Below are 57,671 nucleotides of genomic sequence, written 5' to 3' on the forward strand. Positions count from 1 at the left end.
CGGTGGACATGCGCCATGAATTCTCGCGTCACTACTGGCTGCAAACCCTCAAGCGCTTGCTCGACGAGGGTCGCGTGCCGATGACCAAAGCCAACTGGCTGACACAGCAACGTGACCCTATCGGTCGCGCCGCATGAGCCGCGGGATTCTGCTGGTCGTCGCCCTGCTCGCTGCGGTGCTCATTCCGTCGTTGCTGGGTGGCGGAGAAACATGGTCGCGGCTGCAAAGCTTTCCGCTGAAATGGTTGCTGATCATGTTCGGCATGATCCTGCTCTGCTGGATGCTCAACACCCTGCGCTTGCGCCTGTTGCTGGGAGATCAGAGCGGCAAGGTCAGTCGTTTCAAAAGCCTTGGGGTGGTGATGTCCGCCGAATTCGCCTACTGCGCCACCCCCGGCGGTAGCGGCGGACCGCTGACCATCATGGCGTTGCTGGCACGCCACGGCGTCCGGCCGGCCAGGGGCAGCGCCGTGTTCGCCATGGACCAGTTGAGCGATCTGCTGTTTTTTCTCTGTGCACTGAGCGGGATTCTGATTTATGCACTGTTCCAGCACCTCAGTCAGCGCATGGAATGGCTGCTGACCGTCAGCGCCATCTCGATGTTCGGCGGGTTATTCAGTTGCATGTTGGCAGCTCGCTGCCACCGCTCGCTGATTCGTCTGAGTGGTCGGTTGCTCGCTCGCCTCAATGTCAAAGGCACCACCCGGATGCGCTGGGCGCGAAAGCTCCTGCACTTCCTGGCGGCGTTCACCGACACACTGAAGTTGCCCTTTCAGACGTTGATCACGGTGTTTGCACTGACCTGCCTGCATTGGCTCTTGCGCTATAGCGTGCTGTATCTGGCATTGCGTGGGCTGGGCGTGGACTTGCAGTGGGCCTGGTGCTTTCTGATCCAGATGCTGTCACTGAGTGCGGGGCAGTTCAGCCTGTTGCCGGGCGGTGCCGGGGCGGCGGAACTGACATCGGCGGCGCTGCTGGCGCCCATGGTCGGAAAATCCACCGCGGCGGCGGCGATTCTGATCTGGCGGACAGTGACCTATTACTTCTATCTGGTGGTCGGTGGCCCGGTGTTTTTGCTGATGCTTGGGCGGCCATTGCTCAAGAAGTTGATGAAGTTCAAGCAGGCTTAAAAGATCGCCTGTGGCGAGGGGGCTTGCCCCCGTTGGGCTGCGAAGCGGCCCCCGCATTCTTTCAGGTATACCTTGCGTGCTGATCTTGCGACGGCTGCGCCGCCGAACGGGGGCTAGCCCCCTCGCCACAGTCCTGCAACTGCTCCCACAACTCGGCGGCACCGGGAAACTCCGTGCCGTCTTCGGGGCTCAGGTCATCAGGGTCATAGCGACTCAAACAGCCCTCACCCAATGTGGCGGGTGCCTTGGAAGTAGCTTTGTCCAATGGATCGGCCATGGTTATGTTCTCAGTGCAAAAACGGCGAAGGGCCTGAAGCGATTGAACGCCCAGGCCCTTCGAATTTCAACCGTACGGCTATCAGAACACGACGGTTTTGTTGCCATGCACCAACACCCGGTCTTCCAGGTGATAACGCAGACCACGGGCCAGCACCATTTTCTCGACGTCACGGCCGAAGCGCACCATGTCTTCAATACTGTCGCTGTGACTCACGCGCACTACGTCTTGCTCGATGATCGGACCAGCGTCCAGCTCTTCGGTTACGTAGTGGCATGTGGCGCCGATCAACTTCACACCGCGCATCGAAGCCTGGTGATACGGCTTGGCGCCGACAAACGACGGCAAGAAGCTGTGATGAATATTGATGACCTTATGGGCGTATTCGCTGCACAACTCAGGCGGCAGAATCTGCATGTAACGGGCAAGGACCACCACTTCGGCCTCGTGCTGTTTGACCAGGCGCGAGACTTCGGCGAAGGCCGGCTCCTTGTTCTGTGGGTTGACCGGGACATGGTAGTAAGGAATACCGTGCCACTCGACCATGCTGCGCAAATCATCATGGTTGGAAATCACGCAGGCGATTTCACAGTCCAGTTCATCGCTGTGCCAGCGGTGCAGCAAGTCGGCCAGGCAGTGGGATTCACGGCTGGCCATCAACACCACGCGTTTCTTCTGCTCGGTGTCGGTGATGCGCCAGTCCATCGAGAACTCTTCGGCAATCGGTGCAAACGCTTCGCGAAAAGCCTCGATCCCGAAAGGCAACGAGTCGGCACGAATTTCGTGACGCATGAAGAACCAGCCACTGAGATTATCCGAGTGATGGCTCGCTTCAGTGATCCAGCCGTTATGGGACGCCAGAAAGTTACTGACTTTAGCAACGATGCCGACGCGGTCCGGGCAAGCAATCACCAGCCGAAAAGTGCGCATGAGGGGAAACTCCAGAACTTCGCAAAGGCCGCTATTCTAGCGATTGCGCAGCAAAACTGCAGTATTGATGACGCATGGCTTTGCCCGCAGGTCCGATACAGGTTCTGCAAGCACCAGGCTGCCCCACGCGATGGTGTTCTTGCGGGCAATCTTCAAGAGGTCAACTGTGAATATTTGTGACGCTATTTAACTGCCCCTCCAATGTGTGTCCTATTCCGCAACTAATTTAAATAAAACTCCGGTTTAATGTTTACTTGATGAAACACCCTGACTATTATTGTCGCACTGTCACCCTGCCATCCAGCGCCTAACATAAGGTAGTCCCCATGTCCTTGATCAACGAATATCGCGCCACCGAAGAAGCTATCAAAGAGCTGCAAGCCCGTTTGAAGAATCTGTCCCAAGACGACAAACTGCAAACCGAGCTGGAATTCGAAGGCAAACTGCGCACCCTGATGGGCGAATACTCCAAATCCCTGCGTGACATCATCGCGCTTTTGGATCCAGAGTCCAAAACCAAGGCTCCACGTGGCGGCGCAGTAAAAACTACCGGCACCAAACGTGCTCGCAAAGTTAAACAATACAAAAACCCGCACAACGGCGAAGTCATCGAAACCAAAGGTGGCAACCACAAGACTCTGAAAGAGTGGAAAGCCAAGTGGGGCGGTGACGTGGTTGAAGGCTGGGCTACCCTGTTGGGCTAAGCCGCAAGCGTGTCGCAGCCTGATCGCGACTCAAAAGAACGCCAGCGAATGCTGGCGTTTTTTTATGTCTGGAATTCAAGCGGCAATCATTTTCGTTTTCAAAGACTCAAACGTTTGCGTAATGCCTGGACATGATTCTGCCATTCATCCAGAACCATTCGCTGAAACGATGTAGCACTAGTCATCAATTGAGCGGCTGCCTCCAGAAAACTATCCAGCGTATTTGGCGCGCCCCACTCAGGTGCACACAAACGTTTCTGACAGAATATTCGCCAGCGTTCTTGCTCTTCCGCGCTCAACGTATCTGGAAAGTTGCGTGCGCGATAACGAAACAATAATTCTGGCAAACGCTCATCATCGAAAGGCCACAGTTCTTGTGCTAATTGCGCTGGGTCGGCGGTTCTGACTTGCTCGCATAGACGCCGGTCCCGATCACCGATAAAACCGTCGTATAACTGTTGCTCGGGGTCTTGGCTCGAAGAGAAATCGTCGCGGGAGTAAATGCTTGACACTTTATCTAGCCAAACTTGTTGCGCGTCACTTAGCCGCAGCGCCCGCTCCTGATAAAGCGCCATGTCCAGCCCCAAACGTTGCTGATCTACAGGACGAAGTACCGATAAGGGCGCCACTACCGGGCACTTGTTGATGTGTATGAGCTTGAGCGGCACCGGCAGTTCACCTTCGGCCAAATCATCGCGGCGGGTATAAAGCCGCTGGCGCAAGGTTTCGGCATCCAAATCGAGAAGCCCCTGAGGGTCCAGGTGCAGGTCACAGACAATCAGCGCGTTGCGATTGCGGGGATGCCAGGCCAACGGCAGCACCACACCCACATAGTTGCGGGCCGCCGAAAAGCGCCCGGAAATATGCACCATCGGCTGCAACAGCCGAATTTGATCCATGACCTTTTGTTTGCCGCGCAATTGAAACAGCCAGTCATACAACTTCGGCTGTTTTTCCCGAATCAGACGCGCCAGGGCGATGGTGGCTCGAACATCCGACAGCGCCTCGTGTGCATGCCCGTGATCGATGCCATTGGCCGCGGTCAGACGTTCGAGTTTGAGCGTGACTCGCCCTTCGTCGTCCCTGGGCCAGACGAGCCCATCGGGACGCAAGGCATAAGCCGCCCGCACCACATCGATCAAGTCCCAGCGACTGTTGCCGCCCTGCCACTCTCGTGCGTAGGGGTCGAAAAAGTTTCGATACAGGCTGTAACGGGTCATCTCGTCGTCAAAACGCAGCGTGTTGTACCCGGCTCCACAGGTGCCGGGCGCAGCGAGCTGGGCATGAACCCGTGTCATGAAATCGGCTTCACTCAAACCTTGCTCGGCCAGAAGCGCGGGCGTAATACCGGTGATCGCGCAAGCCGCCGGATGAGGCAGGATGTCGTCGCTGGGCTGGCAATAAAGGTTGACCGGTTCGTCTATTTCATTGAGATCGAAGTCGGTGCGAATCCCCGCCACTTGCAGCGGGCGGTCGCAACGGGGGTTGATGCCAGTGGTTTCATAGTCGTACCAGAAGATCGAGGTCACGGGTTGTTCCTGAACTGAAGACCGGCGAAGTCTAGGCGCACTCACGGCGCCCCGACCAGCAATCTTGTTATTCAATCATCTCTGACGACTTACCGTGCAATACATAGTTATGTCGTTTGCCCCCAAGAGGCTGCTAGCATCCGACAGACCAAGCCACATCAGGTTGCCCATGCTCGAAACCACAGCACTGCCAGGGAAAGCGACGCTGGCCCGGCCACTGGACACGCGATATCACGTCGAAACGCCCGAAGGCATCGACTTGCCGCTGCGCCCGGCCGGGTTGATGGTACGTGCGCTGGCGTTCGCCATCGACTCGGGCCTGCGCGGGGTGATACTGAGCCTGCTGTTTATTATGTTGGCGTTTCTCGGAAAGCTTGGCGCCGGGCTTGGTTCGATTCTGCTGTTCGTAGTGAGCTGGTGGTACATGGTGCTGTTCGAGGTGCTCAATCAGGGCCGCTCGCCAGGCAAGCAATGGATGGGGCTGCGTGTGGTGCACGACGATGGCACGCCGATCGGCTGGTCCGCGTCCTTGCTGCGCAACCTGCTGCGATTTGTCGACATGCTGCCGTTCAGCTACTTTCTCGGGGCGATCAGCTGCCTGCAACACCCCTCCTTCAAACGCCTCGGCGACCTGGCTGCCGGTACACTGGTGATCTACCGCGAACAACCGCTCACCCGACCGCAACTGCCTGATGTCCCGCCGCGACGCGCAGCCTTCGCGCTGACGCTGACCGAGCAACGCGCCATCCTCGGGTTTGCCGAACGCCAGGGTGAACTCTCCGAGGCGCGGGCTAACGAGCTCGCCTCGATACTCGCGCAACCGTTGCAGGTATCGAAGTCACAGGCGAGGGCCGAACTCAACGGCATCGCCCGTGGCTTGTTGGGCCCCACATGAAGCAAAGCCTTTTCGAAAGTCGCCACCAAGCCGAATGGGAGCAGTTTGCACTCATGCTTGAACGGCTGGAACGCCGCAAGGACGCCTCTGGAGTCGCCAGTTTCCCCAGCGATTATCGACGGCTCTGCCAACACCTGGCCCTGGCTCAGGAGCGCGGCTACAGCAGTTTCCTGATCGATTCATTGCAGCAACAGGTGCTGCGCGGGCATCAACAGCTTTATCGGCATCGAAGTCGACTGGGTGCCAACGTGTTGAATTTCATCCTCGCCGACTTCCCGCAACTGGTGCGTGAACAGTGGCGTTTCGTGCTTGCCGCCGGCCTGATGTTTTTTGGTAGCCTGATCGGCTTTGCATTGCTGGTGTATCTGTTCCCGGAGCTGGTCTACAACCTGATCCCGGCCGAGCAGGTCTTTGAGATGCAAAGCATGTACGACCCCGTCGCCGGCCACCTGGGACGTTCGGCCGAACGAGCGGCCAGTGAAAACTGGGTGATGTTCGGTTACTACATCATGCACAACATCGGCATCGCCTTTCAGACCTTCGCCAGCGGTTTGCTGTTTGGCCTGGGCAGCGCGTTCTTCCTGTTTTTCAACGGTTTGATGATCGGCGCGGTGGCCGGGCATCTGACGCACATCGGCTATGGGCAAACCTTCTGGTCGTTCGTGATCGGCCATGGTGCCTTCGAATTGAGTGCCATCGTCCTGGCCGGTGCCGCGGGCCTGCAACTGGGCTGGGCCTTGATCGCGCCGGGGCGTTTGCCCTGCGCCGAAGCCCTGCAACTGGCAGCGCGCAAGAGCGTGTTGCTGATTTGCGGGGTCATGCTGTTTCTGCTGATTGCGGCATTTATCGAAGCCTACTGGTCGTCAAAGACCGGGCTCGCGCCGCTGACCAAATACCTGGTCGGTGCGGCGCTCTGGTTGTTGGTGGCGACTTATCTGCTGTTCGCCGGACGAACTCGTCATGCGCCTGAGTGATGCCAGTGTGGTGATCCGCCCGCGCACAACCTGGGAAGCCATGGACCTGGGGGTGCTGCTGAGCCAGCGCCATCGACGCCTGTTGATGACCAGTTGGGCGATCGTGACCTTGCCGATTTTTGCCCTGCTCACCCTGATACTGTGGGATTCGCCTTCCCTCGCCGTGCTCCTGTTCTGGTGGCTCAAACCGGCGTTCGATCGACTGCCGCTGTACATCCTGTCCAAAGCCATGTTCGGTGAAACGCCCACGCTGAAGCAGGCCCTGCGCCAATGGCCGCGCCTGCTCAAGCCGCAACTGCTGGCCAGCCTGACCTGGCGCCGCCTGAGCCTGAACCGCAGTTTTCTGATGCCCGTGGTGCAACTCGAAGGCTTGGGGGGCGAAGCACGCCAACAACGTTTGCGCGTGTTGCTGCAACGCAACGCGGGTGCCGCCCAGTGGCTGACGATCATCGGCGTGCATCTGGAAACCGCGCTATGGATCGGCTTGATGGCGCTGTTCTACATGCTCTTGCCGCAACAGGTCGAACTCGACTGGGGCTGGCAGACCTTGATTACCGCCGCCACACAAGACTGGCGCTGGCTGGAACACCTGACCAATACCTTTTACGTTCTGGTGCTGATTGTCTGGGAACCGATCTATGTGGCCTGCGGTTTCAGCCTTTATCTGAACCGGCGCACGTGGCTGGAAGCCTGGGATATCGAACTGGTCTTTCGCCGATTGCGCCAACGCTTGTCCAGCGCGATCGTCACGCTGCTGCTGGCCGCGATCCTGCTGGTGCCGACGGCGCAAAGCGTCTGGGCCGCCGAACCGGTCATCTCGCCGGACTCTGCGCGTCTGCTGGAGCAACCACTGACCAGTCAGGCGTCCCGAGACAGCATCAAGGCCATCCTCGATCAACCACCGTTCAAGAACAAGGAAACGGTAACACGCTATCGTTTTGGCGAAGACAAACCCGCCGCCAACAACGCGGACGAGGATCAAACACCCGCATGGCTGAAGGCGCTGTTCAGCTTGCTGAACAGCCAACGCTTTGGCGCACTGGCCAACCTGATCGAAGTGTTGCTGTGGGGCACGGTGATTGGCGCCATTGGGCTATTGATCTGGCGTTACCGCGACTGGCTGCAGGCCTTCGTCAGCCGTCGGCCAACGTTAAACCGCAAAGTCGCGCGGCCATTACCGCAGCAGGCGTTCGGCCTGGACCTCAACCGCGAAACCCTGCCCGCCGACATCGCAGCCAGTGCCGAAAGCCTCTGGCAGAGCAATCCCCGTGAAGCCCTGGGGTTGCTCTATCGCGCCCTGCTCAGCCACTTGCTGCATGACTTCAACATGGCGCTCAAACCCGCCGACACCGAGGGCGAAGTGCTCCAGCGCGTTGAACAACTGCAACAACCGGCCTTGCTGGCCTTCAGTAAAAACCTCACCGGGCACTGGCAGAACATGGCCTACGGGCATCGCCTGCCATCGGTGCATTTGCAACAAGAACTCTGTGATGGCTGGCGCGCGCTGTTCGGTCCGGGAGCGGTCCGTTGAACCGGCGCTTGTGGCTTTCAGTCGGTGCGCTCATCGCCCTGTTAGTGTGTGCGCTGAGTGTTTACCTGAATTTCAAGGCTACGCCCTATCAGGCAGATATCGATCACGGCCCATCCCCGCAAGCCCTGGCCAATCCCTACCTGGCGGCCGAGCACTTTCTGCGTAAACAGGGCGTGAGCGTCAGCCATGCCAATGGCCTCGACATCCTGCCGACGCTCGAGCCTCATCAGCGCAGTTTGTTGTTGCTCGGCGATCGGTCGAACATGTCGCCGCGACAGGTGAATCAGGTGTTGAACTGGACCCGGGCCGGTGGACGTCTTTTATTCGTCGCCGAAGCCCTGTGGGATGAGAAGACCGGCCAGAGCAATGACCTGCTGCTCGACCGGGTGCAACTGCACCAATCCCTGAGCAACGACCTCAAGGAGCCGCCACCCGATCTCAATGACGACCCCTACCCCAAACTGACCAAGCTCTACCTGGAAAACGAAGAGGCGCCGGCCTACTTCAGCTTCGATACCGCATTCCACCTCGATGACCCGAAAAACCTCGCCCATGCCTGGGCCAACAGTGGCAAAGCCACGCACATGATGCAGCTGAGCCACGGGCTCGGCTCGATCACCGTGGTCACCGACGCCGACCTCTGGAAAACCCCGGCCATCGACCAGTACGACAACGCCTGGCTGCTGTGGTACCTGACGGCCGATACAGACGTGACCCTGCTGTTCAATACCGATCACGACAGCTTGCTGACATTGCTGTGGCGCTACTTTCCACAAGCCTTGGTGGCCCTGATCGCCTTGATCGTTTTCGGGTTCTGGCACGTCGGCGTGCGCAACGGCCCGTTACTGGAATCGACTCCGAGAGCGCGCCGCCAGCTTCAGGAACACCTGCGTGCCAGCGCCGATTTCATGCTCCGTTACAACGGTCAGCACAGCCTGTTGCAAGCCTTGCAACAAGACATCCTGCGGCGTGTCCGTCACCGTCATCCCGGTTTTGAACAACTCGGCGTTGCCGAACAATGGCTGGTGCTCGCACGCCTGACTGGCCAACCCACACGCGCCATCAGCCAGGCCATGAGCCCGCGACCGAAGCAGCGGCTGTCCAGCGCTGAATTCAGCCGTCAGGTCGCCCACCTGCAAACCTTGAGGAACGCCTTATGAGTGAACAGTTCGAGCCCGGCACACAGACCCATGCCGCCCAGCAGCGCCAGCGCGCAAGCCAGTTGGCCCAAGCGGTAAGGACGGAGTTGCAGAAAGCCGTGATCGGCCAGAACAACGTGATCGACGATGTGCTCACCGCCCTGATCGCCGGTGGCCATGTGCTGCTCGAAGGCGTGCCGGGGTTGGGCAAGACGTTATTGGTGCGTGCCCTCGCTCGCTGCTTCGGCGGCGAATTCGCACGCATCCAGTTCACCCCGGACCTGATGCCCAGCGACGTCACCGGGCACGCGGTGTACGACTTGCAAACCGAGCAGTTCAAACTGCGCAAAGGCCCATTGTTCACCAACCTGCTGCTGGCCGACGAGATCAACCGCGCCCCGGCGAAAACCCAGGCGGCATTGCTCGAAGCCATGCAGGAACGCCAGGTCACCCTCGAAGGGCGCGCCCTGCCCATCGCGCAACCATTCATGGTGCTCGCCACGCAAAATCCCATCGAGCAGGAAGGCACTTATCCTTTGCCGGAAGCCGAACTCGACCGCTTCATGCTCAAGGTGCGCATGGACTACCCCGATGCCGAGCAGGAATTGAACATGGTGCGCCAGGTCAGCCGCTCCACCCGGGCCGACATGCTGGATGTGCAACCGTTGCGCACCGTGTTGCAAGCCAAGGACGTGCTGGCCTTGCAGCGCATTGCCAGTGATCTGCCGCTGGACGATCAGGTGCTCGATTACGCCATACGTCTGGCTCGCACCACCCGAACCTGGCCGGGGTTGACCCTGGGTGCCGGGCCACGTGCGTCAATCGCCCTGGTACGTTGCGCCCGCGCCCGGGCTTTGTTGCGCGGGGGTGAGTTTGTGATTCCCGATGACATCAAAGGCTGCGCGCTGGCCGTTCTGCGTCACCGTGTGCGAATTGCCCCGGAGCTGGACATCGAAGGGCTGGAAGTCGATCAGGTGCTCAAGCAACTGCTCGATCAAGTGCCGGCGCCACGTCTGTGAACACCGTCATGCAGACTAACCCTGTGGCGAGGGAGCTTGCTCCCGCTCGGCTGCGCAGCAGTCGCAATACAGGTAAACGCGTTTTACCTGACACTCTGTGTCGGCTGGTTTCAGGGCTGCTTCGCACCCCAGCGGGAGCAAGCTCCCTCGCCACAAAAGGTATGCGCCAATGAAACCCTCGCGCCTGCTGCTGATCTGGCTCGCGACCCTGCTGGCCATCAGCATCGTGCTGGGCACTTTGCGGGCACTGGACATCCCGATTCCATCGAGCCTTTTATCGATCAACTGGGGATTATTGTTAGCGCTGCTGGCCTTGGCGATACTCGACGCCATCCGCCTCAAACGCCTGCCCTCACCTCGCGTGCAACGACAAATGCCCGGCAGCCTCGCGCTCGGTCGATGGAGCGAAGTGCGACTGGAGGTCGAGCACGATTTTGCCCAACCGCTGAACGTACAGATTTTCGACCATGTGCCGCATGGCCTGGACTTCGAACACCTTCCGTTGTCCGTCGAACTGCAACCCGGCCTGCAAAGCCAGATCGGCTATCGCTTGCGCCCGCTCCAGCGCGGACACTTCACCTTCGAACATTGCGAATTCAACCTGCCGAGCCCAATGGGCCTGTGGTCGGACAAACGTCTGTTGAATGTGCTCGACAACACCCGCGTCTACCCCGACTTCGCCCGTCTCTACGGCGGACAACTGCTGGCGGTGGACAACTGGCTGAGCCAGCTCGGTGTACGCCAGCTCCAACGACGTGGCCAGGGGCAAGAATTCCATCAACTGCGCGAATTTCGCGAAGGCGACAGCCTGCGTCAGATCGACTGGAAAGCCACCGCCCGCCACCGCACCCCCATCGCCCGGGAGTACGAAGACGAGCGCGACCAGCAGATCATCTTCCTGCTCGATTGCGGCCGACACATGCGCAGCCAGGACGGCGAACTGTCCCATTTCGACCACGCCTTGAACGCCTGCCTGTTGCTCGCCTACACCGCCTTACGCCAAGGCGATGCCGTCGGCCTGAGCACCTTCGCCAGCAACCAGCCCCGCTACCTCGCCCCGGCCAAAGGCAGCGGCCAGCTCAACGTACTGCTCAACACCGTCTACGACCTGGACAGCAGCCAACGCCCCGCCGACTACCAGGCTGCTGCCAACCAGTTGCTGGCCCGGCAAAAACGCCGGGCGCTGGTGGTGCTGGTGACCAATCTGCGGGATGAGGACGATGAGGAATTGCTTGCCGCTGTCAAGCGTTTGGGCCAACTGCATCGAGTGCTGATCGCCAGTTTGCGCGAAGAGGTACTCGACACTGTGGGACAAACGCCGCTGCATACCCAGGACAACGCCCTCGCCTATTGCGGTACGGTTGACTATTTGAATGCCCAAGCCGAACTCCATGAGCGGCTGAGTGCTCAAGGAGTGCCGGTGCTGTATGTGCGCTCCAGTGAACTGGGCGCGGAGTTGGTGACACAGTATTTAAGCTGGAAGAAAGCCGGGATGCTTTAACTGCGCATCAACCAACATGGCTCAACGAAACGAACCGATCCTTGATGTCTGTTCAAACACCAGTGCCTGCTACTCCAGAATTGTCAAGGTCACTGTTCTGGACGAAGGGCCTGTACCCTCGGCATGCCGTACTTCAGCCTTAATTTGCGTACTCCCGGGTTCAGTAGCCGTGAAGCTGATGCAGGCCTCGCCATCTGCTTTGGTGTAAGTCGTGGCAAACGGCTCACTGCCAGCATCTTGTATCCATTCCACTTTTCTGCCCTCTATGGGGGTACCAACGAGGGTCACTACCTTTGCTTCGATAGACGCTGACTCTCCTACGCGAAGCGTGGAGGGGTTCGCCGATAGTGCTGATACCCTTGCTAGTTGCAAAGGTTTCACCGTAATCCGCTGTGTCTTCGAACCCGGCACGCCGGAGGCCTGCGTGGCGACCAGATCATGTTCCCCGGTATCTGATGTCATAAATGTTACCGATGCGACGCCATCGGCGTCGGTAAGTGAGTCAGGTAATGAGTTCCCCACGAAACGCCAATTGATCTTGATACCTTTAAAGGGCAGACCGCCGGGAGAGCGAATGACCCTGGCCCAGGCATTGACCTCATAACCAGTATAAGTGTCTGGCCTGTCACACGTGAGCGACTCAATGACCGGTAGATGTATCTCCCCCGGCAGTAGCGGTGACTTCGGCAACTCATCAAACTTCGGCAGGGCAAATTGCAATACAAAAGGGCCGTCGGAAGCCTGGTTGGTAGAGATAGACCAGCTCAAAGAGGTGGTCTCCTTCGCCATCTCACACAGCTGCCCCAAGGGCGGATCAAAAACCAGACCTTGCCCCTCTGCGCCCGGCTTGTATTCCAGAGCAAGAAAGGCATCTGGATTACCAATCAACCAACTGTATTTATAGTTCAGTTCCAGTGTGCAAGTCTCTCCCGCCACTAGATTCAGCTTCACGTCGAACCAATCTACCTCCACGTCATCAACGTAAACTCTGAACTCCTGCAACCAAGTAGAAGACGTAAACAAATCAGGAATAGGCATATTTTTCTCCCCATCAAATTCAATAGATTGTATTCATCATTCATTCGATACGGCAGAACCGTGCGCCAGTCAACTTTCGGTCTGAATTGATGCCCCGGCATAGGGTATGAAAAAATGAGCAAACTACAAAAGCCACCCTCTTTTTCAAGCGTTGATTGCTAACAACAGACTCACACTTCCGTATTATTATAATGATTGACAATGTACAAACTAATAGTATTTCTGCCCGTCCGAACAACCTTCCCATCTGAATCTGTAAACAACTCAAGCGTGGGCAGAGCTCGGTTGATGACTCGAACCCCAGATGCGGGTGCCTGCAAGAATACTGAAGTCGCAGTAACTGTAACTGTATGGATGATAATGTCTGGTGGGATGCTCTGGTGTTCGCGTGTGTACACCGCCGTTACAAGGTTATGCGCCAAGTTCATTGGCAGTAGTGGCAAATCAATGTTTAGATCCAGTAGCCTCAACGTCAACGCAAAATCCCCGCTCTTGACGCTATTCCGACAATCCAGCGTCCATGTCATGCCCTCTGGACTCAGCCTCCAAACGCCTCCCGGCGCGGGGGTGACCACTACACCGAGACTTTCGGCGGGCTCCCCGCCCCATATCAGTTTCATATTCATATCCAGCAATTGGCTGGAAGGTTTGAGTCGCACGGTGAATGTATGCCTTGCACCATGGCAGGGATAGGCGGCGGCACCGGTTTCGAAAGTAAGTGGGAACTCGTCGAATATAACGTCTATTTCTTGCGCGACATTAATTATCTCCCCCGGCAATAGCGGTGACTTCGGTAACTCATCAAACTTCGGAAGGGCAAATTGCAATTCAAAAGGGCCACTAGGCGCCTGGTCGGTTGAGATAGTCCAGCTCAAGGAGGTGGTCCCCTCCGCCATCTCACATAGCTGCCCCAAGGGCGGATCAAAAACCAGACCTTGCCCCTCTGCGCCCGGCTTGTATTCCAGAGCAAGAAAGGCATCTGGATTGCCAATCAACCAACTGTATTCATAGTCCAGCATCAGCGTGCAAGTCTCTCCCGCCACTAAATCCAGCTTCACGTCGGGCCACCTAGTTCGCTTGCCATTAACGTGAGGAGCGAATTCCTGCAACCAAGTATTGGAATCTGGAGAAGACGGTGGTATCGATTTATTTTTCATTTTTCCATTCCCGTTCAATATCCCACCTGTCACGGTGGTTCGTAAAAGACCGTTCTGATGCCAAGAACTTGAACGGCGCATTTATTCAATGTCTTGAAAAAAAAACGAAATTTTATAAGCAGAAAGCATCTTTCAATTAAGAGAATACTAATTAGGTATCAATTTAAATTCCAAGCGCCTTACTTCCAATCCAGCATATCCACCTGTCACGGTGGCTAGTAAAAGGCCTCTCCAGATACCCGAAAGTGTGAACGCCACCCCGGCATTCCCTTCAGCATCTGTTCTCGTTGGCCTTAGAACTCTGTCTGGGTACTCCCACATCACCTCGACATCCTGCAAAGGTTTGCCGGTCATGGCCGACACCACGTTAACAACCGCTGAAACCAATTCCCCCAGATGACCACTTGGCTTCGGACTGGTGAGCGATTGTATTTTCCGGGGCTCAATCAATGTGTACCGAAACGAAACCGAGCCCCAGTGGTGTTCATCCCCTGTCTTGGCAATCACTTCAGACTCTCTCGGGATCTTCGGGGTAAATTGAATCTTCGCCACGCCGTAGAAATTGGTAACCGTGGATACGCGTCCCACATCCGGCCCTTCCCAGTAAACAGGCAGTCCGGCAACAGGCTCACCCAGTCGGGAGACAGCGGTAACAGCAGCCTCGAATTTCCCCCCCCAGTAAATCATCTGCAAAACACGGTTGTCGGCAGACAATGTGACGCCCCTGAAGGGTGCGCCCAATGACACGGGTTGGCTCGGCGACAGCGACAGCAATCGTGTGGCCGCCAGGCGGAGAGAGAAACTGCCGTCCTTCACGACGCTGGATTTGAGGGTAACGGGCAGATTTTTGTCAAAGTCCCGGAAATTACCCAACGGAACGGGCTCTATCGCCATGTTTAATGCATTGGGCCCGGTCCCCGTCAGCCCCAAAGCCACACGTTGACCACGAAGATAACTTTCCTCATTAGCCGACAACGTGAGATCGAATTCACCGTTGTGACGAGGAAGCAGGAAAGATGCTCCCCACTCGCCATCGCCGTCATCCGTTTGAACCCTGAGGTCCTGCCACGGATCGCGTTGCAGGGCATTCACTTCGACGGTCTGCACAGCCTCGCTGTCGTCATAAGGGTTAACGACCTTGGCCCGGACAGGGATAAGCCCTACGCGCGACGGTGCGTAATCAAACCTGGCCCAGCCGTTGTTATCGGTCACCGAGTCGCTCGGCGCTCCCAGCTCATCCCTCCAGGCCACCGTCTTGCCAGCAACTGGCACATCGCTGAACCAGGACCGGAATTGGACTTCCAGGTGGACGCATTCCCCCTTGTCCAGCACGGGATCAATTGCTACCGGCCGCAGCTCACCGGGCTTGAGTTTATTGTGGTCAATGCTCAACGCTACGGGTGCCGCAGGCCTGGACTCCCCGCTTTGCTCCGTCAGCAAAATACTGTACTCAGCCTTTTGCGGTACATCACTGCAGTCAATGCTCAGCTGCACGCCCCCCGCCGTGATGACCTGCCCCGTGGTTTTGTCTGGGGTGATGACCAGCCCCGGCGGTGGCTCCGCGCCGGACCAATGCAACTCCAGGCCCAGCAAAGGGCTGAATGCATGGGGCAGCACTCGCAGGGTATGAACCGCTCCCAGGCAGGGATGCAAGGTTTTCTCGCCCATCATCGAAGGCAGCTGATCGAACAGCAGCGTGGCTTCGTCTTTGATGCTTTCGCCCAACAGACGACCTGAAAGCTCGCGTTTCTCCTCCAGATAACCGCTGGTCACTTCCAGTTCGAACAAACCGATGTCTGAAGCGCCAGAGGTGACCGTCCACTCCAGCCCTTCTTTCGTCAGGGGACGAGGAGCCCCCAGCGCCGGGACAAATACCAATCCCGGTGCGGGATCCGTCCCGCCACGCCAGTTCAAGGTGATGGGCTGGCCGATAAACGGGCTGGCATCATTCGTGGGGGCGATCCGGAATTTATGAGTACTGCCACTGCGGCAAACCACGCCCCAATGATTTCTATCGATCACCTCCGTATCCAGCGAACACTCAATATGGGCTTTCCAGCCGCTGGTCGACCGCGAAATGACCGTGAACGAATGTTCCAGCGGCACGCCGCCATCAGGTAGTTGAACTTGCGCGACTATCTCGTATGTCTGCGCCTGGGTCGGCGTATGGAATACGCTGGCCCAACCGCCCGCGCCGGTCAGGGTCGTGACTTTGTCAGCGCCGATGATCCAGTCGACGGAGATATTGAGCGCCGGCTCATCTTTCTTGGTCAGCACTTGCAGCATGCAATGAACGCTATCGCCCTCATCCACCACGGGTGATTTGTTGGCTTCTCGCCAATCACCGATCTTGAATGTATTGCGCGCCAGCGACATGGCGTTACTGCGGGAATCACGCAGCAAGCGTGGGCTCGACAGAAACAAACCGAATCGCGCGTCCAGCTTGTCGCCGCAAAGCAGCGTCCACGCCAGCTCGTTGCTGTCGGCAACAATCAATTCGCCAAAATCGGGGGTGCAAGTGACGTCCAGGTCTTCAGGCAAGTATCCGCCCTCGCTCCAGTGCACCGCGATCGAATCATCCCGCAAGGGGCTGTCCTCAGGCAGAACCACCGTGAACGGATACGAGCTGGCCCGGTCGGGAAAACCGGTTTTTTCTCCCCAGATCGCAGCCGGTCCGTTTTCGAACCGGACCTGCACTGCTTTAAAGGGATCGAATTCCAGAACGCGAACATCGAACGCCCGCTGGACGCTGGCATCCTGATAATAAGGGCTCGACACCGTAGCCCTGATCACCTGTTCCCCTTTAAGGGTGGGCGTAAAATCGAAAGAGGCTTTGCCCTCCCTGTCACTCTCGCCGCGATACAGAATCTCCTGGCCCAAACTCCAAGTCACCTCCTGGCCCGGGACCGGTTGGTCGGTGTAATACGACACCACCTGAACCTCCAGCGGCACTGTCTGCGCGTACTCCAGAACAGGCCAGACATCGGCTCCTTGAAGAACGTTCATCTCCAGCCGATGGTGACCGAGGGAAACATCCATCGTGTAGGGTTGTGCCGTGTACTGGTTGTGAAGCGACAGCGAGAACAGAAAAGGCGCATCCCCCTTCAGCACCGGGCAATCGAGACGCCAGGCCAGATCCAGAGTCTGGTTCTCACCCAGCGTCGGCTCGATGAGGATGGCTTCCTGTGGATTCTCCACGGTCCACAACGCGGCCGGTAAAGCGGCCCATGGGCTATCCGGCAACGGCTCGAAACGCAACCGATGGGCGGTTTCACCCTCGGCGCCCAGGCACAAGTAAAGCGTCTGCCCGGTTTCGAACGACTGATCATCATTGATCATTCGCTGCAACTGCAACGGTGCAAGCACCAAATGCAGCTCGATCAACGTCACGATCACTTTTTGGTTAGGGACATTGGAAGGGTCTTTCACGTGGGAAAACATGACCTTCAACTGATCGCCTTGCTGCAGTCCAAGGTCGAGGAACATTTCATGTTCAACCAGTGTCAGGACCAACGGCTCGGCCTGGTCTTGAAGGGGCCGCTGGGCCGGCAGTTCGATTTCGACCTTTTCGTTGTTGCGCTCGTTGATCACAGAAACCATGCCATAGGTTTCACCGCGAATTTCATAGAAAAACGTGAGGCGGTAACGCGCATCGTCCCCTTTCTGACCGAACGGCACGTCGATCATTTGATACGCCGCGGCCTCTTTTTGAAGGAGCAGATAGTTCACGTGGCTCCCTTGCCATTCTTCAGATGCAATATCGTAGAGACTGTCAGGATTGCCGTCCTCCCAGAATTCGTAGTTCTCACTAAGATCGCCATCGACTACCAGGTTGGTGTTGGCATTAGGCGCACGATCATTCATGGCGGCTTACCTTTGCAGAGGTTTCAGTACCAGGATTTTTGTTCCCTACCAGCTCCTCCACCTTCGCTGCAAACTTCGCATCAGCGACTTTGGCGGTATAGCGAACCTTGAGCACGATGTCGGTCAACGCCGCCAACTGCGCCTCCTGTTGCGGCCGTTCGTGCCAGGGGAATTTCAATTGCCAGCGGGAAACGGCCCCGGTGTTTTCAAAGGGATTGAGCAAACCTTCATCGGCTTTGAAGGTCGTCAACCCCATGTCGTCCAGCCCGCTGGACAATGCCACCTGCTGGCCACTGCCCAGATTGATCAGCACGTCCGAGGGGGCTACTGAATCGCCGGGTGAATGCAGGTATTCCAGGGACGCGATCGACGGTTGGGTGGCGGTATAACTGCCTACCTGCGTCAGGATGGCCCGGGTATCTTCGAAGGGCCCTTTTATCAACGGCAGCGTGACCTCTATGGCGCTGATCTGGCGGCAATAATGATTGGTGTAATCACGGTCAAACAGCAGTTGGCCCAGCGAGAAGCTCAAGGTGCCGCCCTGCTGGAGTTCGTCGAGCGCCTCCGTCCATGAACCGGGCTCTTGTTCGTACGAGCTGTCGTCAAACAACTGACGTAACGAAACAGTCTTGACCAGCTCAAGACGCCGTTCGTAGCGTTGCAGGTAATTGGCCTCCATGCGCAGCAGGTCCAGACGCAAAGAGTCGCCCGCCGTCAGGCCATGGCGATGATCGAGCCAGACGTCCGGCCGAATCGTTGCGGTATCGAACTCGCAGGTTTCCGCTTGCAGCGCCGTCTGGGCACTCAGACACAAGCCGACAACGGCATCGTAAGCCTGGAAGTGCAGGGTTTTAAGCTGCCCCAAGTGCCAGCGATACAGCTCCAGGTTACTGGCTCGTTTTTTTAGAAACTCGAACAGATTCAACGCCTGGGCATTGGCCTTCTGTGTCTGCTCAAAGCCCGCCTGGGCTGCGGCGATGGCGCATTGCTGGGCCTCGATTTGCCCATCGATGGCATTGATTTCCGCCCCGGCCTGATCACGGGCCAGACGCCATTCCTGCCGGCGGCGCCGATAGTTTTCCGACGTCTGGGATTTTTCGGCATTCTTGAGAAGAATATCAGCGGCAATCTGGACGCCCAAACCCACGGCTTGGGGGATGCTGCCCGGTCGATGCCCACCGTTTGCCATACCAAAAATATTCGGGAAGGCATCGACGACTGAGCCTGCCACGAAAAATGCGGTACTGGTGGCCGACAAAGTCTTGACCGTATCGATCTCGGCCAGGACGCTGTATTCGCCCGATGAAATGTTCTCCCGCTCCAGCTCCTCGTAGTGCGAACGGCGCTCCTCGGCCATCGTCCTGCTACGTTGCAAGGCGCTTAGGCTGGCACGCTGTTGCGCGATGGTTTCCTCGTGGACTTTTTGTGCAAAATCCCCCAGCTCGACCAGGTGTCGTTGCTGGACCTCTTCCAGCTCTGCGCGATCTGCCTGCTCCAGCAGACGCATCACCTGGTTGCCGAATTCTTGCAACAACTGCACAGAACGCAGCGCCGTATCGAACAGCACTCGCCAGCGGAATGCCGCCACGCGTAACTGGCCTCCCATAAACCGCGCGGCGCCCGTGCCACCGGCCGCCAGGCTGTTCAATAACTGACCAGGGTCTACCGGGGGGCTGAAAAACGGAATCGACAAGGGTTTGCCATCGATCGTGAGGTTATGACGCAGGTTAAACATCCGGCTGGCCGGCAGGTCAAACAGCCCCAGCAAACGAGGGCTGATCGGCAACTTGAACGATTTGGTGCCGCAGGCGAATGGAGCCTCGAAGTGCTTGGCACTTAGGGGTAATTGAGTTGGGTCCACAACAAGCGCTTCTTCGAAGGCTTGCAGGTTCGGCTTATCGACGATCTCCTTGATCAGCACATTCAGAGCGGTCGACGTCCATTTGCTCACCGTCTGCTTGATGGGCGCAGACCCCATCAATGTTTTTGCACGCGTGTAGTGCAATTTGGCAACGGTAAGGCTGTCTCGGGTCAGTTGACGATAGTGCCAATCGCCCCAGGCCATGATGTTGCTGACATAGTCGAGAAAAATCACCGTTTTGTAATGCCGGGGCGATGAGTAGGCAATCGCGTCCGGGTCAGTCGGTGCCTTCACCTCGTAGGCGATATTGGCCTGCTCGACATTTAACGGGCGGCAGCGCCAATACTGAGGTTTAGGGTTGGGCACGCCGGGCAGGTCGGCCGGAGCCTGCGGGTCGAACAGGTAATGTAACCACTGTTGGGCCTCGAGAAAGCGTTCTTCGTCACGTAACCGGCACGCCACCAGATGAGGCAGATGGAAAAACAGTTCCCAGAAAAACAAACCGTTGCAACCGTCGAAAGGGCCATTGGGTTCGCTCCCCTCGGGCAACGGTGGCTCTCCAGGGAACTGGGTGGTCCAGTCAAGCACCGCGGCCATGGACACATGGGTACGAAACACCAGCTCGCCACCGATCAGCGTATTCATGCGCACGTACTTGAGTTTGATCGGCTGACTGAAATTCAGAAACTGCGCGCCTTTTTCATTGGTTTTCAGCAATGTCGGCAGCGGTTTGACTACAGGAACGCTTTGGATCCGAAGCTCATAGGTGTTAGTGCCGAAATCCGGTCCCCCCAAAGTGACGGTAATGTTGGTATTGGCCAATGACGGCCGAGTGATGTGTAGCCAGGGCGTAGACCATCCCCCGTTCCCGGAGCGGCTGCCGGAATTCTCGCCAAGGTCACCTCCTGCAGCGTATTTGACTTTCAATGTAACCATTTTGCTAGTTGCGACCCCGCCGGGCACCCGGGAACAATGTCCCTGTACAAACAAGTGATCTACTGTGCCTCGACGAACAACATAGGCCTTTAATACATAGTGCGTCGTCAGGCTGCCCGGCGTCGTAACACTTGAAGTTAGAGAGGGAAAATCCTTGGGCGCTATCGAATGCTGGAGGGTCAACGAATTATCGAATTGCTCCTGCGCCAGATAGTCCATCAGAGAGCTTTCATCGGGCACCTTGCGAAACAGCGAATCGCGGGTTTCGTAGATTTCCACCGGGTTGTTGCCCACCGTCGTCCCGCGACCATTGGTCACGTGCACCGCCAGGCGTCCATCGGGGTCAGCCTTGTCGAACACATCACGTAGCGCCACCGCTACCATCCTCAAGCCTGGCGAGACGTCCTCTTTATATTCCGACCGGTGCAAGTTGACGGGTGCCGACCATTGCCCGTTCAAGGCAATGAACGCCACGCTGAGTTCCAACTCATAGGGCTTTTGCAATTTGTTCTCTGCGTTGAACAATGCCTCATGCCACGTCGCCCATACCAGGCACAACCGGCCGCCCCAGAACACCGGACGGCTGTCCAGCACCTGACCTTCGGCGCCAATGTCGGCCTGTTGCCACTCACTCCAGGCGGTCGGGTTCACAGCCACGGACGAACCGTCGAGCTCTATGTCCGCTTTGCGCCAGAAATAACGGTGCGGCTCGATGCGCTCGCGGCCAATGAAGTAATAAACGGCGTCAAGCGGATTTGCGGTACTGATGTAACCATTGAGCACTTCCAGGTTGCAGGTTTCTTCGAACACCCGAAGGTATTCCTGCACACCACGCTGTACCGAATCGGTCGTCAGGCGAGTTTGATTGAGGTTGCTTTCAAGCACCTTGAACAGGCTGGTCTTGCGAATACGCGCATAAGGCGTGATGTAGTCTTCGGGCGTGCATTTAAGCAACTGGCTGGCGGCCCAGACGGGGTAATTATGGGCAATGTCCCAGTCTTCCAGATCCTTGGCGGGGAACTCTCGTCCGACGTAACCCGGCTCCAGTTTCTGGTAGACCGCGTGAATGTATTGCTGAAAACAGCTCACCGCCTCAGCCACCCAAGAGGTCATGACCTGATCGCTGTCGGCAGGATCGGTGCGCAACCATTCGAATAAATTATCAAGCGAGACAATACGTGAATGATCGCTCTCGTTCGCGTCGAGGTCTTTGAGGCCGATGCAAAATTCGATCAGCGCATCACGCCGTAATGCCTTGAGCGCACCCATCTGCTGCGTAATCATGTCAATCTCCTTGTCGATGTCGAGCGTCAATGGCTGGACAATGGCTCATGCCATGCTAAGAGGTGAATCAGCTAAACCGTCAGCAGCGGGTGTGAACTCGATCGGCCTGAATATCGCTTTTTTGTCATTGGCGAGGATTATGGCTGTCACTGTAATGCGCCCGGGTTCTTCGCTGGTGAATGTGACCTCAGCCAGGCCGGCCCGGTTTGTGTCCGTCTGGATCGGAAGGATAGTCGGCGAATTGAATGTCCAGAGCACCGACTGATCGGCCGCCAGGTTGCCGTAGTCGTCCTCAAGCGTGAGAAACAACGAGACCGGCTTCCCTACCATCGGCTTGGTCGGTACGGGTGACTTGCCGGTAGCGTCAAGTGTGCTCACATCAAAGCCAATCTCTACCGTCGGGCCCGCCAGCTGTTTGCCCAGGTCATGCTGATAGAACGTCATCGCACTGCCCATGACCGTACCGGCATGCAACTTCACGGTTGCCACGCCATCGTTGTCAGTAGGCGTCATCAACGCTTCGAGCCGCCCCAGCGTCGATAGCCAGTGCACGTTGACCCTTCTCAGCGGTATGCCTGCGCGGTTTTGAACGGTGATGGTATAGGTCGCAAACTCGTCAGGTTTGTTGGCGATCAAGTGTTCAGGCTCAACCTTGACGGTCATCTGCACGTCCTGCCCCACCGAGCCGATGTCATCAGCGATGAGCGGATTTCCCGGCTGGGTCAGGCTGGCCGTGACCCGATCGGCCACGGTCTCGTACTGCTCGTAGCTGCCATCCGGAGGCAGCGTGCCGATCGCCAGGATCGCCTCGGCGTCCATGCCACTGCGCAAGGCGAACGCCCGGACACGCAACAGCAAGTCAAGCTGCGCCACGGTTCGAATCAGCTGTTCGCCCGGGCTTATCCGCAAAGCGCACGCCAAAACTTCCCGGGTACTCCAGGTAAACAGTTCAGCCAACAACTTCGCCGCTGCATGCTGGGCAAGGATCTTGCCGTCCGCTGCAAGGTCGGGCCGCAGCGCACCGACGCGCTGGAAATAACTCACCAGCTGTTCTTCCGGTTTGGCGCTCAGGGCCAGCGCCCGCTTGTATACGCTCAGGTGGTATAGCGTCGCGAGTGAAAAGGCCGGGGTTGTGTGTCCATCAGACGTTTGCTCGCGGTTTTCTTCCAGGTGATACTGCAGAAAGATCGTGCTGAGCTCCAATGTGCGGACAATGGAACTGCGCCGCAGAAACTCCGCCAAAATGACCCAAAACGCGTCCTCGGGATGATCAGGATCCTGACGCCGGGAGCCAGCCATTGCATCGAGCGTGGAAGTCGACAAAACCCGAGCCAGCACCTGGTACACAGAGGCACCCGACCAGGCCAGCACCAAAAGCGTGATATCCGAAGCCAGGCCGGAATACCCCGACAGGCCTTCCTGGACCACACTGTGCTGGCCACTGCGGCAACGCAGCAGCACATCGAGGATTTTTTCTGTCAGCATTGCCCGCTCACCCTCGTCGAGATCCGGCAGAGCGGCCTTGACCGCCCTGTCGATCGCCTCCCGGGCATGGGTCTTGTAAGGCCGCTCCGCCGTTTCTTCAAAATGCAGCACGAGCCCTTTTTCATCCACCAATGCCTTGAGCACCTCCAGCCACGGCCGGTTGTTCGGCAGAAGCGGCGCCCCCCCCATGCTCAACAGTTGCTCGGTAAACAGCGCCGGAACAATCTGACTCCTCAACTGTTCAGCCAGCGCGAACTCGACCTGCGAAGGCAACGCAGGGGCGATGGCCGTCGGTACATGCTGGGCGACCCAATGCACCGTCAGGCCGGCGTCCAAGCACCAACGCACACTGTCCACCAACGCCTGAATGACGCTGAGCACATCGGTGTGCTCAGGCTCCTTTTGCCCGGCGATGATCCGCGGTGCGCCTGCCAGACTGAACAGCAGGCTGTTATCGCCCCCCATTATCTGCAGCAGCGCCACGGCCTCGATCGGCGTGATCCCGATCAGGCGCGGCAGTTTTGCCATTCGATAAAAACTGGAGAGAATGGGCACGCTGCGGCGCAACTCGGTCACCCCATAGGCCTGCGCGATCACTTGCGCCAGGTAAAGATAGGTTTCCAGCTCGATGCCCAGCGCGCTGCGTATCTGGCTGATCGTCAGCATGTCGGCGTCTGTCTGCGGGATGATCGCAAACTCACCGCCGTCGATCTTCAAGGGGCGCGTAAACAGAGTGTTCTCATTGAACACACGGTCGAATTGAGCGGCCTCGATGCCTCGTCCGAAGACAGAAATGTGGTGGATAAACACCGAAAAATCTTCGGCGGTGCACGCGTAGCGCTCCCTTAATTCCTGAAACAACCCCAGCGCGCGGATCGTATTGGGGGTTATCCAGTACTTCGGTGGCGCAGGTGCGTTCTCGGCCTCCATCGCAGCGACGAGCAACCTGTCGACTTGGTGGCTGGGCAATCCCAACCATTTGTCCAGGCGCAACTTGCGGTTCATCCGATCGATGCGGGGTTTGTCGAGGTATCGAAACTGGTTGAAGATCTCCGCTTTGTCAGAATATTCAATGGAAATGGCAGGCGAAGTACCTGCATTGATAAAAAACGAGCCTGAATGCGCACCGCTAACAGACTCGCTACTGTCCCGAACGTAATTTGGCGACAAGGTCGTGGCGAAATCCTTGATCGATAGAAGCGCTTCCATCCCCTGCTGATTCAGTTGAGTTCTGCTGTTGAAATAACTCACCTGGGAGGTCAAATTAACCGGCTGCACTCCCACCAGCCCGAAGTTTTCCTTGAAATAAGGCGCTTCTGATGGCGAAGGCGAGTTGGGAGCTTCCGTCAGCACTTTTCTCTGCTCGACACTGAACCGGGCTGCCAGGGAGAGAGCCGCATCCGATTCCTTACTCCAAAGCGGCGGGTGAAGAAAATACGGAGACTCGGGGTCACAGAGCCGCCTTACACTGCCGACCGACTCCAGATGCTCCCGGGCAAGGTAATTGAGCGTCACCCAGGGCCGATGAAACGGCAGCCCATTGGGGTAGCGGCTGCGACTCAAGGCTTTATCGATGTCGAGCTGGCCGCTTTCAGTTTTGATGAACGTCTCCATCACGTGCGTGACGACTTCCACCGAGGGCACGCTGTCATGGACCGTGTTGATATTGACATGCAATTTGTCGAGATCCGTGCGGCGATTCTTTAACGGCAATCCTTGTACGTCCATGCTCCCGAGCCGATATTCGGCCCAATAACCCAGGGAGGCCAAATAAGCCGCCGGCGAATGAATGGCTTCAATGGATTGTGGTGAGCACAGCATTTCGTAAGCGGGATTGAACAAACTGGCATAGGTCGGCCCGTGATCTCCGGCAGGCCATTTTGATCGTGCCGGGTCTACGTCGCCGGGGCCGGTTTGTTGGTGGTGGATGAACTGACGCAGCACAGAGGTCGCCAGCGGATTGAGCCGCGTCAGAAACGCCTGTGCCTTGTCACGGTTCATCCCGTAGTCGGCCACCAGCCCGTCGACGCCCTTTTGCGCCAGGGCACACACCGAGCCCTGCGCGTCGAAAAACTGGTTGAGCTCAGGCAACGCCTCGCGTTCGGGAGCATCGAAAAGGTTCTCGTAAAACTGTCTGGCCAGGCGGTTGGGCGTATCCATGATCCTGATGCTCCGGCGTAAGTGAAACGGGTCACGGTGGATAATGTCTGGAATAACGATGCGCTGGCCGAGCCGGGACGTCTACTGTCAGAACTGACAGTAGAGGTGACCATTCATCGGACTTCAGGCGCCCGGACGAGCAGTGTTCTGTGCGACGGCAATCACTTCGAACCGAGGGCTGTCGGCCATGGCGGACGGCTGCGTGCCCACCGATATTTGCGCCCGGCCCCAATGCTCCTCGGGCCGCAAAGCTTGCGACGGTGTCGCTTCCCAGCTTTGGCCAGTAAAGGGGGACTCGCCCAGTTTTAGCTCCGGGTCAAACCAGGCAAACAGTGCAACAGCACTTCCTTTCTCGGCCGTACCGGCAAACACCGGTTGAGGCAGAACCCATCGGCCAGATCGGGGGGTTGTAAACAGCGGTGGATCACCTCGCAGTTCGAGGGCTCGCGCCTCGGTCCACCCGGACAGGTGCTCTCCATAACTCTGCTGAGCGAGCAACGCTGCCTGGCCGGCCGGCCGGTCAAGCGGCAGGCGCAGCGACCAGGTGCCATCCTCTTGCACCTGCGCGGTACCCAGGGGGACTTCGATGGCATCGGCGAAGGCGAGGCTGACCGTATCGCCCGGATAGCCGAAGCCGAACACCGCCATGTGCGCCTCGATGGTTTCGCCGCTGGCCGGGGTTTCGATAAACGGTTTGGCGGGCACCACTGCAAGCACCAGCTCTTCACACACAGACTTGTGATCCCTGAAATACTGTTGGAAGGTCAAGGTGTGAGCGCCCACCGGCAAAACGGCGTCGAACTCCCAATGACCGTTGCTCCACACCACCCGAACAGCCCATGGATCAGGCGCATCGTCCAGCCACACATACACATACGCCGCATCCGAACCTTTTGGACGAGCCCCTTTCCCCTCGATTCTGAACCTGCGCGCGACCTTACCGTCCGGCAGCGGTTTTTCCACGACAGGCGCCAACAACGTGACCTCCAGGCGGACATGTTGGCTGGGGGCGGAGTCCTTTTGCTCGAACGTCTGCTGTGCATAAACATCACTGAGCCCAAATGCCAGTTCGTCAATGGTTACCGCCCATTTGTCCTCCGTCACGGGCGCCTCACCCAGCAACGACTCGGTGCTGTAGTCATAGATTTTCATTACCGCGCCGGGCACGCCACCACGGCCTTCGATCACCGAATCCTGGTGGCCTACCGGCACCGTGATCGGCGTGATGACGGGTTTTACCACCGCCACCCTGAACAGCTTGCTCGCCGGGTTGGATGTTTCTCCGCCAAATGTCTGGGTGGCCGTGACGGTATGCGCGCCTGGCAACCAGAGTTGCGGCCGGGTGAACGTCCATTGCCCCGCATTATCGCTGGTCGCGGAGCCGGGTAGCCCGCCGTCGCTGAACTCGAACTTGACCACCGCGCGTGGCCAGCAGGTGCCGGAGAAAATCGGAAACAAACCGTTTTCATCAATGGTGTCGATCGTCGGGAGTCGGGGCAGAATGACCACGGATACTGGCTCGGTCCAGTCAGACGCCAGTTCCGGGCTTCCGGTCGCCTGAAACAGCTGCCTCGCCTTCACTGAATGGCTGCCAGGCGCCCAAGGCACTGACGCCTCAGCCGACCATTGGCCCAATATCACGGGAGCTTTCGGCACAGGTGATGTGCCCCCAGACACTTCGACCTGGGGATCAGGCTGGTTGTCCCAATGATGACCGGTCCCGGAAAACTTCGGCCGCTGCTCCTCATCCACATGAAACGTGAGCGTGGGCTTCGGAACACTTATCGAAAAAGAAAGGGGAGCGGTAGCCTCGGAATAGATCCTCTCGTCAGCCGATGCCCCACGCACCCATTGGCGCGCCTGACAGGTGTAATTGCCCGGCAGCCAGTCGCCCGAGGTATGGGTCCAGGACGAAGCTGGCACCGCAAATTCGATCGGCGGCCGGCCAGAGCTGAAGATGATTTCAATATAGGCCGGCACTTCACCCACATACCCTCCGTTGCCGGAGAATGTCACGGTGTTATCTTCGGCGGTGGGATGGGCGGTGAATGAGCCTACTTTTGGGGGGCGGGCTTTGAAATTACGGGGAGTACTTCGCGGTGACTCCAACTGACCTTTGAATTTCTGCGCGACCAGTGACACAGGTCCCACAGGTACGGTAACGGACACATTCCACTGATCTCCTGTCAATGTCCCGCTTGCGCCTACTTGGATATCGTCAAGATCAAGGAATACGCGAACGATGGCGCCTGTCTCACCTCCCGCTCCTGAAAGTGTAAAAGTTTGATTCTGTAACGAGTCGGCGGCCGGCAAAGTTATACTCAAGGAGCTCAAACGCACGTTGAATGTTCGATTCTCCGTTTCAGGCGAGCTCACGCCATTAAGGGTCGCTTGTGCCCTGATGGTGACCGAGGGACTTTCCAGAGCCACTTCCGATTGCTTTGACCAGTTCAGGTTGGCATCGACCTGAGTGCCTGTCACCAAAACCCGGTAGGGATTGGTTTGCCATACCTTGACTGTCGAACCACTTACTCCCGTACCCGAAATAGTTGGTCGAGGATCGACTATTTCATTGGAAGACGGTCTATCGATTCGTGGAGCAACCACAGTACGCTTAATGATGACAGTATTCGAGCTTTTGGATGTTTCATTGCCGTTTGTTTGACGAGCATAGAAACTTCTAGAGTCTTCCTGCAACGAGATGGAAGTGTTCCATCCCCCATCCGAATGCACTGGCGTGGATCCGAGCATACCGCCTAACCCATACAAGCGAATCGTTCCTCCTTGAAGCCCACCTTTTCCGGCAACGTTAAACGGCATCCCAACGACTTCACCGGAGAGTGGCGACTCAATAATCGGCGCCCGTACAGCTGATAATTCCGTCCCCCATCCCTCATGAGGTTCGACATCATTATTCGTGCCGTCATAGTCGACACGTATCGTTAGGGTTACACGACCGCCATCCACGAAGCGCGCGCTGAGAGAATCGTAACCCTCCGGATAGTTATACCACGCACCAGTTTGCGACATTGAATCTGGTGAATCTACAGTAGTAGTTTCCGCCGCTTTAAGGCGGAGCCTTATATTCCCCCTATACCAAGGGCCATATCGAGTACCCATACGATAGCTCATGGCTCTCATGTACACTCGACCATTTTCAAATTTGTATTGACACTTCACATTAGAATTTAACACCGATACACGAGGATGTTGCTGGGACAGAGTAATATATTCCGCATCTGCCCAAAAGACTTCAGAATATTGCTCACCATCTTTTGGTTCTATGATCTGCACATCATTGGTTGCTTGGATTTCGTTATCGCTTATCCAGGCTTTATCTTTCTCTGCACCATCAACTTGCTCGCTCATTTCATTAGCTCCTGAATAATCCACGTCTAACTTCTTGCTATAAACATACTCACCTCCCCCCCGAGCTACCACTGTCATAACTGATAGTTTTAAAGACAAAACAATATAAAAAACAATTAGCTTATAACAAAACAAGCCTGCAGTTTTTTATCTTTTTTGTGCAAAGACTGTTTGGATATCCACCCATTTTGGATACCCGCAGCAAACTACAACATCTTGCGCCATTGCCTACAGATCCCTCAGAATCCGCCGGCTTGTGCGCCTTGGCATTGCCCCGTAACTTGATCTGCGTCGCTGCCAATCAGCGATCGGGTTTAGTCGCCCGGAGGTATAAGAAGGTGCATAAGCGTCATCAAGTCGGGTATTCCCTATCCCCGCACTCGATGGTGGCTGTGCGCAGGGCGCCCTCGGGCGCGCCGGTAATTCTTATGCCTCCCGGTCGACTAACCTGCGTACAGCCGCCACCCCTTCGTTTAGTCGCGAATAGGTGGTAGCCCTAATAGAGGCAATTCAATCATGTTCAAAGCCACACCCAATCCCCCACCCGAAACCGACCCGGTCTCCCCCTACGCCACCCTCGATTCAAAAAAGCTCCACGCCGCTGCCGAAAAGGCCCTCGACCACTACCTCAAACCCGATATCGAATCGCTGCGCTCATCCCAGGACCGTGCCATGAAAATGTTCACCGTCGTACCTGATGCAAACCCCGAAGCCCTCATCATCCAGACCTATGAAACCTTTTCTTCGGTCAGCATTCTGCTGCTCGACCTGGCGGACAGCCTGGAAGACAAACAGCGGCATCTGGCGATGGCGATTTATCAGATGAGTGAGATGGGGTTGATGCTGGCGGAGAGGTCGCTGGATCACGAGCGGGCGATTAAGCCGGCCTAGCCTTTAAGTAATGGCCATCTGGTCTGACGCCATCGCGGGCAAGCCCGCTCCCACAGGGATCTTCGGTGAACTCTCGATAGGTGAACACCGCCGAAACTGTGGGAGCGGGCTTGCCCGCGATGGCGATCATGAAAGCGCCGCAGCCTTCAGGCCGAAGCAGGCAGCGGCTGAAAACTGAAGTACTGCTTCAACGCCTCGACCAATTGCTCATACTCCGGCGGTGCCCGTTGCAGGCTGAACCCGGCGTCATAGTGGTGGGGGGTTGCGTCCTCGTGGCACCACAGGCAGCAGGCGTTGAGGTCGATCACCTGCTGACAATGGCCGTCCATGGGGATTTTCAGGCGCAGATTAAAATCGGCGCCCACCATCATCGGCAACTGGCTGATCAACATCAGCCCGTCCCCGGACAGATTGCCCAGAAAGCCGATAGGCTTGTCGGTGACGCTGTTGAACACTTTGAGAAAATACGGCAGTTGATGCCGCTCGATCCGGCGGTCAGTGAACATGCTGATTTCGCTACGCAAGGCCCTTAAGCAGGGCCGCACTAATGCTTCGGAACGGGCCTGCTCTATTACTTGATAGGCATAAGCCGCGCTCTCCCCGATCCTGGTGCGACAGTCCATCCGTCCGCTGTCGCTTACTGCTGCCGATCACAGGTGTTACCTCGAATTAGAAACAAGGCTCTAAATCGATTTATTCGACTATAGCTCACCGCCGCCGGTCAGCCAGCCGCTTCATTCAGAACCGGGTCGGGCGCACTGCCGCCGCGCTGCGGGTCGGGTAATGTCCCAGGCTCTGCAAGGTTTCCAGGCGGGCACGGGCGCGGTAGGCGTATTCGCTTTGCGGGTACGAGGCGATGATGAATTCATAAGTCTGGGCCGCATCGATAAACAGCTTTTGTCGTTCCAGGCACTGGCCGCGCATCATCGACACTTCTGGCCACACATAAGGCCGCGCGCGGCTGGCTCGCTCGACCTTGGACAGTTCAAGCATCACCTGCTCGCAGTTGCCGCGCTCATAGGCGCTGTAGGCGTTATTCAAATGATGGTTCATCGACCAACGGGTGCAGCCCACAACACTGAGGGCAAGGACGGCAATGAGCACGAATCGCATGGGGGATCTCCTGTCTTGAGCTCTGTATCGACCCATTGTCGGAAATCTTCAGGATGGCTTGCTGCAAAGTTGTTCGGTTCAATAAAGAAACGAATAAGTAGTGCAAACGAACAATGACTACACCCAAAGACCATAGTAGCCTCTGCTTGCGCTTGAACTCAGGAGTCTTTGCATGTCCGTCCGTCGTACCAAAATCGTCGCTACCCTTGGCCCGGCCAGTAACTCGCCGGAAGTTCTCGAACAGCTGATTCTGGCTGGCCTGGACGTCGCCCGTCTGAACTTCTCCCACGGCACCCCCGACGAGCACAAGGCTCGCGCGAAGCTGGTGCGTGACCTCGCTGCCAAGCACGGCCGCTTCGTCGCCCTGCTGGGTGACCTGCAAGGCCCGAAAATTCGTATCGCCAAATTCGCCAACAAGAAGATCGAGCTGAAGATCGGTGATCAATTCACCTTCTCCACCAGCCATCCGTTGACCGAAGGCAACCAGCAAGTGGTCGGCATCGACTACCCGGACCTGGTGAAAGACTGCGGCGTGGGCGACGAGCTGCTGCTCGACGACGGCCGCGTGGTCATGCGCGTTGATACCGCCACCGCCACCGAACTGCATTGCACCGTGACCATCGGCGGCCCGCTGTCCGACCACAAAGGCATCAACCGTCGTGGTGGCGGCCTGACCGCACCGGCCCTGACCGAGAAAGACAAGGCCGACATCAAGCTCGCCGCCGAAATGGAAGTCGACTACCTCGCGGTGTCCTTCCCGCGTGACGCCGCCGACATGGAATACGCCCGTCAACTGCGCGACGAAGCTGGCGGTACCGCCTGGCTGGTGGCGAAGATCGAACGCGCCGAAGCCGTGGCCGACGACGAAACCCTCGACGGCCTGATCAAAGCCTCCGACGCGGTGATGGTGGCTCGTGGTGACTTGGGTGTGGAAATCGGCGACGCCGAGCTGGTGGGCATTCAGAAGAAAATCATTCTGCACGCACGCCGCCACAACAAGGCCGTGATCGTCGCGACCCAGATGATGGAGTCGATGATCCAGAACCCGATGCCGACCCGCGCCGAAGTGTCCGACGTAGCCAACGCCGTGCTCGACTACACCGACGCCGTGATGCTCTCGGCCGAAAGTGCTGCCGGTCTGTATCCTCTGGAAGCGGTGCAAGCCATGGCGCGTATCTGCGTCGGCGCTGAAAAGCACCCGACCAGCAAGTCCTCCAGTCACCGCATCGGCACAACGTTCGAACGTTGCGATGAGAGCATTGCACTGGCAACGATGTACACCGCCAACCACTTCCCGGGCGTGAAGGCGATCATCGCGCTGACCGAAAGTGGCTACACGCCGTTGATCATGTCGCGCATCCGTTCCTCGGTGCCGATCTACGCGTTCTCCCCGCACCGCGAAACCCAGGCCCGCGCGTCCATGTTCCGTGGCGTCTACACCGTACCGTTCGACCCGGCATCGTTGCCGCCTGAGCAAGTCAGCCAGGCCGCGATCGACGAGTTGCTCAAACGCGGCGTTGTGGAGAAAGGCGACTGGGTCATCCTGACCAAGGGCGACAGCTACCACACCACCGGCGGCACCAACGGGATGAAAATCCTGCACGTTGGCGACAAGATGGTCTGAGTGATCGCTCGGTGAAAAACAAAAGCCCCGCCACGTGAATGGCGGGGCTTTTTGGTTTCTGATCCGGAAATTGTGTTGCCTGGTCGGGCCTCTTCGCGGGCAAGCCCGCTCCCACAGGATTTGTGTTGAAATTCAATTTTGTAGACACCTGCAATCCCTGTGGGAGCGGGCTTGCCCGCGATGAGGCCGGCCCAGACAACGAAAAACTCAATGCCGTTTGATAAATGCCGACAACGCCGCCATCGCTTCCGGCGAGCGCAGCCGCTGGGTGAACAACGCGCCCTCTTCTTCTATCACCTTGCGCAGCAGTTCTCGACCCGGCGCTTTCATCAATTGCTTGCTGATGCGCACCGCCTCCGCTGGCAGCGACTCAAATCGCAACGCCATCTCCCGCGCCCTGGCCAATGCCGCTTCGCCACTGCCCAGAGCTTCAGTCGCTATCCCCCACGCTGCCGCTTGTTCACCACTGAACGCTTCACCGAGCAGCAACAACTGCGCCGCTTTGGCATGCCCGAGCAAACGCGGCAGGATCAGGCTGGAGCCGAACTCGGGGCATAACCCTAGATTGACGAACGGCATACGCAACCGGGCGTCGGTGCTGACGTAAACCAGATCACAATGCAGCAGCATCGTCGTGCCGATCCCCACCGCCGCACCGGCCACGGCGGCGATCACCGGTTTACGGCACTCCAGCAAATTGAGCATGAAATGGAACACGGGGCTATCGAGGTTGCTCGGGGGTTGCTGAAGGAAATCAAAGATGTCGTTGCCGGCGGTGAAACACTCAGCGCCACCGGTGATCAGCACCGCATTGATTTCAGGGTCGGTATCGGCTTGCTTCAGGGCCTCGGCCAAGTGGCTGTACATGGCGCGAGTCAGGGCGTTTTTCTTTTCGGGGCGATTGATGCGCAGGGTCAGCAGGCCGCGCTCGCGTTCGAATCGGATGGTATCGGGCATGGTGAGTCCTGATCTGAGAGGATCAACTGTGGCGAGGGAGCTTGCTCCCGCTTGAGTGCGCAGCGCTCACAAACTTTTGGGGCCGCTGCGCAGCCCTGCGTCGGAACGCCGCCCGGAGCAAGCCCGCTCGCCACAAAAATCAGCGCTCAACCACGGGGTAGAAAGACATCCGCCAGCAGTTGGTTGCGCGGCAAACCGGCCAGGTACAGGCGCCGGGCAAAGGCGTCGACGCTGTCGGGGGCCCCGCAGACTAAGGCCAGGGTTTGCCGCGAAACAAGGCGCAGTTGTGCCAAAGCCGCGGGCAACTCGGCCGCGGTCCACAGCTCGACGTTAAGGTTTTCACGGCCGTCAGCCATGGCTTGCAGGGGTTTGACCAGATAATGCTCACCCGCATCATGGGCCAGGTGAATGACACGGATGGCGCCCTGGTGATCCTGACGCAATGCTTCGCGCAAAATACCGAACAACGGTCCCAGACCGGTGCCGGCCGCCAATAACCACAGCGGTCGTGTGTGCCAGTCCGGATCGTAATGAAGTGCCCCGCCGCGCAACTCGCCGAGGCGGATCGGATCGCCGATTTTCAAGCAACGCGCCGCATCACTGAATTCCCCCGGTTGGCGGCAATCGAGGTGAAACTCCAGAAAGCGGTCTTCTTCCGGCAGACTGGCCAGGGAATACGGCCGCGCAATCTGCCCTGCCCACAACACCAGATGCTGCCCCGCCTGATAGCGCAACGGTCGCTCGCAGGTCAGGCGTAAACGCAAGACGCTGGGGCTCAGCCAATCGCTGGCGACCACCTGCGCGGCAAGGCCATCACGCAGCGGATCAAAGGTTTCGACTTGCAGATCGTCGACCACCTGGCACTGACAAGCCAGCCGCCAACCCTGCTGACGCTGCTCATGGCTCAAGGCATCGGGACGGCTGTCGCTGGGCAAACCCTCGACACACTTGACCAGGCACGCATGGCAACTGCCAGCGCGGCAGCTATAGGGCACCGACACGCCGTTCTGATTCAAGGCGTCGAGCAGGTTGCTGCCCGTCGCCACCGTCCATTGGCGTTCGCCGACCCGTAACTCAGGCATCGACATTCTCCCAGGCCGCCGCGCAACGGTTACGGCCGTCACGCTTGGCGCGATACAGCGCCTGATCGGCGCGGTGCAGGGCGTCATCGAGATCGTCGCCCAGTTCCAGCAACGTCATGCCCGCCGACAGGCTGAGATTGGATACATCCAGGCCGACCAATTCGACATCCATAAAGGCAACGCGCAACCGTTCGCAGCAAGCGGTCAGACGTTCGGGATCACAATCGGGCAACAGCACCACGAACTCTTCACCGCCATAGCGGGCCAGAATATCGCCATCGCGCAGGCAGGCAGTGGCTACCCCGGCGAACGCTTGCAACACCTGATCGCCGGCGGCATGGCCGTGAACATCGTTGATGCGTTTGAAGTGGTCGAGGTCGATCAGCGCTAGCCCATGTACCACACCGACTTCCATGGCGTGCAACTCACGGGAGGCCAGGCGCAGGAAATGTCGGCGGTTGAACAGCCCGGTGAGTTCGTCGGTCGCCACCAGACCTTCGAGCTGGCGCATCATTCCGCGCAGGGTGTCCTGATGCGCCTGCAAGGCGAACCGCCGCTGACGCATACGCTGGCGCGACATCTGGACGTAACGGGCGTAAAGCACTATCCACACGAGCACCACAAATAGTACACACACCTGCAACAGCGCCAGTGTCGGGTTGGGTAGCTGGAAGTGGTAGCCCTCCCACAAGGTGATGGCGCTGAAACTGAAGAACACCAGAAACGCGCAACGGGTGAAAGCCGCGCGCGACAGATGAAACAACCCGAATAACAGAATCAGCAGATAAAACACCAGAAACGCACCGCGCGCCTCGTCCAGATGAGCGATGAGCCAGGTTTGCCATCCCAGCCCCAGCAGTATTTGCACTTCAGTCAGGCTCGGGTCGGAAAAGCGCAGGTTGCGGCCGCTGGAAAACAGCGCGAACAACACCGCCTGGCTGAATACCACCAACGCGCTGCCGATCGCCATGCCGGTGACGGACTCTTGGTAGAGACCAGTGAAAAACGCCAGCCACAGCAGCAGCAAAGCCAGGGCGTAGGTGCCAGCTGCGAGGGCAAAGCGTTTGAGCAAAAGCCGCTGGATGGCGTTATGGGTCAATCGTTGATTCACCGTGGGAAAGGGGGCTGTCGGAGTGTCCTACTCTACAGGCCGGATGCCACTTTAGTGGCGAGTCTGATAAATGACCATTCAATTTTTTTGGGCGAAAATCTGGCGTCAAACCCATGACCCGAGTCCGGGATAACCTGTGGCGAGGGGGCTTGCCCCCGTTCGGCTGCGCAGCAGTCGTAAACCTGCCAATGCGGTGTGTGTTTGAAATAATGTCGGGGAGCGCTTCGCACTCCCACGGGGGCAAGCCCCCTCGCCACAAAAGCCCTTCACCAATATCCATGTGTGGGCGGTATGCGACCAACGTTTGACTGTCAACGGATGTGCCCGCCATCGAGGCGCGGTATACTGCCGCGCCTTTTTAGCGTCGCGCCAGCATGCCCGGCGTGCCTTGAAAGGTGCTTGCAACCGACCGATGCACCCAAGCTGCAAGCACCTTAATTGAATGTTCCCGTCTTTTAGAGGAGCGCGACTCATGACCGTGATCAAGCAAGACGACCTGATTCAGAGCGTTGCCGACGCCCTGCAATTCATTTCCTACTACCACCCCGTGGATTTCATCCAGGCGATGCACGAGGCCTACCTGCGTGAAGAATCGCCGGCAGCTCGCGATTCCATGGCCCAGATCCTGATCAACTCGCGCATGTGCGCCACCGGCCATCGCCCGATCTGCCAGGACACCGGTATCGTTACCGTGTTCGTGCGCGTGGGCATGGACGTTCGTTGGGATGGCGCCACCATGGGCCTGGACGACATGATCAACGAAGGCGTGCGCCGGGCTTACAACCTGCCGGAAAACGTCCTGCGTGCCTCGATCCTCGCCGACCCGGCGGGCGCTCGTAAAAACACCAAGGACAACACCCCGGCCGTTATTCACTACTCCATCGTTCCGGGTAACACCGTGGAAGTGGACGTGGCGGCCAAGGGCGGCGGCTCCGAGAACAAGTCGAAAATGGCCATGCTCAACCCGTCCGACTCGATCGTCGACTGGGTGCTGAAGACCGTTCCGGAAATGGGCGCCGGCTGGTGCCCACCGGGCATGCTCGGCATCGGCATCGGCGGCACCGCCGAGAAAGCCGCTGTCATGGCCAAGGAAGTGTTGATGGAATCCATCGACATCCACGAGCTGAAAAAACGCGGCCCGTCCAACCGTATCGAAGAGATGCGTCTGGAGCTGTTCGAGAAGGTCAACCAGCTGGGCATCGGCGCCCAGGGCCTGGGTGGCCTGACCACCGTGCTCGACGTGAAGATCATGGATTACCCGACCCACGCCGCTTCGTTGCCGGTGTGCATGATCCCCAACTGCGCCGCCACCCGTCACGCGCACTTCGTGCTCGACGGTTCCGGCCCGGCGTCCCTGGAAGCGCCACCGCTGGACGCCTACCCGGAAATCGTCTGGGAAGCAGGTCCATCGGCCCGTCGTGTCAACCTCGATACCCTGACCCCGGAAGAAGTGCAGAGCTGGAAGCCGGGCGAAACTGTCCTGCTCAACGGCAAAATGCTCACCGGTCGCGACGCGGCGCACAAGCGCATGGTCGAGATGCTGAACAAGGGTGAAACCCTGCCAGTGGATCTGAAAGGTCGCTTCATCTACTACGTCGGCCCGGTCGATCCGGTCGGTGACGAAGTGGTCGGCCCTGCTGGTCCTACCACTGCCACGCGGATGGACAAGTTCACCCGTCAGATCCTCGAGCAAACCGGCCTGTTGGGCATGATCGGCAAATCCGAGCGCGGCCCGACCGCCATCGAAGCGATCAAGGACCACAAAGCCGTTTACCTGATGGCTGTTGGCGGCGCGGCTTACCTGGTGGCCCAAGCCATCAAGAAATCCCGCGTGGTAGCTTTCGCCGAACTGGGCATGGAAGCGATCTACGAGTTCGACGTCAAAGACATGCCTGTGACCGTTGCGGTCGACAGCAAGGGCGAGTCGGTACACATCACCGGTCCTGCGATCTGGCAGAAAAAGATCAGTGAAAGCCTGGCGGTGGAAGTGCAGTAAGCGCCTCCCCTGCTACCGAAAAGGCCGGGCCGTCTACCCAGACGATCCGGCTTTTTTTGGATGCGATTTCATCCTTCGATCTAAGCAGCCACTTCGAGCAAGCCATTCGTTCTAGAAAAAGCCGCCCTACCTGTCAGATCTGACAGGTTACGTTTCAATCCCACCTTGATAGCGTTAATCCACCCACGCCCCCCGCGTGCGCACTGGATAAAACCATGGCCGATCAAGACCTCAGCATCACGACACCGTCCATCGCGAAAAGCTCATCGATCGCCACGATCGGCAAGAGTTGGGGCGCTGTGGGTCCGACGGGGGCAGCGTCATTCGAGCTGCCAATACCGGTTTCCTCCGGACGGGGCAGGGACCCGCAACTGTCACTGACTTACAGCAGTCAGGCCGGTAACGGGCCATACGGCATCGGTTGGAGCCTGGGGCTCAGCCAGATCAGCCGCCGAACCAACAAGGGCGTACCGCGTTATACCGATCATGACGAGATCGTTGGGCACGACGGCGAGGTGTGGATGCCCGAGCTCGAGGACGATGGCACGACGATCAAGGCCCGCACCGAAAGCACCTACAACGGCGTGAACGTCGGCCCGCACACCGTGGTGCGTTACTGGCCACGGGTCGAAAGCGACTTTGCCCTCAGAGAACGCTGGCAACCGGTAACTCAACCATCGGAAGAGGAAAAGCCAACGTTCTGGCTTGTGCACGGCGCCGACGGCTCATTGCAGGTGTATGGAAAAACCGCAGCTTCGCGCCGGGCAGATCCCGATCCTGATCAACCGCTACACGTGAGTGCCTGGCTGCTCTGCGAAAGCATGAATACCCATGGCGAGCACATTTGTTTCGACTACAAAGCCGATGATCAAGGCCCCGACCCGATTCATGACTACCGTGCTCAGCGTTACCTGCGCGCAGTGTTCTACGGCAACTTCACGGCCAGCGTGGATCTGTACGCCTGGACGGAGGAAAACCCGGCCAATCTGGACTGGCATTTTCATCTGCTGTTCGACTATGGCGAGCGCAGCAAATCGCTGACAGAAAAACCCGAGTATGACGGCGATACCCTGCAACCCTGGTTGACGCGCCCTGATCCCTTCTCGACCTATGGGCAGGGCTTTGAACTGGGCACCCGCCGGCTCTGCCAGCAGCTGCTGATGTTTCATTACTTTCCTGAAGAGCTTGGTGCCAAGCCGGTGCTGGTTCGGCGTCTGGTGCTGGAATATCCACGCAGTACGACGCTGTGGGCCTACAGCCAGATAACGGCGGCACACTATCAGGCGTACGACGCCAGCGGTGCTGTGGAATACACCCCGCCGGTGGAATTCGACTATTCGCCCTTCGAGATCAATAAAACCCCCGCACGACTGCTCGAGCTGGACAATATGCCGGGCATCGAGGACGGCCAGGCTTATCAGTGCGTTGACCTGTACGGTGAAGGTGTGCCGGGCTTCCTCTGCCGCTACGACCAGTGCTGGTACTACCGCGAGCCGCTGCGCACCGCGGCGGAGCCAGATGATATTGGCTACAGGCCCTGGACAGCGCTGAATAAAATACCGGTCGCGAACCGCAACAAAGCCGTGCAACAAGTGCTGACCGATCTGACCGGTGACGGCCGTCTGGACTGGATCACCGCCGAACCGGGCATGAGCGGTTTTCGCACGCTGAACGCCGATCGCAGCTGGGCTGAGTTCATACCGTTTACCGCGTTCCCGTCGGAGTTTTTCAACACCCTTTCGCAACTGGGCGATCTGTCCGGCGACGGGCTCAGTTCGCTGGCGATGATCGGCCCGCGCTCCGTGCGCCTGTACGCCAATCGTCGCGAGGAAGGTTTTGCCCGGGCCGAAGAAGTCCTGCATGAACCGGATGACGACCGGCTCCCGCTGTTCAGCAACTCCCCCAGCGAACTGGTGTTGCTGGGTAACCTGCTGGGCAGCGACATGACCGAGTTGTGTCGTATTCGGCATAACGAAATCAAATGCTGGCCCAACCTGGGGCACGGCAGATTCGGTGAGGGACAGGTGATCAGCGCCCTGCCGTTCGAGTACGGCGAGTTCGATTCGGCACAGGTGCGAATCGCCGACCTCAACGGCTCCGGCGCACCGGCCCTGATCTACCTGAAACCCGATGGGTTCGAGATTTACTTGAACCGTGGCGGCAACGGGCTGGAACTGACACCGATCATCGTTCCATGGCCAGAGGGCGTGCGCTACGACCGGCTGTGCCAGGTGACCCTCGCCGATCTGCAAGGTCTGGGCTGCGCCAGCCTGATTCTGACGGTGCCGCACATGAAGCCGCAGCACTGGCGCTACGATTTTGTACCCGCCAAGCCCTACCTGCTCACGGCCAGCAACAACAACATGGGCTGCAGCGCCCGGGTGGTCTATCGCAGTTCGGCGCAGGAATGGCTGGATGAGAAGAATCGGATACTCAAGCTCAAACGCTTCCCGATTTGCCACTTACCATTCCCCGTCCAGGTGGTCAGCCAACAACTGCAGCTGGACGAAGTCACGCGCAACTGCCTGACCCAATCGTTCAAGTATTGCCAAGGCGTTTACGACGGCCAGGAACGCGAGTTCCGCGGTTTCGGCCAGTTGCAACAAACCGACAGTGAAACCGCCACCGGCGACGATCCTGGCTTCACAGCGCCGGTGCGGGTGTGCACCTGGTTCCACACCGGTCAGTCCATGGACAGGTCACGGGATGACTATTTCAATCGCGACGCAGAAGCCTGCCCACTTGGCGACACGTTATTCAGCCGCTATCACGCCAATGATGAATGCGACGAACCGGTAACGCCGCCCGACGCCGCCACAGAGTATGAAATCGCCCGGGCGCTGGTCGGCTCGATCGCCAGAGCCGAAATATGGGCCGCCGGGGACGACCCGGCCACGGCGCAGCCGTACTCGGTGGAAGAACACCGCTACTTGGTTCGCGAAGTACGGCCCAGAGATCAATATGCCGCTGCGGTGTTGCTGCCATTGGCACTGGAGAAAATCGGCTACCAGTACGAACGTATTATCGACGACCCGATGTGCCTGCATGACGTGACTCTACGCTGGAACGGATACGGTCTGCCCACCCATGCCCTGACCGTCAACTGTGCACGCCGTCGAATCGAGTCAGACACGCCACCCTTTACCGACCCCGATGAACAACAGTGGTGGCGCGACGCCCATGACGATGCGCAACAGGTTTACTACCTGAGCGAAACCCGTGCCCGGTTCATTGATCTGGATGAGGATTCACAGCACCGGCGGCTGGCGCTGCCGTGGCGGCAACGCAGCAATGCGTTGGTGCTGCCCAAAGGTTCGCTGCCCGCGGGCCTTGCGCCGAATCAGGTTTCGTATGAACAACTGACGCAGCATCAGGACTCACCCGAATGGGATGCCCGGCGTGTGCTGACAATGCAATCGGTGCAGCGTTACCTCAAGACTGCAGATCAATCGCTGCTGCCTGATGGCCAGGCCGATTTCGAAGCCCTGGCCGGCCCGCTGGAGGTGGCCCAACTGGACAAGACGGCGCTGGACGCTTACAGCATCCTGCCACCGCCCTTCGACATTCGGGCCGAACTGGCCAGCATCGGTTACACGCCCATGCCATTGCTGTTCGAAACGCCGTCCCCGACAGACGACTTGTGGTCCGCCCGCTACGGTTTCGCCAAGTACGACGGCCTCGATGGTTTTTACAGAGTGCGCGATTACCACGAGACCGCCAGCCACGGAGTGACCAAGGCCGAATACGATCCCTATTGTCTGGCGATCATCAGCGTCGAACTGCCGGATGGCTGCACGACCCGTGTCGAATATGACTACCACGCGCTGCAACCGGTGCGCATCATCGACGCCAACGACAATGTTCAGGAAGCGATTTACGAACCGTCCGGGCAGCCCTTGGCGATCAGTTTTTACGGCACCGAAAATGGCAGCGCCGTTGGCTTCAAGCCACTGAGCGACTTCGTGCGCCCGGAGGATCATCGTCCGGATCCGGCGATTGAAAACCCGGTGCAAGCCATACAAAAAGCGGCCAGTACATTGCGCAAGGACTTGTTCAGCTGGATGGGGCAACTGCCACCTACCGTCAGCCCCGAACAACTCGCCGAATGGATCGCGAATGGATATGTCCTGCCCAGCGGGCACATCTGCACAAGCGCCCGTCAGCGGTTGCAGCAAGGCACCGACCTGACCACGTCGGAACAAACATTGAGCGAGCTCATCGCGACAGTTCATCGCGAGCCGGTGCACAGCGTCATCCTCAGCGCCGACCGTTATCCCGACGACCCTGTACCGGCACAGATCCAGATCGTCAAAGCCTGCGTGGACGGCTTTGGCCGGGCACTGCAAACCCAGCAACTGGTCGAATCGGGCATGGCGTATGCGGTGGCCGCCGATGGCTCGTTGATCGTCGACCGGGGCGAGTTACGCGAGGAGTTCGCCGACCCGCGCTGGCGCATCAGCGAACGGGTCGAATACAACAATAAAGGTCTGCCGGTTCGACAATTCCGGCCGTTTTTCGCCAATACCCATGGCTACGTCAACGACCATTCCTTGCATGAACGGGGCTATTTCGATCAACTGTTCTATGACGTGTCGGGCCAGCCGATCAAACTGATCAACGCCAAAGGGTATTTTTCGCGCGAGACGTATCATCCGTGGTACCACATCAGCGAGGACTTTAACGACACCGCTGAGCCGCCACCGCCGACACAGCCTCGGACGTTGCACTGATGATCGCCAATGTCCATCGGCGCACGCCGTCACTCTCGGTGAATGACGGTCGTGGCCTGCCGATTCGCCAGATTGCGCATCTGCGCACCGTCGCCGGTGAAACGGCTACCGCCCTGGTGACCCGCCAGCAGCACGATGTGGCTGGACGATTGGCAGCCGGTTTTGCGGGGCGCGCAGTACAACGCGGCCGGGCAGATCGTCGAGCAGAAGGCAGGCAACGACATCATCAGCACTTGGGTCTATGACCTGGCCAATGCCCGTCTGCATCGGCAATCGGCACAGCACAACCAGCAGTCGCCCCTTCAAGATTTCGAATACGAATACGATCCGATGGGCAATATCACACGCATCCTCGACCATGCGTTCATCACCAGCCACTTCGGGAATCAGCGCATCGATGGCCATCGTGAATTCAGCTACGACTCCCTATACCAACTGATCACCGCGACCGGTTACGACGACACCCCGCCTTCAGACCTTCCGGGGCGTCCGGTACAGGCCAACTTTCTTCGCTGACACCTCAAGGTCGCCAGAACATCTGACGCCTTTGTCTCTTTGGGCAGGCACCATGCTATGGTGCCCGCCCGACTTTCTACCTGTTTGCGCCAGCATGCTGCCGACTTCCCGTACCGTGCGTTTTTCGTTGTACACCCTGCTGATCGTCGCCGGTGCCGCACTCGCCGCGACCCTGGCCGTCCGCCACGCCGAACGCCAGTCCCTGGTGGAAGACGCCGCGCGGGCCAATCAGCAACTGGCGCTGTACGCCAACTCGCTGCACACCCTGATCGACCGCTACCGCGCCCTGCCCGCCGTGTTGGCGCTGGACCCGGAACTGCGTGCCGCGCTAAACGGTGAAGTGAGCCCTGAACAGCAGCTTGCGTTGAATCGCAAACTGGAGAAAATCAACGGCGCCGCGCTGTCCTCGACCCTGGAGTTGCTCGACCGCACCGGCCGGGCCGTGGCCGCCAGCAACTGGCGCTTGCCCAGCAGTTACGTCGGCCACAATTACGGTTTTCGCCCTTACTTCAGCCAGACCCGCACCCAAGGCACCGGGCGCTTTTATGCGGTGGGTGTGACCAGCGGCATTCCCGGCTACTTCCTCTCCAGCGCGGTGACCAGCGACGGTGGTGAGTTCCTCGGGGCCATGGTGGTCAAACTCGAATTCCCGGAACTTGAGCGCGAATGGCGTCAGGGCAGCGACACGTTGCTGGTCAGCGATGCGCGCGGGATCATCTTCATCGCCAATCAGCCCGGCTGGCGCTATCGCCAATTGAAACCGCTGAGCGACAGCGATCGCGCCGAGCTCAAAGCCACCCGCCAATACGACAAACAGCCACTGACCCCGCTTGACTATCAATCGGTGCGACGCTTCGACGACAACAGTGCGCTGACCCGGGTCGTTGGTCCCGACGGGACGGCGGATTACCTCTGGGAATCGCTGCCGCTGGCCGCCGAAGGCTGGACGCTGCATCTATTGCGTCGCCCGCAAGTCGCGTTCGAAGACCGCCGCAACGCCGGGCTCGCCGCGGCCGGGTTATGGCTGGCGATCGTGTTTTTGCTGCTGTTCCTCAACCAGCGTTGGCGCCTGGCCAAGATGCGTCAGCGCAGCCGTGAAGAACTCGAGCGACTGGTGGAAGAACGCACCCGGGATTTGCGCACCGCTCAGGACGGGCTGGTGCAATCAGCCAAACTCGCAGCCCTCGGCCAGATGTCTGCGGCGCTGGCCCATGAAATCAACCAGCCGCTGACCGCCCAGCGTATGCAGCTTGCTACTCTGAGGCTGCTACTCGATCACGGCCGTGTCGAGGACGCCTACAAGGCGCTCAAACCGGTGGACGACATGCTCACGCGCATGGCCGCTCTCACCGGCCACCTGAAAACCTTCGCCCGCAAAAGCCCCAGCGGCCTGCGCGAACGGCTGGACCTGGCGGCGGTGGTCGATCAATCCTTGCAGTTGCTGGATGCGCGCCTGCGTGACGAGCACATCAGCACCGTGCTGCATCTGACTCGCCCGGCCTGGGTGCGTGGCGATGCGATTCGTCTGGAACAGGTGCTGATCAACCTGCTGCGCAATGCCCTGGATGCGATGCATGACAAACCCTGCAAACGTCTGGAAATCCGCCTCGAAGCCGATGAACAATTGTGGCGCCTGACCGTCGCCGACAACGGTGGCGGCATTGCCGAAGAGAATCTGGGTAAAGTGTTCGATCCATTCTTCACCACCAAACCGGTGGGCGATGGCCTGGGCCTCGGGCTGGCCGTCTCCTTCGCTATCGCTCACGAAGCAGGCGGACGCTTGAGTGTCGATAATGGTGAAAACGGCGCGGTATTCACCCTGACGTTGCCCATTGATCTGGAGGTGCCTGGCTGATGCTCAATTCGGTGATGGTGGTCGATGACGAAAGCAGCATCCGCAGCGCCGTCGAACAGTGGCTGAGCCTCTCGGGTTTCGAAGTGCAACTGTTCAGTCGCGCCGACGAGTGCCTGGCGCAACTGCCGAAGCATTTCCCCGGGGTGATTCTCAGCGACGTGCGCATGCCCGGCATGACGGGGTTGGAGCTGCTGGCCGAAGTCCAGCGCCGTGATGCCGACTTGCCGGTGATCCTGCTGACTGGTCACGGCGATGTGCCGATGGCCGTCGAAGCGATGCGCGATGGCGCTTATGATTTTCTCGAAAAACCTTTCAGTCCGGAAACCCTGCTGAGCAGCTTGCGCCGAGCGCTGGACAAGCGTCGACTGGTGCTGGAAAACCGTGCCCTGCACGAGCAAGCGGACAATCGCGCCAAACTCGATGCCACCCTGTTGGGGGTTTCCCGTGGTTTGCAGACGCTGCGTCGGCAAGTGCTGGACCTGGCGATGTTGCCGGTCAATGTGCTGATCCGGGGCGAAACCGGCAGCGGCAAGGAGTTGGTTGCCCGTTGCCTGCACGACTTCGGCCCTCGCGCAGACAAGCCCTTTGTGGCGCTGAACTGCGCGGCGATACCCGAACAGTTGTTCGAGGCCGAACTGTTCGGCCATGAGAGCGGTGCGTTCACGGGCGCCCAAGGCAAACGTATCGGCAAGCTGGAATACGCCGACGGCGGCACGCTGTTTCTCGATGAAATCGAAAGCATGCCGCTGGCCCAGCAGGTGAAACTGCTGCGGGTGTTGCAGGAGCAGAAGCTTGAGCGATTGGGTTCCAACCAGAGCATCCACGTGGACTTGCGAATCATCGCCGCGACCAAACCCGACTTGCTGGATGAAGCCCGGGCCGGACGCTTTCGCGAAGATTTGGCCTATCGATTGAACGTCGCCGAGTTGCGTCTGCCACCGTTGCGCGATCGGCGTGAAGACATCCCCCTGCTGTTCGAGTTCTTCGCGCAAAGTGCCGCCGAGCGATTGGGCCGCACCTTTGCGCCTTTGAGCGGGCCGCAACTGAGCCATCTACTGAGCCACGACTGGCCGGGCAATGTGCGCGAACTGGCGAACGTCGCCGAGCGACAAGTGCTGGGCCTCGGCGAACCGGAACCGGCGGGGATCGATCCCGGCCAGTCGCTGGCGGCGCAGCAAGAAGCCTTCGAAGCGCATTGCCTGCGGGCGGCGTTGACCCGGCATAAAGGTGATGTGAAAGCGGTGCTTGAAGAGCTGCAACTGCCGCGCCGTACCTTTAATGAAAAGATGCAGCGGCATGGATTGAGCCGCGAGATGTTTTTGCAGGACAGCTGATTTGCCGTGCCTGTTCTGGCCTCATCGCGAGCAGGCTCGCTCCCACAATGGTCCTGCGTACACCAATCTACTGTGGGAGCGAGCCTGCTCGCGATGAGGCCGGCACAGGCAAAGAACCCCATGACTTTATAAGCGGATTTCCGCTCGCACCCGATCCTGAATAAGCGGATTTCCGCTCAATAAAACCCGCCACCCCCTCTAAACCGGCCCTCCTCTCCTTGGCACAGCTCCTGCTATAGCCCCAGCAGGCTGCGTTTAAACGCGCTCCACAAAAACAATTAAACGAAGGATCCTTCAATGGATAACTCCAACGCCCTGCCTCTTGGGTCGGCTGCCGCGCCGGCTAAAGAAAGAACCACCGCTAGCCGGATCAAATCGATCTTCAGCGGCTCTGTCGGCAACATGGTCGAGTGGTACGACTGGTACGTCTACGCCGCCTTCTCCCTGTACTTCGCCAAAGCCTTCTTCCCCAAAGGCGACACCACCGCACAACTGCTCAACACCGCCGCGATCTTCGCCGTGGGCTTCCTGATGCGCCCGATCGGTGGCTGGTTGATGGGGCTCTACGCCGACAAGGCGGGTCGCAAACGTGCGTTGATGGCTTCGGTTTACCTGATGTGCTTCGGCTCGCTGCTGATCGCCCTGAGCCCGGGTTATGAAACCATCGGCATCGGCGCGCCGATCCTGCTGGTGTTCGCCCGCCTGCTGCAAGGTTTGTCGGTCGGGGGCGAGTACGGCACCTCGGCGACCTACCTCAGTGAGATGGCGACCAAGGAACGTCGCGGCTTCTACTCCAGCTTCCAGTACGTGACCCTGATCTCCGGCCAGCTCATCGCCCTGGCGGTGTTGATTGTGCTGCAACAGACCCTGACCACCGAACAGCTGTATGCCTGGGGCTGGCGCATTCCGTTCGCCATCGGTGCGCTGTGTGCCGTGGTCGCGCTCTACCTGCGTCGTGGCATGGAAGAAACCGAGTCGTTCACCAAAAAAGAGAAAGCCAAGGAAAGCGCGATGCGCACCTTGATGCGCCATCCGAAAGAACTGATGACCGTGGTCGGCCTGACCATGGGTGGCACGCTGGCGTTCTACACCTACACCACGTACATGCAGAAATACCTGGTGAACACCGTCGGCATGAGCATTTCCGACTCCACCACGATTTCCGCAGCCACGCTGTTCCTGTTCATGTGCCTGCAACCGATCATCGGCGGGCTGTCGGATAAAGTCGGTCGTCGGCCGATCCTGATCGCCTTCGGTATTCTCGGGACGCTGTTCACCGTGCCGATCCTGACCACCTTGCACACCGTCCAGACCTGGTGGGGCGCGTTCTTCCTGATCATGGCGGCACTGATCATCGTCAGCGGCTACACCTCGATCAACGCGGTGGTTAAAGCTGAACTGTTCCCTACCGAAATCCGTGCGCTGGGTGTTGGTTTGCCATACGCACTGACCGTGTCGATCTTCGGCGGCACCGCTGAATACATCGCGCTGTGGTTCAAGAGCATCGGTATGGAAACCGGCTACTACTGGTATGTCACGGCGTGCATCGCGGTGTCGTTGCTGGTGTACGTGACCATGAAAGATACCCGCAAGCATTCGCGGATCGAGACGGACTGACAGTTTCATCGATGGTGACTGTTCTGGCCCCATCGCGGGCAAGCCCGCTCCCACAGGGATTTATGTCGTTCACATAACCTGTGGGAGCGGGCTTGCCCGCGATGGGGACGCCTCGGTCTCAGGTCAACTCGGCAGCTGTCTGCTTCGCGTATTTATTCTGCACGTAAGAAGCCCCCGCAATCATCACCACCAGAATCCCCGCCAACACCAGCGACGAGCCGATGGTGCCGAAATCCAGGCCACCCTTTTCATGGGGTTTGGTCAGGAAGTCGCCCAACGTTGCGCCGAATGGCCGCGTCAGCACGAACGCCATCCAGAACAGCAACACCGACGAAATCTTCGTGAAGTATTTCAACAGCACCACCAGTGCAATGGTCGAGCCGATCAGCAGTGCCCCGCCGGCAAAACCCAGGCCCGAGTCGTCGGCCAAATAATCGCCAAGCGCCGTGCCCAGGGTGTTGGAAAACAGAATCGCCATCCAATAGAACATCTCGCCCCGGAAGGTCTGGACCTTGGTGACGTTCAGCGAATCGCCGCTCAAGCGCCAGGCCGCGAAAATCCCCAGCAAAATCGCAATCAGGATCATCGAACCGGTGGCGTAGCCCAACTCAAGGGTGCGGTCCATGAAGTCCGACATGGTGGTACCGGCCGTGCTGGTCGACAGAATCACGATCCAGTACAGCACCGGCTTGTAGGTTTTGGACATCAACTGCGTGACCAGCGTCAGCACGAACACGCTGATCAGGATCAGCGAGCTGATGGCGTAACCGACGTTGAGGGTCATCGACAGCAAATCCCCCGCGGTTTCCCCCAGGGTCGTCGCGCAGATTTTCATGACCCAGAACGCCAGGGTGATCTGAGGAAGTTTATTCATGCAAGGTGAGCTCCAGTGTTCATGGCGGCCGTTTCTTCGGGTTATTGACCGGTGCGCAGACTGGCGATGGAGCAGTGAAAAATAGGTAAGTGCAGGATGAAAAATCTGTCACTCGGGCAAAAGAGCGCGATTAATCGGTGGTTAATGCCCGGTACTCATCCTGCCCCCGTCTGATCAATTCACTGCGATTTGCAAACTGGAGTTACCACCATGAAAACCAAACTGATGCTCGCCCTGACCCTCTCCGTGCTGGCCGCCAATACCTTCGCCGCCGACGGTTACGACCGCACCGGTTCCGCCGTCTTCACTGCGCAAAGCAGCGCCGCTGGCGACAGCCGTACCGACGCGGCCAAAGTCGCTACCGACAGCGTCGATCGCACCGACGCGGCCCGCACCAACTGATCCCGAATGCAACACCACAGCCCGGCCTTGGCCGGGCTTAGTCGTTTCTGGAGCAAAGGAAATATCTCGGGCGAGACAAAAAAACCTGTGGGAGCGGGCTTGCCCGCGAGGAGGTCGTAACATTCAACATCTGTGTTGACTGTTAAACCGCTATCGCGGGCAAGTCGGATCACCGCACCGCCGCTCCCACAGTGATCGAGGATGGACTGGAAAAAAGCCACCGGCCCTTGCACCATGACCGCCTCCCGAACACCCCAGGAATTCACTGTATGCCCGACGACATCCATTTCTACGAACCCGCCAACGGCCACGGCCTGCCACATGACCCGTTCAACGCCATCGTCGGCCCGCGCCCTATCGGCTGGATTTCCTCCCAGGACGCCAACGGTCGCTTGAACCTGGCGCCCTACAGCTTCTTCAACGCCTTCAACTACATTCCGCCAATCATTGGGTTTTCCAGCGTCGGGCGCAAAGACAGCCTGAACAACATCGAGCAGACCGGCGAATTCGCCTGGAACCTGGCGACCCGCCCACTGGCCGAGCAGATGAACCAGAGCTGCGCCATGGTCGGGCCTGAAGTCGACGAGTTCGAACTCTCCGGACTGACCACCGCCGCGTCGAAAATCATTCAGGTGCCACGGGTTGCCGAAAGTCCGGTGTCCTTTGAGTGCAAGGTCACGCAGATCATTCAGTTGCAGCGCGCAAACAAGGAAGTGGTGCCGAGCTGGCTGATTCTCGGCGAAGTGGTCGCCGTGCATATCGCCAAATGGCTGTTGAAGGATGGGGTGTACGACACCGCCGCGGCAGAACCGATTCTGCGCGGCGGCGGGCCGGCGGATTACTTTCAGCTGGGGCCAGAGGCACTGTTCAAAATGTTCCGCCCGGGGGCGGTCAAGTAATTACCAGAGCAGGTCGGCGTCTTCTTTAACGTCTTTGAGGCGGGTCAGCTCTTTGGCCGCGGCCTCGTCGGCTTCATGAGCGGTCTTGAAAGTCTGGTCTTCCAGCACTTTGTGAAAACGCGGGGCACCGGAACCACCAAGGGCTTTGACGGCAATCGCGGCGTGGTAACCGCCCTCGCCCGGTACTACTGCTGAAACGGCTTCGAAGTGTTCAAAGGCTTTGCGTGCCATGTCGCGGATCCTGGCTAATGGAGAGTTGCGCCATTAAACCCTCAACCGGCGAGTTTGTGTACCGCTGCCTTGGACTGGCCAAGGGCCTGGGCCGCCGAGACATCTTTGAAGGTATGGAAATCCAGGCTATTGACCACCAGCTCCTGCACCAGCTCGGCAAAAATCTGCATCACCGGGCTGCCGAAGTAAGCGGTCATGGCCTGTTGGTTGTCCCAGAAACCGGACACCAGCCACAGCTCCGGATCGCATTGCGAGTGCTGCAGGGCAAAGCTCAGGCAACCCGGTGCGCTGCGCGATGGCTCGATCAGGGCGCTCAGGCGCGCACCGAGTTCTGCCGAACGCCCGGCGCGGGCGCGGACGAAGGCCATATGACTGACGGGGATTTGCGTAGACATGTTCAACCCTCCCAGGTCATCCAGTGGCAGCCGGGGACGGGCTGCGACAGGATCCAAGATTAGGCGGCACGCCCTGGTCGTCGTTAGTCGATTCCTGCCGGGTTGTTGCACAATCCTGCGCGGCTGCGAAAAACCTCTGTAACAGCATGTAAACCACTGTCACATCGCTGCAACACGACTTTCAAGCAAGTTTTCCCGGCGCTGACCTGCCATAGCAGCCCCGCGTATTCACCTCGTGCAGAATCAGGCAAGCTTTTGGCAGGATGTATCTACCGCTGTTCCTTGCACAAATTTAAGCTCAGCCCATTACCAACGCGTCACCGAGGATGCCCAGCATGTCGTCGCTCGATCATTTTCAAGCCCCGCTGGATGCCGACATGGAAAAACAGCGCGCGGAACTGGCCGCCCTCATCCGCCGTAACACGATGGAGGATGGCACGTATGCCACCGCCGTCGGTTCGCTGTTCATGTCGCGCCACAGTCAAAACCATGACTTCGCCCCAGTGCTGGCGCAGCCGGCCCTGTGCATCATGGCCCAGGGGCGCAAGGAAGTACGGCTGGCGGATGAATACTTCAATTACGACCCGCTGAATTACCTGGTGGTGTCGGTCTCGATGCCTCTGAGCGGGCGGGTGGTGAATGTCTCGCCCGAGGAACCGATTCTCGCCGTACGGCTGGACATCGACCCGGCGGAAATCAGTGCGCTGATTGCCGACGCCGGCCCCATTGGCGTACCTACACGGCCCACTGGCCGCGGCCTGTATGTGGAGCAGATCGACACGGCAATGCTCGATGCCGTGTTGCGTCTGGCGCGTTTGCTGGACACACCGAAAGACATCGCGATGCTGGCGCCGCTGATTCGTCGAGAGATTCTGTATCGGCTGTTACGCAGCCAGCAGGGTCATCGGCTGTATGAGATTGCCATCGCCAACAGTCAGAGCCATCGCATCAGCCAGGCGATCAAATGGCTCAACGGCAATTATGAGCAACCGCTGCGCATCGATGATCTGGCGCGGGAAGTGAACCTGAGCGTGTCAACACTGCATCACCGCTTCAAGGCGATGACGGCGATGAGTCCGCTGCAGTATCAAAAGCAGTTGCGCCTGCAAGAGGCGCGGCGGTTGATGCTGGCCGAAGGGCTGGAAGCTTCGGCGGCGGGTTATCGGGTGGGGTATGAAAGCCCTTCGCAATTCAGCCGGGAGTACAGCCGATTGTTCGGGGCGCCGCCGCTCCGGGATTTGGCGCGGTTGCGGTTGTCGGTTTGATTTGGCATTTGTTGTGTGGCTGATGACCCCATCGCGGGCAAGCCCGCTCCCACAAGGACCGGTGTACACGGAACCCTGTGGGAGCGGGCTTGCCCGCGATGAGGCCAGGAAGGCCAACATCAAATCTGGATCAGGCGCTTAGTACTCGGCAAGCCTCAGCCGGCAACGTCACCGACACCGGATTGCCAATGCTCAACCCAACCCCCTGACACGGCGTGCTCAACGCGGTAAACGACACCCCGGAGCACTCGACGGTGGTTTCGATGGTCGCACCGATATCCCGCACAAACGTCACCTTCCCGAGCAAGCGATTCCCCGCCGTGGCCTGGGGTTGCGACAGTTGCAGGTCTTCCGGGCGAATCAGCATTTTCACCTTCTCCCCCACCACAATGCTGCTGCAGATCGGCACTTGCAGCGCATCGCCACCGGGCAAGCTGACCTTGCCGTTGCCCAGCGCAGTGGCCGGGAAAATGTTCCCCGAACCGATAAAGTCCGCGACGAATTCATTGGCCGGATGTCGATAGATTTCAATCGGCGTGCCCACCTGCTGCACCCGATGCTCACCCAGCACCACCACGATGTCAGCCATGGTCATGGCTTCGCGCTGGTCGTGGGTCACCATGATGGTGGTGATGTTCAAACGCTGTTGCAGCTGACGGATTTCCACCTGCATCGACTCACGCAGCTTAGCGTCCAGCGCCGACAGCGGTTCGTCGAGCAGCAGGATTTTCGGCCGCGAGGCAATCGCCCGGGCAATCGCCACGCGCTGACGTTGCCCGCCAGAAAGTTTCGCCACCGGGCGATCAATCATTTCCCGCAGCTGAATCAGCTCCAGCAACTCCACCACCCGCGCCTGTTGATCAACCTTGCTGACCCCGCGCAGTTTCAGCGGATAAGCGATGTTCTCCCCCACTGTCATGTGCGGAAACAGCGCCAGCGATTGAAACACCATGCCGAAATTACGCTGGTGCGCCGGCGTATGGCCGATGTCTTCACCGTCCAGGCGAATCTCGCCGCCGGTCAGGGTTTCAAGCCCGGCGATCATCCGCAGCAAGGTGGTTTTACCGCAGCCCGAAGGGCCGAGGAAACACACCAGTTTGCCTTCGGGCAAATGCAGGTTCACATCCTTTACCGCGCAGGCCGAGCCGTAATGTTTCTCGACGTTTTCCAGAATCAGACCAGTCATGTGAATCACCTCAAGAAATCAGAACGAAACGCCACCTTCACCGACCAGCTTCTCCAACGCCCAGATGAGGACGAAGTCGATCAGCACGATCAGCACGGCAAACGAGAAAACGGTAGGGTCGAGCGAAGACACGGTGCGGCTGTACATCCAGATCGGCACGGTCATGACGTCGATGGTGTAGAGGAAATAGGTCACGGTGAATTCGTTGAACGAGACGATGAACGCCAGCAGCATGCCCGCCAGAATCCCCGACTTCATCAGCGGCACCACCACATCGACAATCGCCCGAGTCGGTGAAGCGCCGAGCATTTGCGCGGCCTCCTCGACTTCGCTGCCGATGGAGAGCATCGCCGCCGTGCAGTTTTTCACCACGAACGGCAGCGCCAGAATCACGTGGGCAATTACCAGCCGCGAGGTGGTGATCTGGAACGGCAGGCTGTCGAACACCAGCAGCAAGGCCAGGCCCAACACCACCATCGGGAACACCAGCGGCAGCGACATCAATTGCAGCGCCACGGCCTTGCCGCGGAACTCGCAACGGGTCAGGGCATAGGCTGCCGGCACCGCGATAATCGTGGCGAAAACCATGGTCAGGCAGGCCACCATCAAACTGGTGGTCATGGCTTTGCCGAGGCTCAGCACGTCGCTGGAGTCTGGTGACACGAAGGTGTTCCAGGCAGCCTTGTACCATTGCAGGCTATAGCTGCTGGGCGGGAAGTCGAGGTTCGACGCACCACTGAACGACATGACGATCATGGTCAAAATCGGCAACACCGCCAGCAGCAAAATGAAACCCGACAGGATGCCGGCGAACTTACCGGTATCGCCCGGCAGCAGCGAGTGGCGCTTCTTGATCACAGAGCTCATTGCGAAGCCTCCAGCATGCGCCGACGACGGCCAGTGATGTATTCGGACAAGGTCATGATCGCCAGGGTGGTAACGATCAGCACCACACCGGCAGCAGACGCGGCGGGCCAGTTCATCAGCGGAGCGATCTGGTCATGCACCATCACCGCCAGCATCGGCACGCGTCGACCACCGAGCAGCAGCGGCACCACAAAACTGCTGGCGTTGTAGGCGAACACCAATGTCGCGCCGGTGATGATCCCCGGCAAACTCATCGGCAACACCACCTGGCGAAACACCTGCAAGCGACTGGCGCCGAGGGTGGCAGCGGCTTCTTCGTAAGTGCGGGCAACGCCGCGCATGGCGCTGGCAATCGGCAGCACGGCCAACGGGAAGGCGGTCTGCACCAGGCCCATCAACACGCCGTTCTGGTTGTACAACAGCATGATCGGCCGCTTGATCAGACCCAGGCCCATCAGTGCCTGATTGAGCATGCCGCCGGGGCCGAGAATCACCAGCCAGCCGTAGCTTTGCAGCAGCAGGTTGACCAGCAAGGGCAGCAGCACCGCCGCGAGGAAGATCCGCCGCACGAACGGTGAGGTCAGTCGTGACATGGTGTAAGCCACCGGAATCGCCAGCAGCACCGCGATCACCGCGCTGATCAGCGCCAGGCGCAACGTCAGCAGCAACGATTTGAGGTAATAGGGTTCCAGCAATTGGGCGTAACTGGCCAGGCTGAACCCGGTCCACTCCGCGCCTTTGGTACCGACGCTCATGCGCAGCACCAAGAGGCTCGCGGCAATCAGCACGCCGAGAAACAGCATCGATGGCGAGAGGAAAAGCCAGGCGCGCGCCGTCGGTGAGACACCCCGATTGATGCGCACGGGTGCGGCGCTTACCGGATGGGTCAGAGGTTGGTGTTCCATAGCAAGGGTCTCGTCAATGGAAAGCAGCTGAGCGAGCACAGGCCTTAAAACCACGTTGAACCCTGTGGGAGCGGGCTTGCCCGCGATAGCAATCTGTCAGTCACATCATTGTCGACAGGGAGGCCGTCATCGCGGGCAAGCCCGCTCCCACAGTGTTTTGCAGTGTTCTAAAGACTTGTGTTCGCCACTCGATCAGGAAGAAAAGATTTCCGTGTAACGACGAATCCATTGGTCATGCACGGTGGCCAGGAAGGCGTTGTCGTGCATGATCGCCTTCTCGGCAATCTGCTCCGGCGTGAGGATGTAGGGGCTCTTGCGCGCTTCGGCGGAGATGATCGCCTTGGCGTTGACCGGACCGTTGTAGATGTCTTCGGCCATCTTGCCCTGCACCAGCGGGTCCAGAGAGTGGTTGATGAAGGCGTAGGCCAGGTCGGTATCGCCCGGACGATTCTTCGGCATCACCGACAGCATCAGGTCGGTGTAGAAGCCTTCCTTCATGCCGAACGTGGCGCCCAGGCCGTAGGCCGGGTCGCGAATCTGTTTCGGGAAAAACGCCGGCGCGTACAAGCCGCCCATGTCCAGGGAACCGGTGCGGAACAGCTCGGCGATCTGGTTCGGGTTTTCGCCCAAGGTCACGACGCGATCTTTCAGCTCGGCAAGTTTCTTGAAGCCTGGCTCGATGTTGTGTTCGTCACCACCGGCCAGTTTGGCGGCGATGATGATCAGGTCCATGGCCTCGGTCCAGTTCGGCGGCGGCAGGAAGATGTTCGGCGACAGCTCTGCGTCCCACAGGGCGGCATAGCTGTCCGGCGCTTCTTTGATGGTGCGGGTGCTGTAGACCAGGCTGTTGCACCACAGCAGGTAACCGATGCCGTGACCGTTGGCGCCAGTGCGGTATTGCTCCGGCACGTCGATCAGGTTAGGGATGCGGTTGAGATCGGGTTTTTCCAGCAGGTTGGCGGCGGCCAGACCTTCGGCGCCGACGCCGGCCAGAGTGATGATGTCGTACTGCGGACGATCGCCGCCGGCCTTGAGTTTGGCGACCATCTCCGAGGTGCTGCCGGTGCGGTCGGCGATGACCTTGCAACCGTACTTGGCTTCGAAGGTTGCCGCGATATTGCGCAGTGCCGCAAGGCCGGTGTCATCGGACCAAGTCAACAGGCGCAGGGTCTTGCCCTGAAAACGTGTGTCGCTGGCATTGGCCTTGATGAACGGCATGCTCATGGCCGCCGCAGCCACGGACGCCACGCCCACGGTTTTGATGAATTGACGTCTGTTCAGATCGTGCTCGCCCATGAAGGACTCCCTTTGTTTTTTTAAGTATGAGGTTGGTCGCAACCGTTGCATCCGCGCGGCCAGATCAGCTTCAAGCCCCCGGTTTCAATGGGCCTTGGCGATGCCAGCGGGTTCATCCTGAGGTCGTGCAAAACACCTGACTATCGATAAAAACTCATTGAAGCCATGACGCTGATGCATGCCTCATCAAGAGGCATGCGTTCACCTTTTTCGTGCCTTCAGACGGCCCGAATCACGTGTTTGATTTCCTGAAAAGCCTGCAAACCCCACGGCCCCAATTCGCGGCCGATGCTGCTCTGTTTGTAGCCACCCCAGGCGGTCTGCGGGAAGATCACTTGCGGCGCGTTGATCCACACAAGCCCCGCCTGCAAAGCGTTGGCGACCCGATCAGCCGCTGCGGCGTCGCGCGTGACCACGCTGGCCACCAGGCCGAACTGACTGTCGTTGGCCAAGGCAATCGCCTCGGCTTCAGAGGTGAAACTGCGCACGCAGATCACCGGGCCGAAAATCTCTTCGCACCACAACGCACTGTCGAGGGGCGCGTCGATGAAAATAGTCGGCTGCAAAAAATAGCCGCGTGGCAGATCCGCCGGACGATTGCCGCCGCAGATCAACTTCGCGCCAGCGCTCAAACCGCGATCGATGTGACCCAGCACACGTTGGTATTGCGCCTGATTGACCAGCGCGCCCATTTCCGCGTTCGGGTCGAACGGGTCGGCCACGCGAATGGCTTCGGCACGGGCCTTCAATCTCGCTACAAATTGATCCGCCAGCTCATCGGCGACCAGCACACGGCTGGTGGCGGAACACATCTGCCCGGCGTTAAAGAAACCGCCACCACAGGCCACTTCCACGGCCAGTTCGATGTCGGCATCGGCGAGCACCAGCAGCGCGGATTTACCGCCCAGTTCGAGGCTCACGCCTTTCACGGTTTCCGCCGCCCGCTGCATCACCTGCACGCCCACCGCGTTGCTGCCAGTGAAGGAAATCTTGGCGATGCGCGGATCAGCCGACAGCGGTGCGCCGACAGCCAGGCCGGTGCCGCAGACCAGATTGAACACACCGTTTGGCAGACCAGCCTCGGCGATGATCGTCGCCAGTTCCAGCTCCGGCAGCGGTGTCACTTCCGACGGTTTGAGCACCACGCAGCAACCGGCGGCGAGGGCCGGGGCAAGTTTCCAGGCGGTGGTGACCATCGGGAAATTCCACGGCACGATCAGCCCCACCACACCGCATGGCTCGCGGCGCAAACGGGCGCTGAAATCGTCGCTCGGCAACGCCACGGCGCTGTCTTGTTTCGCGTCCAGGCCTTCGGCCAGATCGGCGTAATACTCGAACGTGGCGATTACATCATCGACATCAATGGCCGCTTCGAACAGCGGTTTGCCATTGTTGCTCGACTGCAACTTCATCAACTGCTCGCGACCAGCCTGCACGCCAGCGGCGATTCTGCGCAGGATCGCCCCGCGCTCGGCACCGGTGGTTTTCGACCACGCTTTGAAAGCGTTGGTCGCCGCTGTAACAGCCTGATCGACAGCGTGTTCATCGCCGCCGTTAACGGTTGTCAGCAGCGCTTCGGTTGCTGGGTTGATCACCCGCAAATGTTCATTGCCAGCCGACCATTGGCCGTCGATGTACAGGCCATCAAGCGTGGTCGGGAACGTCGCAGAAGAACTCATTTCGACACCGCCTTCATCCACGAAGTCTGATCGATTTCAATCAGGGTCGGTCCCTGGCGATCGG

The 57,671-nt window shown here is 58.8% G+C and carries 43 protein-coding genes and 1 pseudogene (2 of these 44 only partly in view); 21 read left to right on the forward strand and 23 right to left on the reverse strand.

Annotated features, from left to right (window positions below; genetic code table 11):
- On the forward strand, positions 1-137 hold the 3' portion of the coding sequence (locus ACZ3HH_RS07875) for a DUF2334 domain-containing protein (RefSeq protein WP_465803831.1). It extends 640 nt beyond the left edge of the window; 137 of the gene's 777 nt are visible here — the last part of the coding sequence; the start codon falls outside the window, past its left edge; its stop codon occupies positions 135-137.
- On the forward strand, positions 134-1,129 hold the full coding sequence (locus ACZ3HH_RS07880) for a lysylphosphatidylglycerol synthase transmembrane domain-containing protein (RefSeq protein ID WP_465803832.1): 996 nt from the start codon (positions 134-136) through the stop codon (positions 1,127-1,129). The genes ACZ3HH_RS07875 and ACZ3HH_RS07880 overlap by 4 nt, the downstream gene beginning before the upstream one ends.
- Positions 1,130-1,190: 61 nt before the next feature.
- Here ACZ3HH_RS07880 and ACZ3HH_RS07885 read toward each other — a convergent pair whose 3' ends face one another.
- Together ACZ3HH_RS07885 and purU are read right to left on the reverse strand one after the other, a co-directional pair.
- Positions 1,191-1,406: a hypothetical protein gene (locus ACZ3HH_RS07885; RefSeq protein WP_465803834.1), complete on the reverse strand. Its 216-nt coding sequence runs from the start codon at positions 1,404-1,406 to the stop codon at positions 1,191-1,193.
- 81 nt (positions 1,407-1,487) lie between these two features.
- Positions 1,488-2,336, reverse strand: a complete 849-nt coding sequence (purU, locus tag ACZ3HH_RS07890; protein WP_007903852.1) for a formyltetrahydrofolate deformylase — start codon at positions 2,334-2,336, stop codon at positions 1,488-1,490.
- Positions 2,337-2,662: 326 nt separating this feature from the next.
- Here purU and mvaT point away from each other — a divergent pair, with 326 nt between their 5' ends.
- Positions 2,663-3,040, forward strand: a complete 378-nt coding sequence (mvaT, locus tag ACZ3HH_RS07895; RefSeq protein WP_007933316.1) for a histone-like nucleoid-structuring protein MvaT — start codon at positions 2,663-2,665, stop codon at positions 3,038-3,040.
- 98 nt (positions 3,041-3,138) lie between these two features.
- On the opposite strand, the gene sbcB is transcribed toward mvaT, so the two are convergent.
- The gene (sbcB, locus tag ACZ3HH_RS07900) at positions 3,139-4,569 is read right to left on the reverse strand and encodes an exodeoxyribonuclease I (RefSeq protein WP_465804043.1); all 1,431 of its coding nucleotides are present in this window, start codon (positions 4,567-4,569) and stop codon (positions 3,139-3,141) included.
- A gap of 169 nt (positions 4,570-4,738) precedes the next feature.
- Here sbcB and ACZ3HH_RS07905 point away from each other — a divergent pair, with 169 nt between their 5' ends.
- The 6 genes from ACZ3HH_RS07905 (at position 4,739) to ACZ3HH_RS07930 (ending at position 11,628) form a co-directional block, all read left to right on the forward strand.
- Positions 4,739-5,464, forward strand: coding sequence for an RDD family protein (locus ACZ3HH_RS07905; RefSeq protein ID WP_465803838.1), 726 nt, complete (start codon positions 4,739-4,741; stop codon positions 5,462-5,464).
- Positions 5,461-6,438 (forward strand): stage II sporulation protein M, encoded by a 978-nt coding sequence (locus ACZ3HH_RS07910; protein ID WP_465803839.1) that lies wholly within the window; start codon positions 5,461-5,463, stop codon positions 6,436-6,438. Before ACZ3HH_RS07905 ends, ACZ3HH_RS07910 begins: the two co-directional genes overlap by 4 nt.
- Positions 6,425-7,969 (forward strand): DUF4129 domain-containing protein, encoded by a 1,545-nt coding sequence (locus tag ACZ3HH_RS07915; protein WP_465803841.1) that lies wholly within the window; start codon positions 6,425-6,427, stop codon positions 7,967-7,969. Before ACZ3HH_RS07910 ends, ACZ3HH_RS07915 begins: the two co-directional genes overlap by 14 nt.
- Entirely contained in the window at positions 7,966-9,129 is a 1,164-nt protein-coding gene (locus ACZ3HH_RS07920; RefSeq protein WP_465803842.1) for a DUF4350 domain-containing protein, read from the forward strand. The genes ACZ3HH_RS07915 and ACZ3HH_RS07920 overlap by 4 nt, the downstream gene beginning before the upstream one ends.
- Positions 9,126-10,127: an AAA family ATPase gene (locus ACZ3HH_RS07925; RefSeq protein ID WP_465803844.1), complete on the forward strand. Its 1,002-nt coding sequence runs from the start codon at positions 9,126-9,128 to the stop codon at positions 10,125-10,127. The genes ACZ3HH_RS07920 and ACZ3HH_RS07925 overlap by 4 nt, the downstream gene beginning before the upstream one ends.
- Positions 10,128-10,296: 169 nt before the next feature.
- On the forward strand, positions 10,297-11,628 hold the full coding sequence (locus tag ACZ3HH_RS07930) for a DUF58 domain-containing protein (RefSeq protein WP_465803845.1): 1,332 nt from the start codon (positions 10,297-10,299) through the stop codon (positions 11,626-11,628).
- Positions 11,629-11,697: 69 nt separating this feature from the next.
- Here ACZ3HH_RS07930 and ACZ3HH_RS07935 read toward each other — a convergent pair whose 3' ends face one another.
- The 6 genes from ACZ3HH_RS07935 to ACZ3HH_RS07960 form a co-directional block, all read right to left on the reverse strand.
- Positions 11,698-12,666, reverse strand: a complete 969-nt coding sequence (locus tag ACZ3HH_RS07935) for an Ig-like domain-containing protein (protein ID WP_465803846.1) — start codon at positions 12,664-12,666, stop codon at positions 11,698-11,700.
- A 170-nt stretch (positions 12,667-12,836) separates the two neighbouring features.
- The gene (locus ACZ3HH_RS07940) at positions 12,837-13,823 is read right to left on the reverse strand and encodes a hypothetical protein (protein ID WP_465803847.1); all 987 of its coding nucleotides are present in this window, start codon (positions 13,821-13,823) and stop codon (positions 12,837-12,839) included.
- A 147-nt stretch (positions 13,824-13,970) separates the two neighbouring features.
- Entirely contained in the window at positions 13,971-17,687 is a 3,717-nt protein-coding gene (locus tag ACZ3HH_RS07945) for an Ig-like domain-containing protein (protein WP_465803848.1), read from the reverse strand.
- The gene (locus ACZ3HH_RS07950; RefSeq protein WP_465803850.1) at positions 17,680-21,768 is read right to left on the reverse strand and encodes a Tc toxin subunit A-related protein; all 4,089 of its coding nucleotides are present in this window, start codon (positions 21,766-21,768) and stop codon (positions 17,680-17,682) included. The genes ACZ3HH_RS07945 and ACZ3HH_RS07950 overlap by 8 nt, the downstream gene beginning before the upstream one ends.
- Before the next feature lie 45 nt (positions 21,769-21,813).
- Positions 21,814-25,413 (reverse strand): Tc toxin subunit A, encoded by a 3,600-nt coding sequence (locus ACZ3HH_RS07955; RefSeq protein ID WP_465803852.1) that lies wholly within the window; start codon positions 25,411-25,413, stop codon positions 21,814-21,816.
- A 123-nt stretch (positions 25,414-25,536) separates the two neighbouring features.
- A complete protein-coding gene (locus ACZ3HH_RS07960; protein WP_465803853.1) occupies positions 25,537-28,806 on the reverse strand; it encodes an Ig-like domain-containing protein in 3,270 nt (1,089 codons plus the stop codon).
- Between the two features lie 492 nt (positions 28,807-29,298).
- Here ACZ3HH_RS07960 and ACZ3HH_RS07965 point away from each other — a divergent pair, with 492 nt between their 5' ends.
- Positions 29,299-29,673: a DUF6124 family protein gene (locus ACZ3HH_RS07965; protein ID WP_465803855.1), complete on the forward strand. Its 375-nt coding sequence runs from the start codon at positions 29,299-29,301 to the stop codon at positions 29,671-29,673.
- 146 nt (positions 29,674-29,819) lie between these two features.
- On the opposite strand, the gene ACZ3HH_RS07970 is transcribed toward ACZ3HH_RS07965, so the two are convergent.
- Positions 29,820-30,179 carry a PilZ domain-containing protein gene (locus ACZ3HH_RS07970; RefSeq protein ID WP_465803856.1) on the reverse strand — a complete coding sequence of 120 codons (360 nt, stop codon included), beginning with the start codon at positions 30,177-30,179 and terminating at the stop codon, positions 29,820-29,822.
- A gap of 232 nt (positions 30,180-30,411) precedes the next feature.
- Positions 30,412-30,786 (reverse strand): tetratricopeptide repeat protein, encoded by a 375-nt coding sequence (locus tag ACZ3HH_RS07975; protein WP_465803857.1) that lies wholly within the window; start codon positions 30,784-30,786, stop codon positions 30,412-30,414.
- 172 nt (positions 30,787-30,958) lie between these two features.
- Here ACZ3HH_RS07975 and pyk point away from each other — a divergent pair, with 172 nt between their 5' ends.
- Complete coding sequence (gene pyk, locus ACZ3HH_RS07980; RefSeq protein ID WP_465803858.1) at positions 30,959-32,410, forward strand: pyruvate kinase; 1,452 nt, start codon at positions 30,959-30,961, stop codon at positions 32,408-32,410.
- Positions 32,411-32,617: 207 nt separating this feature from the next.
- On the opposite strand, the gene ACZ3HH_RS07985 is transcribed toward pyk, so the two are convergent.
- From ACZ3HH_RS07985 to ACZ3HH_RS07995, 3 genes are all read right to left on the reverse strand, one after another.
- A complete protein-coding gene (locus ACZ3HH_RS07985) occupies positions 32,618-33,367 on the reverse strand; it encodes an enoyl-CoA hydratase-related protein (protein WP_465803860.1) in 750 nt (249 codons plus the stop codon).
- A 146-nt stretch (positions 33,368-33,513) separates the two neighbouring features.
- Positions 33,514-34,449, reverse strand: coding sequence for an iron-sulfur-binding ferredoxin reductase (locus ACZ3HH_RS07990; protein WP_465803861.1), 936 nt, complete (start codon positions 34,447-34,449; stop codon positions 33,514-33,516).
- Positions 34,442-35,548: a GGDEF domain-containing protein gene (locus tag ACZ3HH_RS07995; RefSeq protein ID WP_465803863.1), complete on the reverse strand. Its 1,107-nt coding sequence runs from the start codon at positions 35,546-35,548 to the stop codon at positions 34,442-34,444. Before ACZ3HH_RS07995 ends, ACZ3HH_RS07990 begins: the two co-directional genes overlap by 8 nt.
- Before the next feature lie 484 nt (positions 35,549-36,032).
- On the opposite strand from ACZ3HH_RS07995, the gene ACZ3HH_RS08000 reads away from it, so the two are divergent.
- The 7 genes and pseudogenes from ACZ3HH_RS08000 to ACZ3HH_RS08030 all read left to right on the forward strand — a co-directional run bounded on the left by ACZ3HH_RS08000 (position 36,033) and on the right by ACZ3HH_RS08030 (position 47,608).
- Positions 36,033-37,556 (forward strand): fumarate hydratase, encoded by a 1,524-nt coding sequence (locus ACZ3HH_RS08000; protein ID WP_052964313.1) that lies wholly within the window; start codon positions 36,033-36,035, stop codon positions 37,554-37,556.
- A 215-nt stretch (positions 37,557-37,771) separates the two neighbouring features.
- A pseudogene (locus tag ACZ3HH_RS08005) lies at positions 37,772-40,228 on the forward strand (SpvB/TcaC N-terminal domain-containing protein); the annotation flags it as partial.
- Between the two features lie 168 nt (positions 40,229-40,396).
- Positions 40,397-42,286, forward strand: a complete 1,890-nt coding sequence (locus tag ACZ3HH_RS08010; RefSeq protein WP_465804045.1) for a toxin TcdB middle/C-terminal domain-containing protein — start codon at positions 40,397-40,399, stop codon at positions 42,284-42,286.
- 135 nt (positions 42,287-42,421) lie between these two features.
- Positions 42,422-42,802 carry a hypothetical protein gene (locus ACZ3HH_RS08015; RefSeq protein WP_465803864.1) on the forward strand — a complete coding sequence of 127 codons (381 nt, stop codon included), beginning with the start codon at positions 42,422-42,424 and terminating at the stop codon, positions 42,800-42,802.
- A 94-nt stretch (positions 42,803-42,896) separates the two neighbouring features.
- A complete protein-coding gene (locus ACZ3HH_RS08020) occupies positions 42,897-44,657 on the forward strand; it encodes a sensor histidine kinase (protein WP_465803865.1) in 1,761 nt (586 codons plus the stop codon).
- Positions 44,657-45,991, forward strand: coding sequence for a sigma-54-dependent transcriptional regulator (locus ACZ3HH_RS08025; RefSeq protein WP_465803867.1), 1,335 nt, complete (start codon positions 44,657-44,659; stop codon positions 45,989-45,991). Before ACZ3HH_RS08020 ends, ACZ3HH_RS08025 begins: the two co-directional genes overlap by 1 nt.
- Before the next feature lie 297 nt (positions 45,992-46,288).
- Complete coding sequence (locus tag ACZ3HH_RS08030; protein ID WP_465803869.1) at positions 46,289-47,608, forward strand: MFS transporter; 1,320 nt, start codon at positions 46,289-46,291, stop codon at positions 47,606-47,608.
- Between the two features lie 118 nt (positions 47,609-47,726).
- Here ACZ3HH_RS08030 and ACZ3HH_RS08035 read toward each other — a convergent pair whose 3' ends face one another.
- A complete protein-coding gene (locus ACZ3HH_RS08035) occupies positions 47,727-48,482 on the reverse strand; it encodes a COG4705 family protein (RefSeq protein WP_465803871.1) in 756 nt (251 codons plus the stop codon).
- A gap of 210 nt (positions 48,483-48,692) precedes the next feature.
- Here ACZ3HH_RS08035 and ACZ3HH_RS08040 point away from each other — a divergent pair, with 210 nt between their 5' ends.
- Together ACZ3HH_RS08040 and ACZ3HH_RS08045 are read left to right on the forward strand one after the other, a co-directional pair.
- Positions 48,693-48,884 carry a hypothetical protein gene (locus tag ACZ3HH_RS08040; protein ID WP_465803872.1) on the forward strand — a complete coding sequence of 64 codons (192 nt, stop codon included), beginning with the start codon at positions 48,693-48,695 and terminating at the stop codon, positions 48,882-48,884.
- Between the two features lie 269 nt (positions 48,885-49,153).
- The gene (locus ACZ3HH_RS08045) at positions 49,154-49,783 is read left to right on the forward strand and encodes a flavin reductase family protein (protein ID WP_019651399.1); all 630 of its coding nucleotides are present in this window, start codon (positions 49,154-49,156) and stop codon (positions 49,781-49,783) included.
- Here ACZ3HH_RS08045 and ACZ3HH_RS08050 read toward each other — a convergent pair whose 3' ends face one another.
- Together ACZ3HH_RS08050 and ACZ3HH_RS08055 are read right to left on the reverse strand one after the other, a co-directional pair.
- Complete coding sequence (locus ACZ3HH_RS08050; RefSeq protein ID WP_123357993.1) at positions 49,784-50,014, reverse strand: hypothetical protein; 231 nt, start codon at positions 50,012-50,014, stop codon at positions 49,784-49,786.
- A 41-nt stretch (positions 50,015-50,055) separates the two neighbouring features.
- Positions 50,056-50,409 carry a putative quinol monooxygenase gene (locus ACZ3HH_RS08055; protein WP_465803874.1) on the reverse strand — a complete coding sequence of 118 codons (354 nt, stop codon included), beginning with the start codon at positions 50,407-50,409 and terminating at the stop codon, positions 50,056-50,058.
- A gap of 335 nt (positions 50,410-50,744) precedes the next feature.
- Between ACZ3HH_RS08055 and ACZ3HH_RS08060 the strand changes: the two genes are divergently transcribed.
- Entirely contained in the window at positions 50,745-51,674 is a 930-nt protein-coding gene (locus ACZ3HH_RS08060; protein WP_237884877.1) for an AraC family transcriptional regulator, read from the forward strand.
- A 130-nt stretch (positions 51,675-51,804) separates the two neighbouring features.
- On the opposite strand, the gene ACZ3HH_RS08065 is transcribed toward ACZ3HH_RS08060, so the two are convergent.
- The 6 genes from ACZ3HH_RS08065 to ACZ3HH_RS08090 form a co-directional block, all read right to left on the reverse strand.
- On the reverse strand, positions 51,805-52,860 hold the full coding sequence (locus tag ACZ3HH_RS08065; protein ID WP_465803876.1) for an ABC transporter ATP-binding protein: 1,056 nt from the start codon (positions 52,858-52,860) through the stop codon (positions 51,805-51,807).
- 18 nt (positions 52,861-52,878) lie between these two features.
- Entirely contained in the window at positions 52,879-53,727 is an 849-nt protein-coding gene (locus ACZ3HH_RS08070; RefSeq protein ID WP_460144855.1) for an ABC transporter permease, read from the reverse strand.
- Positions 53,724-54,632: an ABC transporter permease gene (locus ACZ3HH_RS08075; RefSeq protein WP_030128156.1), complete on the reverse strand. Its 909-nt coding sequence runs from the start codon at positions 54,630-54,632 to the stop codon at positions 53,724-53,726. Before ACZ3HH_RS08075 ends, ACZ3HH_RS08070 begins: the two co-directional genes overlap by 4 nt.
- 192 nt (positions 54,633-54,824) lie before the next feature.
- Positions 54,825-55,928 carry an ABC transporter substrate-binding protein gene (locus tag ACZ3HH_RS08080; RefSeq protein ID WP_008010017.1) on the reverse strand — a complete coding sequence of 368 codons (1,104 nt, stop codon included), beginning with the start codon at positions 55,926-55,928 and terminating at the stop codon, positions 54,825-54,827.
- 218 nt (positions 55,929-56,146) lie between these two features.
- Positions 56,147-57,607 (reverse strand): aldehyde dehydrogenase family protein, encoded by a 1,461-nt coding sequence (locus ACZ3HH_RS08085; protein ID WP_465803879.1) that lies wholly within the window; start codon positions 57,605-57,607, stop codon positions 56,147-56,149.
- Positions 57,604-57,671, reverse strand: the 3' end of a protein-coding gene (locus ACZ3HH_RS08090) for a 5-guanidino-2-oxopentanoate decarboxylase (protein ID WP_465803880.1). 1,570 nt of this gene lie beyond the right edge of the window; only the last 68 of its 1,638 coding nucleotides appear in the window; its start codon lies off the right edge, out of view — the gene reads right to left on this strand; it ends in the stop codon at positions 57,604-57,606. Before ACZ3HH_RS08090 ends, ACZ3HH_RS08085 begins: the two co-directional genes overlap by 4 nt.

The organism is Pseudomonas sp. PME37.24/025 (assembly GCF_055556615.1).

What these genes read in the sequence shown, in the direction of transcription:
- ACZ3HH_RS07880 (WP_465803832.1), top strand. Translation starts at nt 134, where the DNA reads ATGAGCCGCGGGATTCTGCTGGTCGTCGCCCTGCTCGCTGCGGTGCTC.
- ACZ3HH_RS08055 (WP_465803874.1), bottom strand. Translation starts at nt 50,409, where the DNA reads ATGTCTACGCAAATCCCCGTCAGTCATATGGCCTTCGTCCGCGCCCGC.
- ACZ3HH_RS08070 (WP_460144855.1), bottom strand. Translation starts at nt 53,727, where the DNA reads ATGAGCTCTGTGATCAAGAAGCGCCACTCGCTGCTGCCGGGCGATACC.
- ACZ3HH_RS08060 (WP_237884877.1), top strand. Translation starts at nt 50,745, where the DNA reads ATGTCGTCGCTCGATCATTTTCAAGCCCCGCTGGATGCCGACATGGAA.
- ACZ3HH_RS07935 (WP_465803846.1), bottom strand. Translation starts at nt 12,666, where the DNA reads ATGCCTATTCCTGATTTGTTTACGTCTTCTACTTGGTTGCAGGAGTTC.
- ACZ3HH_RS08050 (WP_123357993.1), bottom strand. Translation starts at nt 50,014, where the DNA reads ATGGCACGCAAAGCCTTTGAACACTTCGAAGCCGTTTCAGCAGTAGTA.
- ACZ3HH_RS07905 (WP_465803838.1), top strand. Translation starts at nt 4,739, where the DNA reads ATGCTCGAAACCACAGCACTGCCAGGGAAAGCGACGCTGGCCCGGCCA.
- ACZ3HH_RS08065 (WP_465803876.1), bottom strand. Translation starts at nt 52,860, where the DNA reads ATGACTGGTCTGATTCTGGAAAACGTCGAGAAACATTACGGCTCGGCC.
- pyk (WP_465803858.1), top strand. Translation starts at nt 30,959, where the DNA reads ATGTCCGTCCGTCGTACCAAAATCGTCGCTACCCTTGGCCCGGCCAGT.
- ACZ3HH_RS07885 (WP_465803834.1), bottom strand. Translation starts at nt 1,406, where the DNA reads ATGGCCGATCCATTGGACAAAGCTACTTCCAAGGCACCCGCCACATTG.
- ACZ3HH_RS08020 (WP_465803865.1), top strand. Translation starts at nt 42,897, where the DNA reads ATGCTGCCGACTTCCCGTACCGTGCGTTTTTCGTTGTACACCCTGCTG.
- ACZ3HH_RS08045 (WP_019651399.1), top strand. Translation starts at nt 49,154, where the DNA reads ATGCCCGACGACATCCATTTCTACGAACCCGCCAACGGCCACGGCCTG.
- ACZ3HH_RS08015 (WP_465803864.1), top strand. Translation starts at nt 42,422, where the DNA reads ATGTGGCTGGACGATTGGCAGCCGGTTTTGCGGGGCGCGCAGTACAAC.
- ACZ3HH_RS07910 (WP_465803839.1), top strand. Translation starts at nt 5,461, where the DNA reads ATGAAGCAAAGCCTTTTCGAAAGTCGCCACCAAGCCGAATGGGAGCAG.
- ACZ3HH_RS08085 (WP_465803879.1), bottom strand. Translation starts at nt 57,607, where the DNA reads ATGAGTTCTTCTGCGACGTTCCCGACCACGCTTGATGGCCTGTACATC.
- ACZ3HH_RS08000 (WP_052964313.1), top strand. Translation starts at nt 36,033, where the DNA reads ATGACCGTGATCAAGCAAGACGACCTGATTCAGAGCGTTGCCGACGCC.
- ACZ3HH_RS07915 (WP_465803841.1), top strand. Translation starts at nt 6,425, where the DNA reads ATGCGCCTGAGTGATGCCAGTGTGGTGATCCGCCCGCGCACAACCTGG.
- ACZ3HH_RS07965 (WP_465803855.1), top strand. Translation starts at nt 29,299, where the DNA reads ATGTTCAAAGCCACACCCAATCCCCCACCCGAAACCGACCCGGTCTCC.
- ACZ3HH_RS07955 (WP_465803852.1), bottom strand. Translation starts at nt 25,413, where the DNA reads ATGGATACGCCCAACCGCCTGGCCAGACAGTTTTACGAGAACCTTTTC.
- ACZ3HH_RS07950 (WP_465803850.1), bottom strand. Translation starts at nt 21,768, where the DNA reads ATGATTACGCAGCAGATGGGTGCGCTCAAGGCATTACGGCGTGATGCG.
- ACZ3HH_RS07970 (WP_465803856.1), bottom strand. Translation starts at nt 30,179, where the DNA reads ATGTTCACTGACCGCCGGATCGAGCGGCATCAACTGCCGTATTTTCTC.
- ACZ3HH_RS08040 (WP_465803872.1), top strand. Translation starts at nt 48,693, where the DNA reads ATGAAAACCAAACTGATGCTCGCCCTGACCCTCTCCGTGCTGGCCGCC.
- ACZ3HH_RS07945 (WP_465803848.1), bottom strand. Translation starts at nt 17,687, where the DNA reads ATGAATGATCGTGCGCCTAATGCCAACACCAACCTGGTAGTCGATGGC.
- ACZ3HH_RS08080 (WP_008010017.1), bottom strand. Translation starts at nt 55,928, where the DNA reads ATGGGCGAGCACGATCTGAACAGACGTCAATTCATCAAAACCGTGGGC.
- ACZ3HH_RS08035 (WP_465803871.1), bottom strand. Translation starts at nt 48,482, where the DNA reads ATGAATAAACTTCCTCAGATCACCCTGGCGTTCTGGGTCATGAAAATC.
- ACZ3HH_RS08075 (WP_030128156.1), bottom strand. Translation starts at nt 54,632, where the DNA reads ATGGAACACCAACCTCTGACCCATCCGGTAAGCGCCGCACCCGTGCGC.
- ACZ3HH_RS07990 (WP_465803861.1), bottom strand. Translation starts at nt 34,449, where the DNA reads ATGCCTGAGTTACGGGTCGGCGAACGCCAATGGACGGTGGCGACGGGC.
- purU (WP_007903852.1), bottom strand. Translation starts at nt 2,336, where the DNA reads ATGCGCACTTTTCGGCTGGTGATTGCTTGCCCGGACCGCGTCGGCATC.
- ACZ3HH_RS08030 (WP_465803869.1), top strand. Translation starts at nt 46,289, where the DNA reads ATGGATAACTCCAACGCCCTGCCTCTTGGGTCGGCTGCCGCGCCGGCT.
- ACZ3HH_RS07975 (WP_465803857.1), bottom strand. Translation starts at nt 30,786, where the DNA reads ATGCGATTCGTGCTCATTGCCGTCCTTGCCCTCAGTGTTGTGGGCTGC.
- ACZ3HH_RS07985 (WP_465803860.1), bottom strand. Translation starts at nt 33,367, where the DNA reads ATGCCCGATACCATCCGATTCGAACGCGAGCGCGGCCTGCTGACCCTG.
- ACZ3HH_RS07925 (WP_465803844.1), top strand. Translation starts at nt 9,126, where the DNA reads ATGAGTGAACAGTTCGAGCCCGGCACACAGACCCATGCCGCCCAGCAG.
- ACZ3HH_RS08025 (WP_465803867.1), top strand. Translation starts at nt 44,657, where the DNA reads ATGCTCAATTCGGTGATGGTGGTCGATGACGAAAGCAGCATCCGCAGC.
- mvaT (WP_007933316.1), top strand. Translation starts at nt 2,663, where the DNA reads ATGTCCTTGATCAACGAATATCGCGCCACCGAAGAAGCTATCAAAGAG.
- ACZ3HH_RS07940 (WP_465803847.1), bottom strand. Translation starts at nt 13,823, where the DNA reads ATGAAAAATAAATCGATACCACCGTCTTCTCCAGATTCCAATACTTGG.
- ACZ3HH_RS07930 (WP_465803845.1), top strand. Translation starts at nt 10,297, where the DNA reads ATGAAACCCTCGCGCCTGCTGCTGATCTGGCTCGCGACCCTGCTGGCC.